Raw genomic sequence first — 57,671 nt, 5'->3', positions numbered from 1 at the left:
TTTGAGACGGTTACCATTGTCATCGTACGAAATCACTTCGCTACCATAGTTCGTTAATCGATTGTCTGTATCAAATGTTGCAGTCGTAGAACCATCTTTAATACGATTTCCTTTGGCATCGTATTCAAATGACTTTGTTCCAGATGGTGTTGTCTCAGATACCAGTTGATCTAATTTATCGTAGGTGTATGTTGATTTTCCGAACGAAGTATTCCGTTCTGTGAGATTACCATACTTGTCATAGCTATATTTTTCAAACGCAACTTGACGTGTACCAGCACGTGAGACCCAACTAGAGATAGCACCTGTGTCTGAATAATCAATGAGTGATTCTCCAGCCGTAACTCCTGGTAGACGATTTTGAATCAAACGTCCCAATTCATCGTGACGGAACGTCCATTTTAATCCATCGACAGTAACACCATCATTACGTTTCGCAGCATCATAGTGATACGCAGAAGTCAAAGCTCCTGCTGTCATTTCAGATACAAGTTCTGTCTGAACTCCGTTAGGCGCTACTTCATATTTAAAGCTTTGCTTTTGTCCAAAGTAATCCTCGATATCTGTTAAACGACCAGTTCCCGTCTTAGTCGCTGCACCTTCAATGGTTGCACTAGTTCCAACATCATACGTATAAGACTTCTTAGAACCATTTCGTGAATTGATTACCGATGTTACGTCTCCGTCTGCATTATATGCATATTCATATTCACTAACAGATGAGGATGCACCTTTTGCTTGCGTTTTAATCGCAGCTACCTGACCTTCTGCGTTGTATACAGTGTACAATGCAGAGTTGCTTGGTAAGGTGATTTGAGTCACTTCACCAGTTAGATTATTGTAGGTGTACTTTGTGATTTTTCCACCGGGAGAAGTACTAGAAACGATTCGATTTTTAGAATCGTATCCATAGATTGTTGGGCTATTTGTACCGACTTTTTTCGAAATGACATTTCCTTTTTTATCGTACTCATAGAAAATTTCTGTGCCGTTAGCTGCAATACTTTTGACCATTCGACCTTGGAAATCGTACTCGTTCGTCTTAACTTTATCACCTTGGATTTCTTTGAGTACGTCACCATACGCATTCACTTCGTTCTTAACTTCAGTCTTCGTTAACCCTTGACTAGCGACAACATTATTTCCTTGAGCATCGTAGCTACTAGTCTCAACAGCGCGACCTTCCGAAACACGGACTGCATCGATATACGCTGCTCCGGATACATTCTTAAGGCGAACTTTCACACTCGAAACGGCCTTGTCTGACGTAAACTGAGCAGTTTGGCGTTGCCAGATCGCTGTATTTTGATCGACATCTTGGAAAGTTACTTCTTGCGTAGAAGTGGTCCCATCCGTAAAGGTAGCGGTTGCTTCAAGCGTCGTTCCAGTAGATGCATTTTTAGCAAGGGCAGAAATGTAGAACGGCACGGCCGCTTTTTGCGCGACGACTACCGTCTGTTCCGCTACTCCGTTTGCGTTTAGTTGAACACCGGAAGTACTTTCATACCCCGAATCACTTTTAACTGCATTTGTAAGCGTCCATCCTGTCAGTAAATCAAATCCACCATTTTCAACAAAGTTAAAGTTAGAAGCAGATACTGCTTTATACGCTTTTGCTGTGTTTAATTGAACAGAGTCAAAGTAAACTGTATCTGTTCCAATACCTTCTAATTCAATTTTCGCTTTTGTTGCTGTACTCGGAGAAGTCATTTCTTCTGTTCCACGAACCCAATCTGAAACGTCGCCCATCTCTTGGATTGTTTGCGTCTTCAATAACTTTCCAGTTGCATCGTAGAATAGAACACGTGCTGTTGCTTTAGCAGTACCCGTTGTCTTAAAATATGCGTTTAAGTTATAAGGATCGCCACCAATAACGGAGACTTCTTGAGAAGCAATTGTCCCTTTAAGTGTCAAGGCACGTCCATTTTTACCTATAGAAACGTAGGTTCCACCTGTCCAGTTTGCCGTTTTCTCAAATCCACCATTTTGGATTAGGTTAACCGCTGGACCAATTGATGCACCTGTTCGTGTGACATTTCCGATAGAGTTGTACTCAGTGAACCCAATTTGCTGTTCCGGAGCATAGTGATCTACGATTTCTTCCCGATCGTCATTTAATCCACTTTCTGATAATAAATTAAACTCATCAGTTTCTTTAATTACATCATCATCGTTCGATGCATACTCGTAAGTCGCAGAACTTGTTGCGTCTATTTCTTTTTGTACTTGATCATCCAGCTCATCTTTTGTTGTACCTGCTAATTTTCGTTTCCCGTACTCCGTGAGTTCTTTCTCACCATCTGGATAGACCGTCTCGGTAAGACGTTGATCAACCCACTTGTACGCCGTTTTTGAAGCTTTTCCGTCAGATGTTGTATTCTCTTCCATCAAGTTACCTTCAGCATTATAAAGGGTTGTACTATCGGCACTGTTTGGAACCTTATTTCCAGAACTATCGACTAGATCTTCAACGACTTTATAACCTGTAATTTTGCTGCCATCTGTCTGTTTCCCGAGTTTTACTTGCGTGCTGACCCCTGTTTCATCAGTCTCCGTATAGGCTTCTTCGAACTCCGTAGAATCTTCAAGAATAGTAGAATTAAAGGTCAGTTTGTTGGATACTGTTGCATCATGTCCAGGAAGAATCACTTCGTTTAAGCGCTGTGTTCCCGCAGCCGTGTCTGACTCTACTGGTGTAGCATAACCGTATTTCGTTTCTTCTGATTTTCCTCCATCTGATAAATCAGATTCAATGATCGATACGAGCTCTTGTTTATCGTTATACGCATACGTATACTTCCGCTTCTTCACATTATCATCGGAACTCGCGATTAAATTGATTTCTTCAATGAGATTGGAATCCGCTTTGTAAGAGATAACTAAGCGATTTTGACGATTTTCTGCTGCACTTTCCCCAGCATCACTCGCACCAAGGAGCATCGTCGGACGTTTTTCGCCATCGCTATTCGTACCATATATCACCTTGACTTTGTTCTTCTTGCCTTCTTCTTTAGCATCATATTCGATCCGGACAAGGTATCCATCCACATCATAGACTTCCGTTACACCCTCGGTGGATTGCACGTGATACTCTGTAGCATCACCAGCGCCAACTGTCGCAATTTCATAATCGACGCCTGTCGGTGGTAGGAAGGTACCTGAACCGTTATTGATGAAGTTATGACTTGTCCCATCCGCTTCCCGAAGATTAATCATCTCCGTTTTTCCAGAGATTTTTACTAATGATAAGCGACGTTCGAGCGAACTGCTCCACCCAAGACCAAATAATCCTACTGTTTGATCAATTGAGTTGAAAGTCCGGTCAATGGAAACATCCGGTCCACGTCCTGGCAAGGAGGCATCACTTGCTTCAAATAGTTGGTTTCCATTTGATAAGTTGATGGAAGTGTTGCCGACTTCATAAATCGGGAAGAATTCTTCACTTCCTAAGTTAGCGCCATTTCCTTTTTGAATGGTTGCGCTAGACACATCTGAATCTTTCAGTTCACTTAATCCTATATATCTTTGAGGATTGTAAACATCTGTCACCCCACTGTTAATTGCTCGATAGGGGCGTACACGAACATAATACGACTGTTTGTCAGGTACGTCCCCACCCGACAGGTCATACGTGGCACTCGGATCGAGGGGCAATTCTCGGCCACTTCCATCTGTTTTCAGCGTATACCCTTGACCCGCCAGCGGCCAGATTTTTTGATCGCGGCTTGTCCACGAAAGTTCATTAGCCGACTTTTGAGCAACAATTTGTTCTTCTTTACCGTTTGACACAGTGACGACATAGCCTGCTGCTTCTGGAGTACTGTTCCAACGAGAGAATAAGAATCCGCTATCTTGATTTCGATTATCCTCATAACCAGTGGTCTCTGATTTTACATTTTTTACCGGGAAATAAACGCGTGTATATGCAGAAGCAGCACTTTCACCCTTACTTGATTTTGCGACTACCTTCGCATAGTAATTCACTGAGTTTACATAACTAGTACCCGTCTTACGATATAGACTACGTGGATCCGTTAAGAAGTCACGCCCGTCTCCTGATTTTCGGAATGCATCCGTTTGACCTAACGCGATACTTGCAGCCTGTGCTTCAGTCGGGAAGATACGTTTTCCTTTGCTCGACCAACTTGTCACATCGCCAGCAGGGAAACGTTCATAGCTATTTCCGTTAAAGAGTAAAATATCGTATGATGTTGCTCCTTCAACACTTTCCCATTCTAAGTTGAAATATCCTTTACTATCTGCTTCATTTGCGAAGGCAGAGTAAGTCGGGGGTGCTGGCTTATCAGGGATGATGCCTTCGAGTGTTGGTTTCACGACCGTAGAAGGTGTACTTGTTCCTAATGGATAATCTGCTACGATTCGGAACTGATATGCTTTTGAAGTAGATGTACTTCCAATACTTGCTGTATACATAGGCGACGGATCCATAGGTAATTCCATCCCGTCTCCATCACGAAAGGCTACACCACCTGTCAGCGAATCCTTATCTTTGTACTGAGCAGGCGTCGGCCAGAAGCGTTTTCCTTTCGTGCTATAACTTAAATCTGTTCCTTTATAGATTGTCCGCCATCCCTTACCGTTGTGCAATTGTAAACGATAGTTGGAAGCGTTCTTAGCTGCAGGCCAAGAGATTTCAAAATAACCTGTTGTCGCTCCGGCTCCACTTGGGAATGCGTTCGTTTTTAACGATCCCATTTGCGGATAGCTGTAAGTGACGTTCAGATTCGTTTTATTCTTTGTATTCTCACTGGCAGTCAATTGCTTCCAATAGGTTTGACCGTTACCATTCGTGTGGAATTTAAATCCGTAATCTGTTCTTGAACCATCTGCGATGGTTTTGATCGCAGATAACACATTGAACGTCGCCCATTGATCGCGGGCAACGGTAGTAGACGTAATATTTGTTGATGACGGTTTTGTATCCCACGTCACACCTGTCTCCGACCAGTTCGCATTGACACGGTCCACCCATAGACCAGTCTTTGTTCCCGCATAGTAATTCCATTTGACGTATGTCTTAAGGGACGCAGCTGAAATTTCAGCTCCTTTTAAATCAGAGAGAGCAGGCATTTTAACAAATGCATAGTTAGTCCCTGTTGCCGAATCATACTTCCCGACCCGTAAAACATACTCGCCTAATGCCGAGTTCCAGTACTTATTGTAATTACTTGTCGGACTCGCACTGGATACGAATGTATCGAGCGATGCATCTTTCGCCACCGATGGATCAATGTAGATTGGGTAGACACGATCTTCACTCGAAAGCCATTTGGTGTCAGGGGTTAACTTCAGTTGATAGCCCGTTTTTGTTGATTCCAGCTCATAGTCAATATCGTAACTTTCACTAGATAGTCCTGATTTTGAGTCCTGTTTCCCATCACTCATCATTGGGACAGGCATAGAATATAGGATATCCCCTTTTTTATCCTTAAAATCGATGTGCCCTTTTTTATCAAGTGTTGCTTCTAACGGGGTCTTAATTTCGTAAACAAAAGATTTCAATCCAGGAACAGCTTGCTTAAGAATGATGTCTTCTTTGACTTCTTTATTCAGCACGATATGCCGTAAATCTACATTCGGTAAGATGTTCGGATGAAGGATTTCATTTCCGTTTACTGTTGCTAGTGCAGGTTGGATCGGTTGAATACCTTCTGCTGTTTCGACTCCTTTAAAAACATAAGAGACTTTATCATTTTTAGTTTCTCCCACTTCAAGCAACGGAGAGTTGCTATCGATGGTTGAGTCGAACTCTACTTTTAAATCAGTAGCAGTCGCCGTTAAATCATTGTCTGCATTACGTTTTAAAGAAGGATCGACCTTTTCCCATTTCTTTTGTCCGTTCTTCACTTGAATCTCATTATCGAACATCGTGAGATTATATGTACCTGGTTTTGTCCCGGGTTGAACCACCGTATCTTCCGTACTTAATTCGGATGCTGGTAATAAAGCGTCTGATAATGTATTCGGTGCTGTAGTTTCAACTGTTTTTTTTACGGATGCCTTACTATTTTCTGCCTTAACATTGATTTCGTTCATCGGAACACTCGAAATCACAAGTGCAGAAACTAGCGTCGCATTTAAACTTTTCTTCAGTTTCTTGTGCAAGTTCATCTCCCTTTCATATACTTAATTTAAAAAAAAACATTACTTTACATTTATATTACAAAAAAGAAAATAAATAAAGTACTTTCCCATATTTTTTTACTCATTTCACAAAAAAAAACATCTCCCTCATTTTATGGTAAAGAGGTAGATGTTTTACATTAATTATGGCAGTTATGATCATTGAAAGTCCCAATCATATCTTGTTGTATGTAATTACTCCGAATAATGTTGAAAAATTTTGATTAGGCTTAATCGGATAGGGAGGTAATATGTATGTTGCGATCGTGAAGAAGCTTCAGATTTTGCTTTATTTCCTCGTTCGAATCTCCAAAAACTTCTACCGTTGCAACGATAAGTTCTTCTTCTGGAACTAGCATTTGAATCATTTCTTTCAAGGATGCTTTATTGTTCTCTTTTCCTTCGCAACGAAGAATCATAAGTTGATAATGCTTATTAATGAGTGTGACTTGTTTTTGACAGTCGGTATCGTGACTTAAAGGGCGTACCAAACCAATCATATACCCACCTCTTTCTCACAAATTCATATACTAACGATTATATATAGTAATGTCGAATGATACGCTCCACTGCATGTCCCGACTTCTCCTCATACCATATATTTTGAAAGACATGCATTGCTTCTTTGCTTTCCGTCAAACGTTCGTCAGAATTTATCCAGTCTAATACATCTTCAAACGATGAAGAATACGTAACCGGCAAAAGACCCGGATAATTTGGAATGACACCTTGAGTTTCATCATATCGTTCATAGTCCGGCGTATACAAAAAAGTAGGAATCGCGAGCAAGCAACTCTCATATGGAATGGACGAGTAATCTGTAATCAAAACATCCGTGATCAATAGGTACTCGTTAATTGTATAGGTATCATCTACAATCGTTATACCTGAAACTTCATCTAAGGATAAATTTTGCTGAACAGTAGGATGTAATTTAATCAGTACCTTCCAGCCTAAACCATCGAGCTGCTGCATTTGCTTTAGTGTATCAGTGACATTCCACTCATACTCTCGATATGTCGGCGCATATAGCACGACACGCTCTTCCTTAACATCGAGCGTTCGTTTCACTTGCTCTTTTAACCCCTCATTGTTTTGGAACCAGTAATCCGTTCGTGGCATACCTAACGGGATAAATCTTTCTGTTGGTAATGACATGGCGCGCCCAAACGATTCCGCACCACCTTCTCCTGGAACAATAAAATCACCATAGTTTAAATAGGTTTTTTTAAAACTCTTTATCGTTGATCGAGTTGATGCATACGTTTGAGGAGTCATTAGTGCAAACTCTTTTAAGGTACCTGCAGCATGCCACAATTGTACTCGCTTTGCTCCTCTTCTAACTTTAGAAACACCCAGTTCAGATACATAATTGTCTAGGAAGACATATTTTGATGTGGCTAAGTAATACGCAAGTATGATGCATTGAGTAACGCTATACTGTACGGATCGTTCCACCTGCCAAGCTTCGACATCCTTTACGTATTTCTGATCATAAATCAGGACATGCTTGTGTTCACGACGCGTTCTCTTCAATTGATCACTTATAGGCTTTACATTATCCCCATACGTGACCCAGAAGACGGTTGTGTCTTGTAGCGGTAATGTAGAAAACAAAACATAGAAACATCGAAATACAAAAAGATAACTAGTAATTAACAGCTCACGCATGTAGTAAATCGGATAGGATTAATCCTGTATACTTCATTCCTGACCACTCCGTTCAGTTCTCACTTAATTCATTCTTTATCTGACTAGTCGAGATTCCTTCTGTTCTGCTTAAGTATACGACCTCACAATAATCTTTTAGGAAATCAAACTCTCCTTCCCAGTCATCGCCCATAACGAATAGATCAATACCATGGTTTTGAACGTCTTGAATTTTTTGTTCCCACTCATTTTCTGGAATGACTTCATCTACATATCGGATTGCTTCCAAAATCATCTTTCGGTTTTCATAGTTATGATATGCTTCTTTATGTTTTAATCGATTGAATTCATCCGTAGAAATCGCAACTACCAAATAATCGCCCATTTCTTTTGCTCTTCTTAAAATATTAATGTGTCCCCAGTGCAATAAATCAAACGTACCATAAGTAATGACTTTTTTCATATTCATTCTCTCCTTTGGTTGACTCGTCTTCTTTTATCTGTGAGTCTCTCTATGTCTTACTATAAATCAATAATATTGTATGAAATATACAATCTGTTTACGAATCTCATATTTCATTTACAATTACTATTAATTTCTATACCCAGCTCTCACTCATTTTAAGTATTCCTTTGAAAGAAAAAGAGCTCTAGCGCCTCCCGAAGGATTTACTACAGCTCCTAATCATTTATCCACTTCTTACTTCTTACCTAATTTTTCACTTAAGACTTCATTAATCTTTTCTTTAAATAGAGGTCCGAAACTTTTCGCATACGTGTTTGTCATATGACTATTATCGCGATAAATGACTACATTCCCGATAACTGGACGATATTCACCCTCCACGTGGAAATAGCGTGTCAAATCCATTTTATAGAGTGATTTATTCGTTTTTTCGAAGTTTTTCCAAAACGCTTCATCCGTTTGATTATCTTGATCATTCATTTTTTTCGTTGTGTCCTCAATGCTGGAAGTTTCGAGAGCTTCGAGAACGTTAAAGTCATATCGTGGATTATCACGTAATGCTAAGCCGTCGATTCCGTACTCATCTTTCACAAATTGCATTTGATCAATCATTTGTTGATGAATCCGATCTTTTGAAGCATCCGCTGCCGTGACGTGAGAAATAATCAAATCAACATCAGCATCTTTTAAATAATCGAGGACATTCTGATTCCAAGTCCCTTTTAGTGAGTCTGGTTCGTACCCCGTCGAAAAGCGTGTTCCCGATCGTGTTAAGTTGATGAGTCGGATATCTGTTCCCTTGACGGCTTCATGCAAGGCACCAAACCATTGCTCCGAATGTGAGCTACCGACAAGCGCGATGGTTGCTTTATAGTCTTTCTTTTTCCCGTATTCACCAACTTTGACATCGGTCTCTTTCAGACCTTGGTTACTTCCATCTGTATGAACAAGCGGTAAATCGTTGAAGACATTCGCGTATGAAGGAAACGGGTCTTCTTTCGGAACATTTAATACGTTCTCGATCGCCATAGCCCCTGGATAGCGATCACTACTCACTTGCTTCTTCAATTCTTGCTCCTGCATGTATGACATGCCCAGTAATGAACCAATCAAGAGAATATTTATTCCCATCATCGCCCCTAGTTTTCTAAAGGCAATTCGATTTATCGTAGCTGTTCGAATCGGTTTTTCAATCCACTCCGTCATTAAATAGGATAAGCCAATAGAAGATAGGATAATAAGCGTACCCATCAAAAGACCTGGTGTTTGTTGTACATTATAGCGATAAAATTCAAGCAGCACCCAATGCCATAAATAAATACCGAAAGCGATGCCTCCTAGCTTAACCATCGGTTTAGAGCCAAGAAAACGCTTCAGACTGAAACGCGTATCCTGCGTTCCTGAAAGAACGATAAATAAAGCACACGTCATTGGCCACAGTGCGATGTATCCTGGAAACATTTGTGACACGTTGAAGAGAATACCCGTTGCAATTAAACCAACAAGTCCTAGCCAACCAATGATCACTGCAATCCATTTCGGAACACGGATTGCTGAGAGATTGATACACAGTAAACTACCTAACGCAAATTCCCACACACGCGTCATCGTAATGAAATACGCCCATGGTTGATTTACCTCAGTCAGATAAATCGAATACGACAATGACGTAACAAATAAAACGCCCAAGATCATATTGATCACGGTTTTAATTGACTTGATCTGATATTTGTTCATCATCCATAAGATGAAGGAGAACAACACGAACCAAATCAAATAGAATTGTCCTTGAATCGATAAAGCCCAAAAATGCTCGACTGGAGACTTCATTTGAGTAGCATCCAAGTAATCGGTACTCGAGATTGCTAATTGCCAGTTTTGATAGAAGAACATCGACGCGACGACTTCTCGTATCGTTTTCCCAAGAATGGACTCTGGTAAAAGGAAGGTACTTAAGATTAATACGACCGCCAGTATAAATAATACGGAAGGTAACAAACGCTTAAGCAATTTCGTCACATACGGAAGAAACTTAAATTCACCCGTTCGATTGATTGTCGAAATGATTGATGTTGTAATTAAGAATCCGGAGATGACGAAGAAAACATCAACGCCTCCTGAGACGCGGTTAAACCAAATATGGTAAATCGCAACGAGAAGTGCTGCTACGACACGTAACCCTTCAATCTCTGGTCTAAATTTACTTTCAATGTCAATGCGCTTCTGCAGCCCCGGCTCTTTTAAGTTACGTTCGTTCATGTAGTGTTCCCCCTGAAATGAATGAAGAGTTCCCCTATGATCCTCCACTTACAAATTCATTTTTATAGATTTAATCCTTTAATGAACGCTTTGAGTTCTGTTTGCATTTCTGCATCTTTCAACGCATATTCAATCGTCGTTTTAACAAACCCTAGTTTTTCACCAACATCATAACGATTGCCTTCAAAATCGTAAGCATATACTTGATTGTCAGCATTCAATCGTTCAATCGCATCTGTCAGTTGAATTTCTCCTCCTGCACCTTCTTCTTGGTTTTGCAAATAAGCAAAAATATCTGGTGTGAGCACATATCTACCCATAATGGCAAGATTTGAAGGTGCCGTTCCTGGAGCAGGTTTCTCGACGAATTTGTTCACATCGTAAAGTCTACCTTCTTGTTTTTTCGGATCAATAATGCCGTAGCGCGATGTATCTTCTGCTTTTACCTCTTGAACACCAATAACCGATTTCTCCGTCTGCTCATAGACTTTCATCAGTTGCTGAATCGCCGGTACTTCCGAATCAACAATATCATCACCAAGTAGCACAGCAAATGGTTCGTCACCGATAAACTGTTTAGCTGTTAAGATAGCATGTCCTAGCCCTTTTTGCTCTTTTTGTCGCACATAAAAGATATTTGCTAAGTTTGTCGAAAAGCGAACCTTCTCCAGTAATTCAAGCTTATTCGTTTTTTCTAAAGTAGCCTCTAATTCACCTTGATTGTCAAAATGATCTTCAATTGCACGTTTGTGCTTTCCAGTGACAATGATGATATCTTCAATTCCCGCTCGCGCCGCTTCCTCGACAATGTATTGAATCGTTGGTTTGTCGATGATTGGTAACATTTCTTTTGGCATGGCTTTCGTAGCTGGAAGAAAGCGTGTACCGAGTCCTGCTGCTGGGATGATTGCTTTAGTAATCTTTTTCATGGTAATCTCCTCGAAATACTCTGTCTCTCACTCTAAACTAGTCTGAATGATGATCGATTATTTTTTTAATTCTTTGATTAACTGGTCATAATTTTGAACCGCTGTCGACTTGAACAACGTTTCTTGTGTCCGGACATCTTGAAGTGGATGTTCTACACAGTGAACCATCGCTTGAGCAAACGCCTCAATATCATTTGCTGGAACGAGATAGCCATTTTCACCATGGCGAATGATCTCACGTGGACCATACTTTACATCATATGAAATGACCGGACACCCGACGTTGATACTCTCCATAACAGTCAGACCAAATCCTTCAAACTCACTCGTTAATAGCGAAGCTTTGGATTCACGGAATACTTGACTTGGGTTTTCTGTATAGCTATGAATTTCGACACTCTCTCGGATGCCTAATTCATCAATTAACTTTACCATCATCGCCAACTGTCCTTGTTCGTCCATGCCATATAAAACTAACTTTGTTTCATGCCCTGACTCTTTGAATAGGGCATAGCTTTTGAGTAAGTGATCCATTTGTTTTTGTAATCCAAAACGTCCAATGAAGCAAAACTGATCTTTGATAGAAACAGATGCTGGATTTGATTCTGGCTGTATGAAATGAGGAACGACTGCCATCTTTTCTTCAGGGATATCGAATTGTGCTAAAATATCTTCTTTCTGATGTTGCGTAAGCACAAGGTATCGTGTAATTTTTTCAGATTCTAGCAATGCACTTTTATAAGAAGGTTTTAACTCTTCACCATCTAAGTGTGAATTGTGAAGAACAAATACTCGCTTGATATCTGCAGTAACATCTAAAATTGGACGATCCAACAATCGTGCATCGACGAACACAATGTCCTCATCTTTAAATAAATGATTGAAGTAATATGCAAAGAGCTCTTTCTCTTTTTTAAATGATTTCATCATACGACCATCTCGATACAAATTGATCAAGATAAGATTTGGTTTAACCTCATCGCTGTAGAATTTTCTACAGTAAATTGAACCAGCAGTATCATAAAATTCTTCAACGAGTTTTCCGTGATGAGTTGGCGAGTAAATAATTTTCCGATGTAATTCTCCATAAGCATTGTATTCCCAGCGTTCTGTTTTCTTACGAGAAACCTCACTCATGAAGTCTTCCATCTCTAAAATATTTGTATTTGGCTGGTATTTTCGATATAAAACATAGCTGTCTTGATCGTAATAGCGAACGATATCACCTTTTTCAACACTTTTTAATCCTGGCATTGAACGATCCGTTGTCACCTTAATCGCTTTATTTAGAAATCGACTAGTCGGAATCTTAAATAGTTGATATCCAGATAACCAATCATACAAATTTTCGAACTTCAATTGTGAACCAGCCTTACCGTCTTTACGAAACTGGTCGTAAACGGTTGGATAATTGGCATTGTAGTTGGTCGTGACAATAGTAGAGTATTCATTTAATTCATTTTCAATTAAGGCAATCCGACTTAAAAGAGCTTTCGTTCTTCCCCCATGTTTTGGAGGTAACGTTGATGTGATGGTGTATAGCATTCTCTTTTCTCCTTACTCTCTGTATCTACGTATCTATATTCGTTTCTGCACTCGACCTATCACTTTATACAAAAACGATAACTGTTAATTATGTGTGCATTTTTATAATCAAGTCAATTACTTTACCGACTTTTTGTCCTATTCTTTTATTCATTCGTTTTTTAATGTATAAGAGCAAGCCAAAAACACTCATTTATACTTTTGCTTGAATAGTGTAAGGATGAAATTATAATTGTTTTACATGTCTTAACTGAATTATATAAAAGACCTTATACGAGTTGCACAATCTCCACTCGAATAAGGTCTTAAAGAATAAAATAAACTTCAAATATGAACTAAAAATAGCTTTTTTTCTGACTTTCTTAACGCATTCAAATAGTAAGACATTTAAATGCTAGAATATCCAACTAAAAGATGCTGATTCAAAGTTAAATACAAAAGTCTTCTTAGCCTCACTGAGTAGAAGTTTCGATTTAATTTAATGGATTTGATTTTGTAGCACGTGTTTCTGGATTATCAACTATAACATGATCAATCTCAACTGAAACGGGAAGTTCTTTAGATTCATTTTCAGCGAAATTTTCAATTGCTTCGTATTGATCGTTTTTTGAGAGTGCTTCGACCGGACGATCGTCTAACCATTCTATTTGAATTTGCTTTAGAAAATTAATAAGAGTTGATACATTGTCTGCATACAAATTAAAGAAGGGCTCACACACTTTCAGAACAATATGAATAAAGAAGACTACAACTAAATAACCGATAAAATATAGAATGAAGTCTTTATTAGATATCTGAACTTTATTTAAAATGATAGTGCTTAAGGTCACGCCAGCAAGTATATAAGGCAAAGTAATTCCCAGTTGTTTACGACTATCCTCCCGCTCTTCTACTATATTTTTGATTACTATATCAAGCTGAGCACTGTTGACAATGTTGATACCGAATAAAAATTTTTTCAACTTTTCTTTGTACACACTATCATCATTTACAAAAAATTCTGTATCTCTTTCTAAATGAGTGAAATAGATGTACGTTCCTAAAAACGATACGATAGGTATAATCCAAAGATATTTTACAGAAATGCTATCAGCTAACAAGGGCAAGCTTAAGAAGCTCGCAACAAAAGCTAAAATCCAAAAAACACTAATACCAAATTCTTTTGTCAGCATTCTTTTTTTTGCTAGTTTCGGTTTATAGTTTTTTTTATGAAAAATAATCAATTTTCTCATCTAATGCATTCTCCTTTAACACATACTTTATTTTCATATTTAAGTAGATTGTCTGATGATTAATCGAAGACTCAACGTGTTTTGTTCAACTTTATGTCGATGATTAATTAAACTATCCATCATTTTAACTGCTTCTATTCCTAGTTGATGAATCGGCTGATCGATAGTGGTAATATGTAGGGCTTCAGCAATCGATTGATTGTCAAATCCAGTTACAGCAAGATCTTCAGGAACTCTTATCTTTAACAGTCTTGCTTGATGAATAATTCCTGCTGCCACATAGTCATTCCCAACTACGATAGCTCTCGGAAGAGCAGATAGTTTATATAGTTCATTCATGACAGTCTTTCCGTCCTCAAAACTATATCTTTTTTCGAAGTACCATTCGTGCGAATGCGTACAATTACTATTATCGATAAATTTATCAAAGGCGCTTTTTCGACTTTTACCGACACCACTATCTGGATTTCCTAAACATAGCGCTATACTTTGATAACCTTTTTCCTTTAGGTGGTTCATTACTAGTTCGATCCCATTCGAGTGATCAATGTATACCTGAGCATGATCGCCTTCCGACCACTCACAAGATACTATCGGACCGTATTTATTAATTTCGGACAGTTCTGTTGCTGAACTTACGGTCGAAGCAATAACTAGTCCATCAATTTGTTTATATCGCAGTTGATCAAACGATATTTTTTCTCTTTCTGGATCACTGTTTGTTTGATTGACAAGTAATGAAAGGTTCAAATCCGCACAAATCTCGCCCATTCCGCTGATTAAATGATTAAAAAAAGGATGATTGATTTGCGGAACCATGATACCGATGATATTCGTTTTTCCTTTCGATAGATTGATTGCATTCCGATTCGGAACGTAATCTAGCAAACGAATGGCTTCTAAAACAGCTTCTTTTTTTTGCGAAGTTACATAGGGCTGATTATTTAAAACACGTGATACCGTTGATCGTGATACCTTTGCCAAGCGAGCAATTTCTGTTATGTTAGCCATTATATTCCCTTCTTGTGTCAATATTTAGGTATTTTAATCATATCAAAAATGCGAGATGCTACATCAATCAAAACACCTAAAAGACAAAGGACAACCAATGTTCCAACACCTACCGGTCCATTCAATAAAAAAGCAATACAAAAGGCTAAACCTTCTCCACATGTCTTTGTTATTGCCAAACTCCAGCCCGTTCGCTTACTGAGTTCAATCATAAATTCATCATTAGGAACAGCTGGTAAGGACGAACGAATATACAAAGCAATTCCACAACTCAGTATTAATAGACCGGCAACAAATAAAAACCAACCAGAAAATTGACTATCTATATCTATCCGACCTGTAAGAAGAGCATTTAATCCATCAATCAACAGACCAATAATGATAACAGGTATAAAACCTAGCAGATTGGGCATTCCTTGTTTAATGAGACCATTGATAACAATCAGTACACTACCCACAGCGAATACCCAAAAGCCGATGCTCATGCCAATATGTTTTTCCAATGCGACATTCAGTGCATCCCAAGGTGCTATTCCCATGCTCGCTTTGATCATAAGCACAACGCCAAATGAGAGTGTTAATAACCCGCCTAAATACATCATCCACTTTCGTCGTCGATTCATACACTAGCTCGCTTCAATTGGTTGAGTAAATTAGCTGGATAATCATTTAGAGCATGGGCGACACCACTATGCTCATTATCTAATGTTTCATAAGTTGCAATGCTTTTGATAGACTCTTCAGCGTTCTTCATCGCTACACTGCTTCCTGCTATCTGGAACATCGATAAGTCGTTTTGATTATCACCGATTGCAATTGTGTTACTTAATTCAATGTTACAGTCAGTTGCTACTTTAATAAGTGCCGATCCTTTATTAATTCCTACTGACATTACTTCTAAATTGTATACGCCCGAACTAGAAATCGAACACGTATTGATTAGAGAAAGCCTTCGCTCTATTTTTTTTAAGAGACCTTGATTTGGCGAAACAATCATAAACTTGATAACACACGATAAGTCATTGGGGGTAATAGAGTCGACATATTCTACGCCATATTGTGTTAGCTGTGCCTGAATAGAGTGGAGGAATAAATCTGCGCTGAAAGATTGATTTAGTACCCGCTCTTTTTCTATTTTAGCAAGCAAGATATCAGTGGCTTCTGATTCCAATAAGATTTTGTCTTCTAAGTAAATTTGAACATAGACCTCTTCTTCGCTTAAATATCGTAAGATTCTTTCGCTCGTCTGCCTATCCATTGAGGTGTTATTTCGAAGTACTCTGTCATCTATTTTGTACTGTAACTCTGCTCCATTCGAAGCAATAATCGGACACCCAAATATGTGATGTTTGCGTAAGATATTTTGTGCGTCAAAAGAAGCTCGTCCTGTCGCAATAAGTACTAAGTCTCCCTGCTCTTGTCTTTTCTTAATTGCTAAAACATTCTCCTTAGAAATTGTATGATCTGAATGTAAAAGTGTCCCATCTAAGTCAATCGCAAATAACTTCATATCCATCCTCCATTTCAATTGTTTTTCTATTCAAATTTATCTTAATCTCTGAAACGCGTTTCAGAGCAATAGATAAAAAAAAGGATTGACCTGAAATGCATTTCATAGACTAAGGTGTATTCATCACTGGTAAGAGTAACGAAAGCGGCGTTATTACCAGTGATCCTTTTAAGGAGGTGAAATGCTATGTTCAGTACTGAAGAACTGGCTGTACTTAAATGGTTGAATGAAAAAAATGCTCCTCTTATGATTCAAATGGAAGTGTTGCAAGCTTTTCAGTTAAATCAATTGTTAATCGAGCTTGATAAAAGAATAATGACCTTCGAAGAACATTTAAATTCCAAAAAATAATTATTTTTTGGAATTTTTGTTTTTTCTATTGACCTGGGACGCGTTTCATATCTTATTCTTCGATAGTACTCTCTAAAGAAATTTAGAAAGTATAAAAAAAGGAAACGATTTATTAGGAGGAGTCCTCATGTCAAAAACAACATTTAATAGTCCATCACTTCTTCAAGTGGATGCTACCATGCACTTAGCAAACATAGAGTTAGAGAATAATCACTGGAAACGCTATGAAATTCTTGAAAAAGGACAATACAATAAATCAGGTTCATATCTTGTTTCTTCATTACCTGTCGAATTTCATTGTCATGGAATTGGTGATTATGATTTTAGTAATCTTGACGAACTCGACTTAGACAAAGTAAATATGTTAGCTGAAGAAGAAGGAATTTATTGCGTCCCCTCTATTTTTCTGCCACATCACCAGCTTGACTTGTTCCATATGATGATGAATGACTTTGCATTAAAAAAGTCCTCTGGACAACTTTCAAATATCCTAGGTATTTCACTGGAAGGTCCTCTTTTAGCTAGTTTTGCTGGAACTCCCGCCAAAGGAAACTGGGCACCAACAAAACAGGAGTGGACTAAAATTGCCTCTTGCGGAGAATTAGGGTTGATCTATACCGTTCTTTCGCCTGATGCTATGACTGATAACTCTTACTTGAAGGAACAAATCACGAAAGATCATCCGACTATTGAGTGGATTGTTGAGACACTCGTCAAGAACGGGATCAAACCAGCATTAGGACACTTCCAAAAAAATGATCCTTTTTATACTTCTGAATTAATAAAAAAAGTCATTAAAATTGCACAAGAGGCAACTCCATTTATAGATTCTACTCCAGTGATTACAGATCATTTGTTTAATGATATGCCGTTAAACTTTAAGCATACATGGAGAACAACGGAAGAAAAGAAAGTCAGATTGCAAGAGTTATATAATTCAGAAATTCAAAGTTGGTCGCTTGATAATATTTGTGAAAAAGTAGGTCAGGTTCCAGGGACTTTGATCAAAGCTGCTGCTACTGGAGACATTACTATTTGTATGAACTTTGATAGTGAACACGTAGATTTAGAAGTTGTACGCAAAGTAGTGGAATTAATAGGTACTAGTAATATTATTGCGATGACGGATCGAATTGATACAGATGTCATGTGTGGACAGGAACTGAAGAAAAACGGGGAAAACAATCTATGGTATCAAGGAAAAGGCTATGTGGCTGCAGGATCATATACAATTGATCGGCTCATGCATAATATTCGATCGATTGGTTTCAACGAATCAGACATTTGGAAGTTAACGTCGTTTACGCCTCTTCGTGAAGCACACCACTCAAACCAACTAAAGTCTCGAGAAATCGTACCGTTCAGTTTTGTCGATGAGACTAAAACCAGAACTCACCTTACGACTACTAATCCAGAATCAATATTAGTTTAAAGTGACTCAAGAATTATCAAAGGAGGTGAACTATGTTATGGCACAGATTCCTTATAAGTATACAAACAATGTATTAAGGGTAGATGTAGAACTAACTAATGCATCAAATGTATTTTTAGTTGATTCAATAAATTATCAAAACTATATCAATCGACGAAGATTTAATTACCATGGAGGATATTATAATAGATCTCCCTTATCAATTACTGTACAGGGTGCCGGAAATTGGTATCTGATAGTAGAAGATTCAAACTATAGATATAAATTTCACACAAGTTAAGTACGTGCAAGACTCTATTAGGTATATTCAAAAGAGATCATATACATTTCGACGTCGAAATGTATATGATCTCTTTTATTAATATGAACTTATATTTTTCTAATCGACAATGTAAAGAATATAAGCTATTCAGCGAATGAGACTCTATACTTACACTTGAATTATTCAAAGGTTCTTCTTATATTTTAAGACGATTTATTAAAAGTACCTCCAAATCGCCCATGCTATAATGACAACATACAATTTAAGTTAAAAGGGGTAGTAGATATGTCATCCAATGAAATGAAAAATAAATCATTTCGTCTATCTGAAGAAGTCACCGAAAAAATTGGGGAGCTTTTAAAGGGACGTCAAATTACAACAAATCAATTATTCGAAGAATTTATTGTATTAGCAGAGCAAAGAGTAATCGATCCAAAGCTGAGTGAAGAAGATGCTGTGTTAGAATCTTCGCTCAAGCAAATTACTCTTCTTTTTCAAGAACGAGCTGCACGTCTTGAAAAGTTTCAACATGAAAACCAGCGGATCCAATCGCGTCATTTAGAAGCGGTAACACATTTAGAAGCAGACGTCGCAAAGACAAAAGAAGCTTTGGAAACAGAGTACATGGAAAAAACGTCTTTCCATCAGCAAGAAATCGATGAATTTCAAAATAAACTGGAACAAGTTGAAATTGCTTTGGCACAATCAAAGGAGCAAAGAGAACGCCTTGAAGTGACGAACAAAGAAGAGATAACATCTCTAAAGCGGAATGTCTTTCACATGGAAAGTACGATTACAAAGTTAGAAGAAGAACGAGATCAATTATATCGACAAAATAAAACGTTGGCCGATTTGGTGGATGAGTTAAAAACACGAAGTCACAGAGCGGAGCAACTAGAAGAAGAAAATCGTAAATTATTGTTAGAGCTAGCAATTGTTCAGCGTGATCAGGAAACATTTGAACGACGGTTGCAAGAACAAGTAGAGTTAGCTGTTTTAAGAGAGCGAACTCAACAACATTTTAAAAACGAGAATGACTAATGTTTATACTACTATCTAATTCCTCAACCGGCCTGTTTACCTTGCTTCTCGGTTTTACAACACATAAAAAGGGATCTTACATTCTCAATAGAATAAATAAGATCCCTTTTTGTATGATTTTACTTCGTTTAATCATTTCTTAAGGTTTAACAGAAGATGAATTAGGACTTAACACGTAAACCAAATACTTTAAACCGATTACGTTTTTCTTCTAGTTTTACTTTCATATCCACTGAGAATGCGCTCTCCGTTGTATTATAAGCACGCTGTGCTGCCAAACTCATCATTTTAGTCACGTCTTCTACTTGATCTTCATGCAACTGAGCAGTTTTAACATAGTAGTGGGCAGTTTCACGATCATGTAAAGATTCAGGTGCTATAACATGCCGACTTAAATCTAGCTTATGAGCGGTCTGTTGACGATAATTCGAATTTCCTACTTGCAGACGATTCAATTCGTTTAACAGATCTTCTAAATATCGCGAATTTTTTACGTCTAGCATGAGATATTATCCTCTCACTTAGTAATATAATCAAATGTTAATTTAAAAACTAATCTTGTAAAAAATTATTCAGAATATCGTCTACTTCATAAATATTTCTAAATATGTTTTTGTACATTTGTTCAAGTAAATTCTCATCTACAACACTACTTTTAGACTTGTATTTCCAATATTCACGGTCATTTACAGTAAATAAACATTTAGTATCATAGTTGTCGGAAAGTAAAAATGAAATAAAATATTTAGTTTCCATAGTATATCTATCCTCATCAAAATAAAATCTTGAAGAGTAAGATCCAACCACTACATATAATTTATCTTTTATCTCAGAATAAAATAGTTCCCCTAAATTTTCAGCTCCCTCGGGAACAATTAAAACTTCAAATAAGAAATTAGGTGGTGATACATCAGTTTTTAATACATTCCATTCATATAGACTTAAATTATTATTCACTTTTTCAATAGACTCAATTTCGTTTTTTCGAATACTCATATCAAGTACTACTCCTTTTTAGATTATTTATTTTTACTTTCGATATCTTGAATAATTGATGCAAGCTTACGTTCTAAATTTAAAACTTTATCACCTTTTCCCATTGCGTTTAAGAAACGAACTTGGTCTAATTTTTTAGTTTCTATTTTCAGCTCATTAATCAAGCTTACGATATCTTTAATTTCATATCTTAATGATTTTAAATAAGTGTCATTTTCTAGTTCTACAACTTTATTATAAATATTTTTAATAACTATACATGATTCTCTTATTTTATTATCCGATTCTGTACCAATAACATTGCTATTTATTAAAGATTCATATAAACATTTTACTGCACTTAAAAAATCTATTTCACCATCACTTTCTAAATACTTCAATCGATAACTATCTTTCAAGTGATCTGAATAAGAGTATTTGCGATAAAAAACGAAGACTAAGATTAAACTACTTAAAGAGTAAAAATAACTTGAAAAATCTATAAATGACATGAAAAAAGTACTCCAATAATTTTTGTCAGTAAAAAATAATTTTGTTATAGAAAGAGATGCAGAAATTAGAGTTGGAAAGATTAGAAATCCAAAAATCAATGTTTTAGGTTCATTTAAAATTTTTTTTATTTGATTTCTCATTATTATTTTCTCCACATTTTTTTGTTTACAAACTCTTATTGAAATACAATTCCAATGCAATTCGAATGATTTGCTCTGGTTTTACACCTTGATCACGGGATTGCTTTTTAAGACTCGTGTAGAGTGGATCATCATTGTCTAAAAAATCAACATGAACACGTGCTGGTTTTGGCTGTACAGGAGTTGCATTAATCACGTTTTGTTCTTTTCGTTCATTTAATATTTTTTTCACTTCACGCAATTGCTCACGTGTCATTTCGTAGACTGTGAACTCCCCATCATTTATTTTATACTTCCGCTCTTCCAGTAGCGCGACTTTTGGATCCTCTGGCCAAGTTAATAATTCAGCTAACTTAGAAGCACTGAAGTCCTGTTGAATCGCTTTGTCTAAGATTGTTGGTCCAAATATGTTCCAGAATGAAATGAACCGATTGACTTGAGGATGAGACATTCCGATTTGATTTAAAAATTCTTTCCAACTTCCTTGTTCCTGCTGAAACGCTTCTTTAGTGTCAGCATTACGAAATACTTCATTCGCATGTGCTAAAATACGACACTTCTCAACAAAACTTGTCGCTTGGATTGTATCAATGTGATTGTAGTACTGAATAATACCTTCCATGTCTTCCGGAAGACGTTTTGATAGCACACGTGATAAGCCGACAGCTGGAAGCGACTGATACGGATTTGACATCGTAGGCGCAGCAAACTTCTTCACCGCTTCGACTTGCTCTTCCCGTAATGCTTCTGTTCCCTCTTCTTGAATAGGTTTTTCAGCTACTGTGCTCTGAAAGCTTTTGAATGTTGCTTGTCCTTTTTTACGTCGACTGCTCATAGTGAGAGTACCTCCTCTGCTAACTGTAAGTAGGCATCTGTTGCTGGACTCTTATGGTCAAGGACAGGACGTGCTTCTCGTTGTAAGGATTGAATTTTTACGATATATGGGATCGTTGTCAGTACGGGAATACCAACTTCCTCCCCTAACTCCTTTAACTCGTCAACGGTCGTCATATCTCCTTTAGAACGTGCATTGACCATCGTTGGAATGAATGCTGATATATGAATGTCTTCTTTATATCCATTTCTCATTTCTTCCAACTCTTCTGGTGCCGTATAGACAGCATCCATTGAGAATTTCTGCATCTGTACCGGCATAACGATCCGGTCTTGAGCTACAAGGGCACAACGCGCATATGGGTTTAAAGCCGACGTCGATCCTGGGCAATCAATTAAACAAATATCAAACAAGTCCTCGAGTCGCGTTAGTTCTTCAATCAAACGGTATTCGTATCCCATCTGACTCGTTAGTCCGGTAGGAGAAGCAGAACGGCGCGTGGGTACTAAGTGAATGATACCTAGTTCATATTCACAAGTGACAATGACTTGTTCAATCGGTGCATATGAGGGATCGTGCTCTTCAATCAAACAATCGAGCAACACTTTTCCATCGTAATCATCCGTTAACCCTAGTCCATTGGTCGTCGAAGCTTGGTCATCCGCATCAATGACGAGAACGCGTAATCCTTGTCGAGCATACGCATGGGCGAGATTAATCGTGGTCGTTGATTTACCGACGCCACCTTTTCGGTTATATAAGGCAATTTTCTTCACTGTTTCTTCTCTCCTTCCACGATTTCACTCTGATCCTCTATAATATCCCGCTGAATGGTCTCTTCAATCATCTTTGAAATGTATTCACTAATGCTGAGTCCTTTAGCACGCGCTAGCACATGAATCTGTTCCGATGTTTCTGTTGGGACTCGTGTAGAAAGAACCGTCGATGTCGCTGCGAGTGGCTGGAACGACTTTACTTTTACTTTCGCTATCGTTGATCGAGCAGCACGAATTTCTCGTACTGTCGCACTCTCTAATGACTTCCGTCCTTCCTCTACAGGTAAACCATTTAAAACGACATCTTCTAGGTCATCGACATACATCAGTTCGAATACTTTGGATGCCGGTAACGTCTGGAGTTGTTCTTCAAATGGTTCTAGGGTGTCAAACGCCTTAACATAGCGAGAGGCGAGTGAAGTTGACATGTTGACGACTTCTAAAAACGTGCGCCATTCTTGTTGATCATGCATTTCTGATTTAGCAATCGACAAACGCTTACCAATCTCGAAAACAGAGATCGTTTGAATCTTAGCTAACTCCTTGATTTCGACTGCGAGATTCTCTAAATCGCGGGAAACCGGTAACTTCTGAACAACAGAACTCAGATCAGTCAATCCACTCCGATAAGGATGTTGCTCTTGCGGTCTTACTTTATGAATCTGTTTATTCCGTGCTTTCATGTTTCGAACCTCCTGTCATCAAGAGTGCTAGCTCACGAAACGGCTGTGCCAGTTCCAAGCCTTCTTTCGACTTGTACTGTAAAACACTCTTTCCGCTATCTGCTGCCTTCTCAATAAAAGCAGCGCGTCGTACAGAGGGGAGCACATGTAATTGCTCTGTTGTTGCCAATTGTTCCATCGCTTCTGCGTATTCGCGATCCCCTTTTAAACCAAGATCGATTGCGACTGGCATAATCCCTGTTAGCTTTAGAGAAGCATTATAATACTTCTTCACTTGTCGAATCGTTCGAACCGTACTTCCTAACTGATCAAAGACAAGCTTTTTCGGCATGAATGGAATGACCACCTCGTCTGCGCACGATAAGACTACTTTTGATAATTCATTGATTGAAGGAACTGAATCAAGAATGATCCAATCAAACTCATGGGCAAGAGGAAATAGTAAGTCCTTTAATAGAAAAATTTTATCTTGTTCAGATATTAAGTTAATTAAACGTGCATTTCGTTCATTGGAGGGAAGAAGACTAATGTTATGTTTTTCATCATCAAATAAGATCTCTTCAATCGCTAATCCTTTCGCTTGGACGTCGTAAAGCGTCATGTATTGAATCGTATCCGACTCTTTCAGCATTAACTTACTTAATGATCCCTGCGGATCTAAGTCAACAAGAAGCGTACGATACCCGAGTTCTCCAAGAGCATGACCCATATTAAGTGAACAGGTTGTCTTACCAGATCCTCCTTTTGATATGTAAAACGTCATAATATTCATCATCTCTCCCCTTTCTTCATTCATCATGGCACATACATATAACAATTTCAATAATTATTAGCATCCAAAAGATGATATAGATAATAATTTACGTATACATTACTAAATAACCTGTAAACATTTCGATATCGAAATGTTTACAGGTTATTTAAGCTTTTCTACTCAATTGTTTTGTCTACGCTTTTAAAATGCTTCTCCATATTTTAATTTTATTCTTCATCATAATAAGCCGTGATCTACCAGATTATTATGATTTAACACATTGGAAGAGATTAAAAAGATTAATAAAGAATTAATAAGAATTAGAAAAAGGCTTCACCTCCTCAAGCCTGTAATACCAACAAAAACAAGACATATTACGATTCGGGAAACGAACATCACAATTTGTAGAAATTCAAGAAGCGCTGTTTTTATGATTCCATGCAATGATTTCGTTCAGAATCTGTTGAGTAAATAACTTAACAATCTTTTTTTTTAACAATAAAATTTGTTTTTTTTCCTAAATCGTATGGCATATTGAAATTGTATTTAAATAAATCAATGAAATGAGTAACATGAGGATGAATTCGACCAAAAAGACTTAAAATGACGCGGATTTGTTGTCTTTTCACGACTATTTTCAAAAAAAAGCATGACAAATAGACCATCATGCAATGGCCAATTTTTCCGATACGACTCGGAGTCGTTCATTTAGATAGAGGATTGGTGATTCAAAGAAGAGGCGATAGAGTTCTGCATCTTCAAGACGTCCGCCGTATTGATAGAAATCATTTCGAATCGAACGAATAACTTCATCACAAGCAGCAAATCCGTACGTATCACTTAGCGATTGCAGCGAGGTTTGCGGAACTTCCAATGCATCGAAGTCTACGAAGTCACGAGCGACTTCTCGCAGGTTGAACCAACTGATCAACGTACTCGCCCGTTCCGCTTCCCGGATGCGCTTGCTGTTAATTTGGTCTTCAAGTTTCACGTGAAACATTAAAGGACGTGTTACGGTATGTATGCGCTTCTTAAGCGAGACGTTCTCTTTGACAGCAGATAAGAAGTCTTTCGTGTTCTCAACCAAATGCACATTAAAGAACTGCGATAGTTGATCGATCATGCCTTTTACAGCCAAACGGTGTCCACAGTAACGTGGAAGGAATCCGCGTACTTCATCATAGGTTAAAGTTGCCTTCTCCTGAGACTGGACATTCACGTCCCGTTCTACTTGTACAAGAGCACGTAAAGCGACGCGAAGGATATTTACATGTTCAATATCCATCAGTTGGCGCACCATCCCACACCAAAGAGACGTATAACCGGTCTTCGATGTATACGTACCCCCTTCTTCGAAAAGGTCACGGTAGTTTTCGAGATAATCTACGAGTTCAATGGTGACGACTCCAGAGAAATGAATCGAATAACGAATAAGTCCAGCCGATTCAAAAAGGCGTAGGTTATTGTGTAACGATCGAACTGACGTACGCGCATAGTGAGCCAATGCTTCACTTTCCATCAATGAGAGAACGCCTTGATCATCGCAATGCGATAAAAGCGTCAACAAATGACGAATGCGAGATTTTGTCCACTTTAATGCCAGGAAAGGTCCTGGAATGTTATAGTGATGCTGTTCATATAAGAAACTGTCTTGACGCTTTGTCCAACGTGTTAAGCCACTCATCGCGATCAGTAATTTATTAGCGACCAATACGTGACGATTTTCATGTTGAAATGACATACCTACACCTCCCCTACTCTGAACTATTATTACTAGTATCCTGTTCAGAAAAGGAACTGTCAAAACGCGTTTTCGGTACGGTCAAAAACGACCAATGTACTATAAACGTTGATCTGAAGCCGTTTTCAGATACAAAAAAGATGTCATTTCAGTACGGTCAAAAACGACCAGAATCTCGGAAATCCTTATATGATGCGCTTTCTAGATGTTTTTCTTGAGTAAATTCATACATGTAGCGATGCAATATGTCATTCTGGTACGGTATTTAACGACCAAATGATTAAAAGTGTCATTTCAGTACGGGATTGAGCGACTAATATGTCTAAAAGTGTTGTTTGAGTACGGTATATGACGACCAAATGGATAAGATAGCCGTTTTAAAATAATTTTTAAAAAGTGTTCTAAAGTGCAGAAGTGTCATTCTGGTACGGGAATCAACGACCAAAAACATAAAACTGTTGTTTTGGTACGGTGATCGACGACCTAAATCGATGAAGTGTTGTTTCGGTACGGTCATATCCGACAAAAATGCTAAAAATATAAGAAAAAGTGCTGTTTCAGTCCGGTAAATAACGTCTGAATTTGAAAAATGGTCGTTTTCCGACACGATTCGACATATACGATCAATGGATGATCTGGATAATAAGACATCCAATTATGCGTGAGTTCTTACAACGAGAAGAAAATAGAAAATTAAAATAAGAACATATGTTCTGTATTTATGCTTATTTCTGCATATATGACTATTCATGTTGGTACTACTTTATAAATCTTTATTATGACCATTTATTTAAATATATAAATGTGATTAGCGATAAGTAAATAAAAATGGATGAGTACTGAATTCTTGCTTATTTTAATTATTGTGTTGCTTGTGAAGCGATTATAGAGCGACCATATTTATCGTTGGTGGCATTACATGATATTTAATCTCGATTTAACAGGACAAAGACAATGTAGGTTAGGCATAAGAAGATAAACGATCATTTATGATTATAAAGTTTCTTTCATGGATAATCTTAAGTAATATTCAAAAGAGCGCACGAGATTCATGATCTCGTGCGCTCTTTTATTTGAATCTATTGATGATGTAAGAAGACTACTTTCTATTGATCTACTCGATATTCCTTATAGGAGAAGGGCATTACGGCGATCATCATGCTCCCAGCGTTCTAAGGGGTGGAAGTATAAGAAATAGTAGTCTCCTGACCGATGCCAATCTTGAATGATAAAATCAAGTTCTTTAATACGATCCAAGTTAGTTTCAAGCTCTTTCAGATTCTCTGCTTTTCTACTCTTATTAAATCGAATTGAATGCGTAAACTGACGCCAATGCCGTTTCGCAGGCATTGCTTCGTTTAACTGATAAGAGTTGAGTCGTTCCTTTTGAAGCACAAAGGATAAATGATACGCGAACGTTCCTTTTAATCGCTCAATTTGTTCTCCATAGATGCTGATAATCTGTTGTTTTAATAAATCATCATAGACTTCCTCTGAGACGGTGACAGTAATTTGCGTGTCCCGTTTAACAGAAGAAGCATTACTAATTTTAACAGAGGAGAAGAGACCAAAAATTGAGAGGTCTCCTTCCTCATTTCTAACGGCTACGCGATAATAACCGAGTTTTACAAGACGTTGTGTTGTAAGGGTATAGCTTTTACCACTATCGTTTCCGTAAATCTTTTTAACAAGTTTTGAAATCGGAAATACGATTTTTCGACTCGTTTGAAACGTCACATCGCGATACGACAAAATTTCATTAAAAGCCTCAAAATCACGGGCATCAAGATCCGGGACTTTTCCGTCGAGTTCTGCAAGAAACTCATTACTGACGAGAACCGACAAATTCGTTGGAATCCCTTGTTTGTATTTAGGGACGACAGCGGAGTAGTCATGAAGGTCGAGAGATAAATCAGTCAACATGCCTTCTCCATGATTGAACTTTTCCGTCGTATTTTTCATGCGATCAGCGATTCCAAAGAACGGTACTGTAATCGATGTAGAAGTGGCAATGTGTGCCTTTGGTTGTGCGCGTTTTAATTCTTTCGCAACCTCTCCAATAACCATTAGAATATCGGTCCGCATCGTTGTCGTTTGTTGATTTTTCGTTTTTTGTCCCCAGTGCGGATACGTATGGATCAGTAAGTTATTATTTTCCGCCCATTCCTCAAGTTCCTGTATGTGTTCTTGCATTAATTTCTCAACACTATCAGCTGAGAACTTTCGCTGAAATCCTTCTTTTCCCGCAATGTCCCAATACTCGAGGTACATTTTATGAAGTCCTCGTAGTTCTTTCATCGGACCTTTATTCTCTACATAGTTTTTTACGGCTGCCCGTACCCAGCGCCGTTTTAATTTCTTAAAAGAATAATAACGGAGTTTGGTATAAACATCTTCTTCATTTTGAAATTCATAATATTCTTCATAGAGTTGATTGACATAGGCTTCGACATCAATGATATCGATGGAGATTAGTTGTTCGGTAACATCGTTCTCGAGCAATGTCTTTGCTGCTTGAGATACAACAAGTTGTCTATGTTGGACGGATGAGGTAGAGTCCATAATGCATCGCCCCCTTAATTCGATATAGCTAGCATAGCATGTCTTAAGAGGAGTGGGGAAATTAGATAAAAAGTGTGCGCCGGCGCACACTTTTTGAAAAAAGACATCGATTTAGATCTATCTTATAATATTTAAACTTTAGAGCGTTTGGCCGTTATCAATTACGAAGACTTGTCCCGTTATGGACGATTGTGTCAACTGGAATAGAATAGCACCCGCGATATCCTCCGGCGTGGAGATTCTCTCTAAGAAAAGGTTACCTGCTAAACCATGCATCCGTTCCTCATTCCCAGCCCACCAACGTGTGGCGACAGCTCCTGGAGAGATACAATTAACGCGAATGTCAGGTGCGAGTGAGATAGCAAGTGAGCGTGTCATCGTATGAATAGCTAACTTAGTGGCTGCATAAGGAATGGAAAATCCGATACAGTTCACTCCCGCTACGCTCCCAAGGTTGACGATTGCACCTGCGGATTGTCTTTTCATATGTGGTACGACTGCCTTTACACAGTGGAACATGCCCTTTACGTTAACAGCAAAGAGAGAATCCCATACGTCTCCCGTCACTTCATCCAGTTCATTCATAGGAATCTGTGACGTGATGCTTGCATTGTTCACCAAAAAATCAATCTTTCCAAACACCATCAAGGTATGGGTGACCATATACTGAACCTCGTGTTCTATTGAGACATCTCCTCGGTAAGGAATTGCCACACCATCATCGTTCATAATTTTTTTTACGACCTCTAATGCCGCTTCTTCAGACTGACTGTAATTGGCAATAACATTTACTCCTTCGGCAGCTAAACGGAGTGCTGTCGCATACCGATGCCTGATCCAGCTACTATCACTATGGCTACTTTATCCTTCAAATTTAATGAATATCTTTCTCTCATTCTATGTGATTGATATCATTATGCTTCTATTCGAGAAGAGAGTATCATTGTTGATAATGAACGAGATATCACTACAAGTGATATCAGAAATCAATGATGATAGTGGAGACCCAGGATTTATTGATTTTCAAGCCTGTAGCAGATCTACATTCGATTTCGAGAGCAGCTGAGAAATTAGATTATGTTCAATCGAACGTCAGTCAGCGGATGAAGATTCTTGAAGACGAGCTAGTTGCTCATTTACTGATTCGGAGTAATCGTGGAGTGAAATTGACGAAAGAAGGAACTAAGCTGTACAAATATGCTGAGGACATCCTGAAGTTGATGCAGGATGCGAAATCTTCAATCAATAAAGATAAATGGATAGAATACTTGGTCATCGGTGCAACACAGACTGTATCGGCGACGATGCTTCCCAAAATCTTTTTGCTCTTCATGAAAGATAATAATAAGATTGGTGTGTCGATGAAGACACAAGACAGGTAACGATTGCAGGAAATGCTCTTCTATGGTGAAATTGATGCGTGTTTGTCAATGGATTATTCAACGAAGAACGCTAAGAGTGCGTACCTAGTTTATCTTAAGATATAGTAATCTTGTCACATTAGGACTTCAAGTTTGAAGAAGATGGATGCCCGACACTCATCATCATAGTGACACTACGTTTACGTACCGAGAATATACATAAATTCATTCGCTTCGTAAAGTTAATACTTACTAGACACATGAGTCAATGACATCGTTAATGTATCCGGAACGATTATCCAGATTTGGATTTAGAAACTAACTTTTAAGAAAATGAGTGTATTTTGTGAGTAGAAAGGCGAAGAAGATGTTTTCACAGTTGCTCATCAAATAAGGAAAAAAGTATGCGCCAGCACATACTTTTTTCCTTATTTCACGTACCATAACAAAAAATATCAATCAATTTATCACAGAAGCTTACACTAGCTTGTATCGAAGACAGGAATATGTCATCAATTCTCTAACGAAACGAGTGAGACTAAGAAAAGGCGCTCATCTCCAGCACCATGTCAAATCAATTGATTGGAAGGTGATAGAGGAATGATAAGTGTTGATTAAAAAAAGATGAGTGACCATATCGAAAGATGTTTCACGTGAAACGTCTCTCGAATATGGTTCATTTCTTCTAGAATTCTCGGCTCTTTTAGAGTCGGAATGATGTGAGAGTGGGCTGTAAAAACGGATTGATACATGGAATTAGGGTGGTCAATAAAATGTCGTTCAAGAAGTACTCGAACGACTACACTTCCCATTAGACATTTCATATTTGTTGAAAAGTATACGCCTAGGTATACTTTTTTTCATGTAACTCGCATATACGTATCGGAAGAAAGAGTCTTTGCTGGAGAGGAGTCATGCCAATTCTTCCGATAGATATATCGATATTCTTGATGATTTGAAGCACTTGCTCGGCTGAGGGTAAGAAATAATATCGTCTCACTAAACGAGGGAGTCATAAATCGCCTCGCCATCCTCGACATGTAAAGACAGGAAGTCTTTCGACAGAATGGTGAGTTCGTATCCGGTTCCGATAGTAGATGGTGCCTCCAGGAATGTAAAGTGTACGCAGCATGGAGATCCTGCTCAACTAGCCCATGAAGAAGGTGGAATCAAAGCCAAACCGATAAAACACATGACATCACCGCAAGCATGCTGCCATCGAGAAGCTAAGGAACTCCTCACGAGGTAAGGTTTCTAGAAGCGATGAGACTAATCCTCAAGATCGGAGGGACAATCCAAAATCGAGCAATTTAGATGCGCGGAGATAGGCTTCGGTATCCACCTCGACGTACGAGACAGCATCGAATAGAGTGAACGGAAGTAATTTTCTAAATGATCCTATTGATGACAGCTGATGGAAGCCGCTTCCTCGACCAAATCACGAACTGATATGAATTCGAAATGAAATTCATCGGAAGGATGTTTCTGTCGGAATATGTGACTCATTTCTATAAGTGATTTAGATATAGATCGTACATATCTCAGGGGACAATAGATTACAAATGATATGGAGGCATGAATATACGGCGTAATCCATTTACCTTGTCTGATAGTAAACCGGTGAATATGTACAAAACATAAGGCACCCTCAGAAGACGGATGTATCCTTTGGCACGAAGAAGGTAAGAAGAGGTATGAACGGAGTCCTTTACCCGGTACATCGTGATTCTAAAGATGTCCATGTGACTGTGTGAGTTGACGTTGCCCGACGTCCGCTTCGCAACCCGAAAGACAACTGCTTCATCGATGGATGGGTAAAGGTCCTCCTTCAAAGAGATCAGACCATCGATGAAAGGATATAATAGGGACGAAGACGAAACAGAACAAAAACGACCTGCTATTACACGAACTCATAGAGAGACCTAGAAGATGTATAGATATTGAGAGAATACGGAATAAACTTAGGTCTCAAAAGGAGTAAGGAATGGCTGATGAACTTAGCGAGACGCATGGTGGAATTATTGAAGGATGAAATAGAACTTTTCCAAATGGAAACCGGAAAACCAGTGCTCTCTATCCTTGCGATTAACCTGACACAGAACGGACGTCGAATGAGCTGATATCCCTGGACACTATCGACTTCCTAGAATGGATTGAGAAGCTTTAATAGGTATGTCAAATATATCGTCGATTTATAAAGAAATGATTTTTATCCTATTATCGTTCCGAACGGATAAGCAAGGTCGTAGATATTCATCGAGGATAAGTTGTAGTTTATATCGGAGAAGGAGCTTAAAGATTTCGTTAAGTAATTCTAGGAGCAGCTGAAGGGAAAAACCGAGGAAGGAACTGTCATCATGCCGATTCATTAGTAGAGTATGGCGGTTATGAAGTGTAACAGTTTGAAGCTGTATGAGAACCAAATTCTTCACATGAAAACAAAGGCATTTTAACGCCGCCGACCTGTTATGCTCGTATCAGACGGGCGCGCATTGACGAGGCAGGGGTATTAGTTTAACTACAGATAGATCTCAGACTTAATGAGGGGTATCCATGGATGGAAAACGACAGTTCGGATGAAGAAGGAAGGGAATCGGACGAACCAAGAAGCGTGACAGGTGATAGTAATACAGTCCGACCTGACTGATGACAGCTATGCATCAAAGGCTTCGTGAATATCATCAGTCAGGCGATCACATCGTATGACAAGTAACGACTGACTGCAGCTCTGATACCGGGGCGACAATAAGTTTGCGTTTCGAGAACACTATTCGAGCTTGACAGCGTAACACGATCAACTCATCTTTTCGAACGACTTAATCCTTATCAAACAGCATCTGATCCTCTGGATGAATATGACCGGACGACTATTAAAGAACCAGGAGCATCATGCGAAACGGGTAATCCTCGACAAAGTATTCTAAATCATAATCACTGATCATTGCCTTTCTCGGGGCTACTGTAATAAAGAAGAATACCTCGTTAGATTACATTGAGTCTGTCGAATCATATGTAGCAGAAGTTGACTTCTTTCCGCTCGTCTTAGTACTTAAGAACGAATTCACTCATCCACTCGAAGAGATCGTTTTTGAGAATCAGTTCTATGAGAGCATCCTTTTAAGTATTAGTGTATTCAAGAGTCTACTTATCTGGAAATCGAACATGTTCGTCAAGACACTTAATAAGCCGCATCTGGAATAGTTCTTGGAATGGTAATAATTGAAGATGGTATCTGATCGCTAGAAGAAATCCAGTCGAAAAATTCAACGTTGCTAGTTATTAAAATGGTAGAGAAGGATTTAATAAACATCGTAAATGGCAGTGATCATCATTATTCAAGGGAGTTCGAGAAACGTTTACAATAGTCATAATTCGTATTTGGAAAGCATCTATGAATAAAGGAAAAGGTGTAATGAAACAAATAATGATGTATGTTATTTTAATGTGATTGGGGTTACTTCAATCGTGGAAAAATAGAAGGAATTAAAAAGAATAAAGGAATTAAAAAGAATAGTTTTATAATTTGACTAATCATATGGATTAATCACTAGCTTCAAGTTTTAAATAAAACTTGAGTTCGATGTTATTAATAGATCAAATGAAAGGTCATTTTAATAAAAGGTTTTGATATGCGTACTTTTGAAATTAATTTTACCTAAAGAAATAAATGCCAATGATTTTTGTCACGAAAATTAATTTAAAATAATTTATATCAAAATTTATGGCGAATAACACTACAAAAAATAGTTAATAATTGAAATAGAAAAGTCCTTTTAATTGGTAGCAGAGGTATGTGAACTGCCACTAACAAAAAGGACTTACGAATTTTATAAAGAATTAATTAAGTATATTTATTATAAGACTAATCAACTAGTCTTTAAAACATAGTCACTATTTTCAGAAATAGTCTTTAATATAATAACCTCCTGTAATAAGTCAATAATATCTTCTAATTCTTCTTCGATAGGCATATAATTTTTAACATAATGGTTTTTATAAAAATTATGAATTGCTATACCTAAACTAGCAACAAAAGGTATCATAATTAGCAAAATTAAGCTCTTAGTATCATCACCATTATTACCACCCAACGAGTTTGAGAAAGCTATAAAAAATGAAACTACAATTGACATTAAAGAGTAATTGAAACTCAGATCTTTTTTGTGTTTTGAGAGCCTTCTCTCAAAACCTTTTTTTAACTCGTCAAATTCTTTCGGATTATCAAATTTAATATATACGATTTGTTCATTATGTTGGTCTAATTTATCTATAATGAAATCCTTAGATAGTAATCTTACCATTTCAAGTTGTATAATTTTCTTTTTTTCTTTTTTGTCTATACCAAACTTTTTAGTTAATTTTCTTATTCTAATAATTAGATACAAAGAAACCACAATGTGGATGACTGAAAGAATTATAAAAGTCATAAAAAAATAAGTAGTATCTTTTAAATATTCTGTCGCAAAATTGTAGGCGATAGCAGAAAGTGAAATAAAAGGTAGTGAAATGTAGATTAAATATTTAAATACTCGTTGTGTAAATTTGTCCTCATGTGCTAAAGGAAAAGTAATATCATTTTCCTCTACAAATTTGGTAACTTTATTTCTATAATGCTCAATAAATAAATCCAACAAAAAAAGCACCTCCAAATTCTATATAAAAGTATACTACCATTATTTTTAGTTATTCACTTATTTTCAAAAAAAGGATTAATTAGCATTAAATTGGTTTTAATGATTGTTATCATTTATTATTAAAAATAAAAATAAATCTTGCTATTTAATAAATATTCGTTATTTGAAATTTTAAAAATAAAGTAATCAAAGGTTGGTTGATTAGAAATTGAATAATAAATGCCAAATATTCACACCTGCAAATACCGTAGTAAAAATGCTTGATCTTGCGAAATACACTGAGAATCTTGTTGGAAAGAAAATAATCGATAATTCTTGTGGTGATGGGAACATACTTGTTGAGATAGTGAAAAGGTATTTAAATGACGCTATTTCTCGAAAATTACCTTTAAAAAAAATACAAGTTGGATTAGAAAATGATATTTATGGAGTAGAAATAGATGAAATTCATCAAAAAAAATGTATCGAGAATTTGAATTCTATAACTAAAAAATATGGATTAGAAAATGTTAAATGGAAAATCATAAACGGAGATTTTTTGAAAATGAATTTAAATATTCATTTTGATTATATAATTGGTAATCCTCCATACATTGCATATAATAATCTAGATAAAAAAACTAGAAAGTTTGTTCGAGAAAAGTATGATAGCTGTAAAAAGGGAAAGATTGATTATTCATATGCTTTTATTGAAGAAAGTTTAAAAAACTTAAACGAACAAGGTAAATTAGTATATTTGATTCCAAATAACACATTTAAGACGGTTTCAGGAGAAAAAATCAGAGAAATTATTAGCCCTTATATTAGTGAATTACATGATTACACAACAAAAAAAATATTTAAAAACGTTATGACGGCCTCTTCAATAATTGTCTTAAATAAATCAGAAATGCAAGAACTATTTATTTATCACGATATAGTATCAGATCGCAAAGAAGAAATATACAAAAAAGATTTAGGTAAAAAATGGATTTTCGGTAATGATGGTATAGAGAGTAGTGTTGAATATATACATTTTGGAGAATATTTTCACGCTGCAACTAGTATAGCAACATTATTAAATTCTGCGTTTTTGATTAAAGAATATAGTATAGATGATAAATATGTTTATACAAAAGGTTTTAAAATTGAAAAGAGTATAGTTAAAAATGCATATAGTCCTAGTAATTTAAATTCAGGAAAAAATGAATTGATAATATTTCCATATTATTATGACAGAAATAATAGATTAAATAAGTATGCGCCATCTATATTCAATGAAAAATTTCCATATTTTTTAAAATATTTCTCACAATTTAAAAATGATTTATTAAATAGAGATTCTGATGTGTCAGCTCAATGGTACGAATTTGGACGATCGCAAGCATTAGCTCATTTGAACCAAAATAAGCTTCTTACATCCACAGTGATTACTAACAGAATAAAAATTTACGAGTTAAAAAGTGATGATATTCCATTCTCAGGAATTTATATAATTCCTAAAAAAAATATTAGTTTAAAGGTTGCTAAATTTTTGCTGAATTCTAATGAGTTCCATGAATATATCAGTCGAGTTGGCATTAATTTGAACGGAACATCAATTCGAATTACAAGTAAAGATATTAACAATTTTATTTTTAAAAATAGAGACTTAAGTTCATCAACTAAAGAATTTTTAAAAAAATATTTATAATTAAAACTGAGCTAAAATAATTTTAAATTAATAGATGAGGTGGAATTCATTATGGAAGAATTACAATTCACCATTGAGGATAGTGAACTTGCTGAGTTATTAGGAAGACAAAATTTTTCTACAAAAGAATCTGCTGTTTTTGAATTAGTTAAGAATGCTTATGATTCAGGATCAATAACTTGCGACATATTATTCGAAGATAACTCTATTTTTATAACTGATAATGGAGTTGGAATGAGTGCCGAAGACATAAAAAAATCGTGGATGCATGTTGGGAGAAGTAATAAAGGTTATATGGATGAAAAGTCTCAAAGAGTATTAACTGGCTCAAAAGGCGTTGGGAGATTTGCATTAGCAAGATTAGGTAACGAAGCGAAAGTATTATCAAAAAAAGAAAAACATAAATCTATAGTATGGGAAACAGATTGGAGTAAATCCAATCTTAATGAAACTGAAATTCCTATCGATAAATCCGGGACTAAAATTCATATAAAAAATTTAAGAGATAATTGGAAAGAAAAAGATATCCAAAAACTGGTTGATTTTTTAAGAAAAGCATATAAAAGTAATCAAATGCAGATAAAAATTCAATTTAAAAATCAAAGTTATGAGATAAATTCTATTTTCTCAGATTTAAAAGTTGGTAGAGATTACATATCAAAAATATCAATTAAATATGATAATAATATTCAAAAACTTGAAATAATAATAGATTCAGATGAATTTAACATGAGCGTTGAGAATATACTGAAAAATAAAGATTTTCTTTACTATAAAAATGTATATGATTTGAAAAATGAAAATTTTATAAATGAAGACATTTCAAATCATATGAAAATTAATCTTTTAAGAGAAGTAGGAGAATTCAACGCAGAATTATTTTTCATTTTAGAGAAAACTACAAAAGATAATGCAGAAAAATTTGAATACAAGTACAATAATTTAATTGGTCCAAATATTGGAATAGCATTGTACAGAAACCACTTTAGTATTGCTTCCCATGAAGGTACTAAAGATTGGCTTAATATTACCGAACGTGCTACAAAATCTCCAGCAGCTGCAACTCATCCTACTGGAAGCTGGCGTGTAAGAAAAAATCAAATTTATGGAATCATTAATATTGATAAAGTAAAAAATGAGAAGTTAGTTGATTTAGCTAATAGACAAGGCTTAGATGAAAATATTCATTATGAATTGTTTAAAGAAATTATTAACTTTGGTATTTCTAGGTTTGAAAATTATAGACAAACAATCATAAGGAAAATAAATTCTAATAATATAGTTGAAAATAAGCAGGAAAAAAATAATAAAAATTTGAATGCTTTTTTGAAAAAACCCGATCGTATAGTAGAAATGAGCAAAGAGGAAATTGCAAGTATAGCAGGTCAAATTAAAGTAATCAGAAAAGAAGTCATAGAGAGTAAAAAGGTATTTAAAGAGAGTGAAGAAAAACATAAATACGATGTTAGAATTTTAAATGTGTTGTCAACTCAGGGGCTAAGGGCTAGCGCGATAGCTCATGACTTACATAACAAAAATAATGCATTGAGTTCTGGATTTGAGGATATTGAGGATGCTTTAATCGAGTATGGATTTTGGGATAAATTAAATTCAGAAGAATTCACTCTTCATTCTTACAAAAACGTCCCCAAAATTTTAAGTGATTTAAAAGATATAAACTTAAGACTAATGACATTTTTAGCAATTATCCTAAATAAAGTTGAAAAGAAAAAATTCGCAACTAAAATCGAATCTGTTTCAGATGTTCTGGATAATATTAAAAGCTCATGGGAAAACCAGTATCGATGGGTAAATATCATTACTGACATAAGTGAAAATGCTGAAAATCAATATAATATATCAGAGGATGTTTTAGAAGTTATCTTTGATAATTTAATTCTAAATAGCATTCAACATAATGATTTAAAAGGATCATTAGATATTAGAATAAAAATGATTTGTGGAGAAAATGCCATAAATGTAGAATACACAGATAATGGAAATGGATTAAATGATAAATATGTAAATGACCCATTTAGAATACTTGATGTACATGAAACTTCGAGAATGGATGGGCATGGATTAGGTATGTGGATAATCAATAATACTTTGTACGCCTACAAAGGAAAATTTATTGATATATCTGGGGGAAATGGGTTTAGAACACAATTTACGTTGCAAGGGAGAATGAAATAATGATAAATATAAATATTTGCTATGTAGATGATAACATTGATAGCAGATTGAATAGATACTTAGTAGAATACTGTGAACACAAAAATAGAGTTTCTCAAGATTTTTTTCTAAATGCTCATGAAAGTCAATTTTTAGCAAGCGATGATTATAGAACTTTATTGCAAAACCCTAAAATTAATTCTGCAAATATTTTATTAATAGATTCTAGACTCTTTGAGAATGAAACTTCTGGACTAAGTAAATTTACGGGGGAGCAATTTAAAATAATATTAAGAAAAGTTCATCCTTTTATAAAGACAATTGTTATTAGCCAAAACGAAGGTTATGCGATCTCCAAAACGATTTCCAAATATAAATCTAGAATTGGAGTAAATAATAGAAATGAAGCTAAGATTTTTTATGATGATGTTCTTGCGCCAATTTTAGAAGATTATATTTTTTCAACAATAGAAGAGTATCAAGTCTTAGAAGAAATTAAAAGTGAGAGAGAAATAGATCCAGTCTTAGTTTCGAATATTCAATCTACTATAGATGGAATAACTAGTACAGATTTACTTGAAAAAAAAGATTTAGATGAGCTGATAATCTTGTTTAATGAGGTAAAAAAGAATTATGAGTGATCATGACTATAGGAACACTTCATTTATCAACTATGATTTTGAGATGGGTAACAAGAAAGTTGAATTTCTAAAGCAATTTTCTGTTAAACATCCTAGAGCTGAAAATCATTATTCGCATATTAGTGAAAAATCCAGCTCGCTTAACTTTCTATTTAGAGAAATCTATTTTCATAAGTGTGCTTATTGTGGTGTCAATATAGAGGTAATAGATTCTTCAAATTTTGAAGTTGATCATTTTATTCCAAAAAACATTTTAAAACAAGCAATCCCGCACTACAATTCTAATTACATAAACGGAATTTTGAATTTAGTAAGTAGTTGCAAAACTTGCAATAGATCGAAAAGTAATTTTGTTTGTCATGAAGGTGAGATCGATTTAATTCATCCGGATAGAAATCAGCTGAAAATTATATTTAATAGAAAAGAAGATTTTTCTATTGAAATTCATCCAGATTATAAGTATAGCGATAATATTGAAAAATTTTTTAAGACATTGAAACTCGACAGTCAACAAAGAAGAATGGAATATCTTATTATGGAAATGAAAGATTTTTGTAGTAAATTTGAGGGTAAAGAAAATAAAACAATTTTACAAATTAAAAGTATGATAATGCAAATAGAAAATAAAAGAAGAAGATTATATTGAACTAAACTATTAAATTCTTATAAATACATTACCCCCGCGTTGAAATAAAAGATGAGGGGTGATGTATTTATAATATTTTGAAACCTCTTGTTAGAGATGAAACTATTTTAATTAGACGTTATAAACCTTCAATACTATAAATAGGACAAAAAAAGAGATTTCTTTTTAACATAATATTTACTTAAAGGGTAGTGAAGTCATACTGTTTCTTTTTGTATCTTGTAAATATTTATTAGTAGTGCTAATTGATTGATGTCCAGCAATTCTCATAACTTCGTATAAAGATATGCCATTTGATAATATATAAGTTATAAAAGATCTTCGAAACCAGTGTGGAGATGTAGAGATACTTGTTATCGTTTCTGATGCTAGATTTGATATGATCCTAAGATTTTCATATGAAATTGCTTTATCATTATTTTTTAAATTAAAACAAACAAATGGGCTAGTGCAGTTTTCAATTTCCATCATTCTTTGAAGATTACTCAATAAGGTTGCTGTTTTTTGTGAAAGAGGAATTCTTCTCCACTTGTCCCTTTTTCCTTGTATTTCAATGTAATGTACATTTGATTTGTATATTTGACTAAATTTTAAAGATAATAATTCGGAAGCACGCATCCCGGTAGTAAGGAGAAGATACCCTATCGTTTCGTTACGCAGCTGCAGAAGCTCACGTTGCTTTTTTTGCTTTACTGTATGACGAAAGGCGAGAGCAATTGCTTCCATTTCGTCGAAGTCAATCTCACGGCGGAGCGGCTCGGGCTTCGTCTGGTCCTTCACCTGGAGAGACAGGTCACGCGCATGGTAGTCGTTGACGTGTAGGAATCGCAGGAATCGCCTCAGCATGGCATTGCGCCGCTTGACGGTCCGTGGCGCGTACTGATCATGAACATCTTTTAAGTACTCGTGTAAGTTGAGAATCGTCAGTTGTTTAACGCCCTGCGTTTTGCTCACAAAAAACCGTAAAATATAATCTAAATCTTGTTTATAAGCCCGCTTCGTATGCGGGCTTTTTTGACTATAAATCGGAAACAACTCTGTTGCCCAGAATAGTTCAAAGATCTCGAGGTCGCTCAACGCTTCCATGTTCAAATGATCATTCTGCAGTACCGCGAGCAACTTTTCCCGGCTATCGGCAAATGCCAGCGCTGCTTCTTCTCTAATCACGATTTCGTTCATTTCTTCTTCGTTCATCATCCATCCTCCGATCTCTCTACTTAACGATTCCTTTTTTTGACGCCTTTTTTGTTCATTTGCTAAGTAAACCACCGTTTATTTAAGTATTACATCAAATTATTACTGATATACATATGTATGTAATGTGTAAATTCTTAATATATAATTGTATTACATAATATATCTATATTCAGTATAACAAATAAATACTTGTGATAATAGGTAATTATCACAAGTAAATTAAAGATGAATGAAAAGGTGACATAACACAATTATTGAAAGAATTAAAGAATAGTCACATTTCCAAACAGTATTAAGGGCTTCAATTACTTCAGCTAATTATTTCATCTCAATAAAAAGAGAATACTATTTATTTTGAGACAAGCGAAATCGAAAACTTAAAATCCGGTTTGATTGCTTAAGACATGGGGATGAGAGAAGAAACATTAGGATCGGTAGGAGAACATTTATGCGTTAACTGAAGTTAGTGGGAAGCTACATATATAAAACAACATTACTGACAATGGATACTAATAGACCAAATAAGCTTCCCTATATAGTTGTTTCATACAACTATATAGGGAAGCTTGGAATTTCCGCTAATGAGTTGAAACGATTTATTAATCGACCAACGTTTTATAAAATTGGAACGTGTTCTTCTCAAATGCTTTTGGTGCATATAAGGCAGCGTCTACTTGTTATAAAAGTGTTTCAATAGGTTGTTCATTCCCTTCGCTATACTTTAGATTACGATACTCATCGATACACGATAGACGGATTCCCAGGTAGAGATACTCATCAGGATGCGTTTAGCTAACTCTTTCTACTTTTCTCGTTCGTGTGCATGAGCGTTAGCATATTCCCCCGTAAACTGTTGGATGCGACTGGCTACTTCTTGTAGCAAACGATCGACTAATACATATTTGTAATCCCTCTTAATTTTTTCAATCACTTCTTTGAGTAATGAAAATCGTTTTTGAGTAGGAAATTGTCTTACATCTGTTCGCCATCAAGACACCTCCTGTTTTTCTGTTTGCTCAAGCAAACAATGATCTCGTAGCGAGGTTTTTTTATATAAAACCTTAAATTACCTTAATAAATAGACGTTGATTAATATACGAGAAAATATAAGGCTTTTCTGCTCATTTTACTAAATTTATCGGCGTGTTGGTTTTTTATATTAAACGACCGTTTATAAGTATAGCTCGTTGGTAGTAGATACTCTTACTTTCTAAAGAACCATTAAATATGTCTTTACTCAATACTAACTGCGATAGTGTGGGAAAGCCATTGCAGATGTAATATATACACTTAAATACCTAAATATCAAAAGCCAGTGCCTAAAAGGCGCTGGCTCCGTTGAAAGAAAATGAACTTAATATAGTTTATGAGTTAGAAATATATAATCTGAAAGAGGACACAATCACACCTATTCACTTATTTAAAAGTCACTTTGTCCGATATAAGAAATTTTTAATTCATTTAATTTCAAAATCAAAAATTCTCTGCTATATTTCTCCTCAACTTCTCGAGTAATCAAAAAACTTAATTCTTCCTTAGCCCGTGTTAAAGCTACATATAAGTAATTTTTCATTTTATTATCAGGTGTATTTTTTCCAAGTAAATATGGAGCAAGATCTGTTGTTAAAATAAATAAGCATCTGTTCCCTTCCAATCCTTTTATACTATCGATAGAATTGACTTTAATACCTGTGACCTGAGTTTTATCGCGATTTAACTTTAATGCTTCACCGAGTTTTGCCATATCTCTTCTTGATAGCTTTAATTTAAATGCCGCCTCTATTTTACTAATGATATAGCTGTTGCTCTTTGAAGATAATGACCTCAAGCACCATTCTTTAGCCTTAAATACTGCTAAGTCAATTTTGTCTTGTTTAATGCTTGATTTTTTAATAATACATTTCAATTCATACAAAAGATTACTCTCTTCTGCTTGTAAGTCCTTACTATTCGTAATATATCTTGTGTTTTTTTTTAAAATATATACGTAATCAAAATTCTGATTTTGAATATAAGCGTCAATGATTAAATCTTTCTCAAATACAAACCCTAACTCCCCTACTATATCTTTTTGTGCCATTTGACATTGTTCACTAGAAATAAAGCTATTGGCTAGCTCTACATGGGCGTGAGGGCATCTATGATTCTCTTCTTTATACTGTACTTTATCCGGATGTTCAGCTATCAACACATTGAAAACACTTCTACCACGTAAATCCTGTTTCGGATCACCTACAAGAAATAGATTCAACTCATTCATATAAAAGGTATTTATTATTGTTTTTAGATGGATATCCATATCTTGTGCTTCATCAATAAAGATAGAGTCCAAATAATTCAAAACCATTGATAATATTCTTGTTCTCTTAACTTTAACTTGCTTTCTATCAGTTGTTTTCCCATTGATTATCCATTTCGCCACTTCTGTTACTTTATCTACGTGAATTTCTTGATTCTCTTTTAATTCTTTTATTTTTAAGTTTCTATAACGAGGTACATCTGAAAGTTTAATTAATGAAGCTTTAAGATATTGAGTTTCATACAACAGATGATGAAATGGAAAAATAAACTCTTGTATTAAGAAAGAATGGTAAGTTTCGATGTAAAGCTGCTTAGGTATCGATCCGTTTTTTTCAATCACTTTTTCTCTAATTCTGTCTCTAGCAGCATTCGTATATGTTACAACATATACAATTTTTTCTTTATTAATTTCTTTTAACCGTTGTAACACTACTTCTGCCATTGATGTTGTTTTTCCTGCACCAGCTCCTGCTACAACAATGTTCATGTTCTTTCTCCAGTAGCTAGAAAGTTTAATACACCGGCGATATGTTGTGGCAACTGTACTTCTTTTAATTCTTCTGAACCTATATCTTGGCAAAATCGTAGCATGACATTTGTTTTTGCTGTTCTCCACTTATTTGACAACAATTCTGATGTCTCTATCCCATCCCAATTAAGATTTTTTTCAAAATAGCTTTTCAAAATTTCAAAATTTCCTTCTTCTTCAACAAACTCCGTTTCCAAAGTATAGCTCTTAGTAGTTTTAATCCATATATTAGTATGTTCATTATATTTTTCATGATTCCTTTGTGCATTAGGTTGATCATCAAAGTCTCTTATAATTCCAAGTCTATTCGAAGAACCTTCATTTACTTTTAACCATAAATCAATCATTTTCGTGAATCCTTTATGTAGCGAAATTACATAAATATCATTTAATAAATCCTTTTGGTTGGTAAGATAGGACTTGATTAACAACTCTTCAGTGGGTCCTTCAACTAGCACACATTTTCTAGAAAATAAAAACTTCAAAAAATCTAGGTTCGGCTTTTTCGCCAAATAGTCTAAGTCAGCGTGTTCCATACATGACATCAAAGAAAATGCATTTCCTTCTGTCACTACTACTACATTTTTTAATTCCAGCTTGTTTAAAAATTCAGGACTATGAGTGGAGATAAACAGTTGAGTGTTTTTGACTTTATTAATTGTAGAGTTAATAAAACTTGAGAGCAGCTTTTCGTTACTGACACATAAATGTGCTTCTGGTTCTTCAATGGTTAAGAGATTTAAAATGTCATCATCATTGTTCTCTAAAGAATTCATCATAACCAAAAGGTAAACGAGGTTCCTATATCCTAAGCCTTGTGTATGAAGATATTCTTCACCATATCCTAGTCGAACATTATTTAATAACGAATGCATACTAGGCATATTTGGTAATAAAGTGATCTCTTCAAAAAAGGTTTTGGCATTTTCTATATCACTACTATCCTGCCAATTAAATATCCCATCTAGATTACTTATTCCTTTAAGATCTTCAAAAAACCGTTCGTATGACACTTCTACGTTTACTTTCTGCTGTTCGGTTAATTTATTGTTTAACAAATTTACCAATGCTTTTGATCCAAGTTGATTTTGCTTATTTGAGAAGTCATCTCTTTCCGCAGCTAATGCATTGTACTTAAATTGATTTAACTCATTAAAACCCACTGACGTCTTTGTAGTAGGGACTATAATCGAGTATGTATATAACTCCATTGGTAAAAGATTCATTTTTATCTTTTCAATTGTATCTTCATATTTTAATACTGTTTTAACATGTTCCAAGAGTTCTTTAGTTTTTTCAATTTGAAAAATGTATTGAATAGCATATTCTATATCTTCGCCTTCATTAATTGACAAAATCCACTTGTTTACATAGAATTCTTCACCAGCTTCAGGTTTCAAATGAATTTGCACTGAAACACTAGGTATGACCTCTGTAAATTTTTCAAGCTCAATTGTATTGTCCTTAATAAATTCTAAATTATCTTCTATAAATTCGAAGTAATTTTGTTTTGCCACATGATTAATATCATGCCAACCTAGTTTTTTAGATATACTTCCAACTTCACTGTTTAAAAAAGGCAAAGTAATGGCTTTGAGTAAATTACTTTTTCCGCTGTTGTTGTCTCCAATAAATATGACTAATCTATTTAAATCGACATCTATATCTTTAATGTTTCTATAATTTTTAACTTTAACTTTTGATATTTTCACGAGGTCACCTCTCCCTTTTATACCTTCATTTTACAGTATATTCATGCGGAATATTCCCAATGATTAATTTTCTCTATACTAATTAATGTATGCAAATTGAGAAGTTTCTTACGAACACATTGAACATATTTCCTAAAGTTATCTATCGGTCCTTACCTTTTAAATAGTGTTCAGCAATTTGGATTTTTATGACTAAATTTTATAGAGTGTTTCAGTTATTTTATAGAGGTAAAGATACTACGCTTTATAACCGTTCGTAAAAGTACACTATTACAAATTAAAAGGGAGAGAAGAGCTGTTTTTCCAGCGTCCCCTCTCCCTCTTTTTTATCCAAGCTTCTTCTGATAAATTATCATATGTAAACAAACAAAGCAGTCTCTTTTTTGAATCCCTCAATCAGAAATTTTAAATTTCGTTCACTCTTTTTCTCAATAGATTTCAGTAGATTTGGGATTAGTATGAAACATAATTAAGCTTAAGATTATGTGCGAAAAAGGTTGCATTTCTTAAACTCAACCTTTATATTTATATATGAACATATTATCATATATAAATATAGTTTAAACCAATTTGGAGGTGTCATGCAATAATGAAACATGATTTAGAAAAGGAAGAGGATTTCGCTGAGGGTGAACATCCGCTAGATGAGGAAACACTCTTTGTTGTGTCCCAAACATTCAAGGCATTGAGCGATCCGACCCGTATTCGCATCTTAAATCTACTCTGTTCAGCTGAACATTCTGTCAATGACTTGGCAGAGCAATTGGACTTGGGCCAATCCACTGTGTCGCATCAATTGCGCTTCTTGAAGCAACTGCGCCTGGTGAAATACAGAAGAGCCGGCACGACTTTGTATTATTCGAAAGACGACGATCATATCATGAACCTGTTGAAACAGGCGATTGAGCATGCAACGCATCATTAAAAAACGCTTTTCCACGCTAAAGCATGCACTGATTTATAAAGAGAAATTGAAGGAGGAATCGGAATGGCACATGATCACAGCCATGACCATACACACGGAGCAAATAAAAAAGTGCTGCTCATTTCATTTATTATCATCACCAGTTACATGATTGTCGAGGCCGCCGGGGGCTTCTTAACGAACAGCCTGGCACTTCTGGCTGATGCCGGACATATGCTGAGTGACTCCATTTCGCTCGCGATTGCCCTGATCGCGTTCAAGCTGGCTGAAAAAGCTGCAAATCACAGCAAAACCTTTGGATACAAACGTTTTGAAATCCTCGCCGCAACCATCAATGGCGCGACGCTGATTGGTGTAGCACTCTACATTTTTTACGAAGCCATCGGCCGATTCGCTAACCCGCCGGAAGTCGCCACGACCGGTATGCTCATCATCAGTGTATTCGGCTTATTGGTCAATATTCTGGTCGCTTGGATCATGGTGCGCGGCGGAGATACACATGATAACTTGAATATGCGGGGGGCGTACCTGCATGTATTAAGTGACATGCTGGGTTCTGTCGGCGCCATTGCGGCCGCCCTGCTCATAATGTTCTTCGGCTGGGGCTGGGCTGACCCCGCGGCCAGCGTCATCGTCGCAGCCCTTGTCCTGCGAAGCGGATATTTCGTCACTAAATCTTCTCTGCATGTGCTGATGGAAGGCACGCCACAGAATGTAAAGATTGAAGATATCATTCAAACCATCAAAGAGACCAAAGGTGTTCACGGCGTCCACGATTTACACATCTGGTCCATTACCAGCGGGCTGAATGCCTTGTCCTGCCACGTAGTAGTCGGCAACCATCTCACGCTTGCCGATAGTGAAAGCATGTTGCACAGCATCGAACATGACCTTGAGCATCAAGGCATCAACCACGTGACGATTCAGATGGAAACAGATGCTCACAAGCACAATGATTCCATTCTCTGCACAGTGAAAAGCGAACCGTCCCATGATCATCATCACCATTAATTTCTAAGAGTGAAAAAATGCCGATAATTTTGAAGCAAATCATCTTGGAAAAGAAAGCTCCTAAAAATAATTGGAAGAGGAACTGTCCGATTTAATCTGACAGTTCCTCTTCTTTTGGCTCAATCAAGTTTTTAACTTCTTAGTAAGGAGTAATCTACTCCATACTATATCGATGAAAAACATCATCGTTCTGCATGTCCCAATATCCCCTTACAATGTTTCCTCTTCATCCTTTAGTATAAAACTCTGTTTTCTTCTTCTTTATAGACTGCTTTTGCTTTATTATGTCTTACTAACCTAGATCGATTAATCTCTGCCTCTTCTTCATTGTATTCTGAATGCATGCTAATGTTAGCCATAAACAATTCACTTCATCTTTAAGATGGGCAATCTGAAAGGGAATATTCGACTTAACTCAGCAATAAGTCGGTTAAACAAGTTGGATCTCCATCAAATGTTGAAAAATTAATTTCTCCAGTCTTTCCTTCAGCTTCAATTTCAACCACGTAAGGTCGATTTCGAGGCAGCCACAGGTCGATGAACCCATTCGCTGGAGTCTTCATCATCTTATCTACATAAACTTTCCCTTCGTTGTCGGTAATGATTACCTTCATTTCCTTTTCTGCTAATTCACCTTGGCATCCTGTTAAGCTATGAATTTCACAAGGGTGCGTATATGTTTCATATGGGGCAATTGAGACAAAGAACTCTTCTGCCGGCAACGGATAGACCGATTTATCTCCCTTGTCTTCAACTGTTACTTGTTGGTCATCAATTGAAGCTGCACTAACTTCGTCACTTCCACTCAAGTCAGCCACCAACTCCTTTACTTCTACTTGGGCCGATGAAGGTTCGTCATTGCAGCCCCCTAGTAAGCCAAGTAAAGCTAACATGAGTACAAAAAATGGGATTTTCATATTATCTCTCCTCTTCTCCCTACTATAGCAAAGTCGATTCTTCTATCAAGTGCTGAATTCTTACGACTTTAGGGACTCCTGCACTCTTGCTAAATAAATCCATGTATTTTATATAGAAGATCACTAAGTCGGCAGGAATTGAAGCCGCACAATCGTTTCCTAAACTCTTCGATTGGCAAAGAAGCGTTTATATAATATTTAATTACATGGTCAATAGACTTTAATTTGTCCCATCATTCCATTGTCTTCGTGTTCAAGAATATGACAATGAAACATATAAACTCCTTCATATTCAAACTTGATTGCAATTTCCACCTTTTCACCAGGCGCGATTGAAAGCGTATCTTTCCAGCCTTGTTCGTTTTCGGACGGACTTTCCCCGTCTCTTGAAATGATTTTAAATTGGGTTCCGTGAACATGGAATGGATGAATCATACCTCCCATTTCATCTGGTTTGTTGTAAATCTCCCAAACCTCTGTCACTCCCTTTTCTTGCTTTAAATCGATTCGCTCGGCATCAAATTTCTTTCCATTGATTGTGACATTCTCCATCATACCGAACAACTCGATTTTTTTAGTCACGGGTAGTGCCATTTCTTCATCAGTGATTTCAAAGTCATTCATTTTTTCAGGAATTTCTCTCGAAGATGTTGTTGGTTCTGACACTTGGAAATCGAGAATATTGATACCTTCTTCATTAATCAGCGCGATTTCATTTTCTTCTATCTTCGAAAAATCAACAATAATCTCCGCCCTTTCTGAAGGGGTCAAAGTCAGCTCATTCGTTTTCACAGGCGCATTTAATAAACCGCCATCCGTTCCAATCTGAACGAAAGAATCTCCGTTGCTCAGTTTGAATGTAAAATTGCGGGCGTTTGATCCGTTCAACAGTCGCAGCCTTACTTTCTCTTTTGCTACTGTCAGTTTCGGATCTACAGTGCCGTTTATAAGTACTGTATCGCCCACTGTACCGTCTGAGTTTTTTGCAGCTTGGTAATCTAGGCGCTTCTCTTCGAACATTCTGTCTTGAATAACTAGAGGAATATCATTAATGCCATATTGATCAGGTAACTGCAGTTCACTCAATTGATCATCTTCGATATAAATCAAGCCTGCTAGACCACTATAGACTTGTTCTGCCGTCTTCCCTTCAGGATGTGGATGAAACCATAAAGTAGCTGCATCCTGCTTAACTTCAAAGGAAATAATGCGTTCTTCCCCGGGTTTTAATTTATTATGGGGACCTCCATCTACATCCCCGGGTATCTCAAGACCATGCCAATGAAAAGTCGTGTCTTCACCGAGTTCATTGATCAATCGAATTGTTACCTTTTCACCGGATTTGAACTTGAGCATAGGACCCAATAATGAGCCATTGTATCCTAAGGTATCAGAGCTGATGCCTTTATAAAATTCCGTTTTACCCTTTTGGGCACGAATTGTATAAGCCGTCTCTTTATCACTTTCACTCTTTAAGGCGACTGGAATGGAAATTTCATTCTCTCCCTTTGAATCTTTCAATTTTTTTAATTCACCATGTTTCATTTCATTATCCATCTCATCCATATTGCTATGGTCTTCCATATTCATATCTATTTCATTGTCCATCTCGTCCATATTGCTATGGTCTTCCATGTTCATATCTGAATGATTCATGGTATTTGAGTCGGAGCAAGCGATAAGTGTTCCAATTACCATGAGAAGTAATAATAATACAACTAAATATTTCTTCATATTCTGTTGACCTCCTGTTTTAATAGTCATTTACGCATCTGGATTTTTCATGTTTGGTCTGTGGGTGACAGGGACTTTGGGGTTCTGATTTTACAACAATCCAACGGTCTTTACTAAACTGGAAACAGAGAACGATTGCCTTAAAAACAATATCGAGTCCGATTGCAATCCATACACCTGCTATGCCCATCTCAAGCTGGATAGCCAGCAAGTAGACGGCTCCTGTTCGGATAACCCACATTCCCACCGTTGTCAGATACATTGGGAATTTTGTATTGTTCGCTCCTTGAAATCCTCCTGTAAGGACAAGGACGACAGCTAAAAACGGTTGGAAGATGGCCGCAATTTTTAGTGCAATATCAATATCGTTGATCACCTGTTGATCATCAGTAAAGAGCGACCCTGCCCATCCTCCGAAGAAGAAAAGCAAAATACCGAAGAGTGACATGAAACCCATTGCCAAGTAAGTACTTAATTTTGCATATTCTTTTGCACTTTCATAATCACCAGCGCCCATGTTTCGCCCAACGAGAATCGTGGCAGCAGTTGCAAACCCATAAGCAAGCATGTATGAGAATATTTCAAGATTTCCTGCTATTTGGTGTGCGGCAAATGTATTAGTTCCAAGGACGACAATGAACCCAAAATAAACGATCTGTCCAGCTCTCATTACCAGTCTTTCAACAGCCGCTGGGCTACCTAAGTTCATCAATTCTATTTGATGTTCCATATCAGGTTTCCAGAAATCTTTTCTAAACGCGATGACATCCGTTTTGCGGATGTAATTCACCAATAAAATAGTCCCAACAACGCGCGCAATAACGGTAGCAAGTGCGGCTCCGACGATTCCAAGCCCCGGAATCATCCAGAAACCAAAAATCATTAGATAATCAAGCACAATGTTGACAATATTGACAACAATACTGACTTTCATTGGAGACTTGGTATCGCCAGTACCGCGTAAGATACTGCTCAGTGTAAACATGAGGGCCATAACTACCGAAGGGATACCTACTATTTTGAAATAGAGACTGGCTGGCTGCAGTACTTCATTATCAATGCCCATCAATAGGAGAAGAGGCTTAGCAAAAAACAAAGTTACTATACCAAAGAGCACGCCTATCAGTACAGACAAGATAATTGCTTGTTGTGCAATATGTCTTGCTCTTTCGATTTTTCCAGCCCCTAAATTATTTGCCACGTATACGTTTACCGCCACACCGATTGCCATAAATACTGCAAAGTAAATAGCTAAAATCGCGTTAGTGACCCCTACAGCTGAAACTTCAGCAAGGCCGATTCTTGAGACAAATAGCGTATCAACAAAACCAAGCAGTGTTTGAAAGAAGTTCTCGGCAACTGCTGGTAAAGCCAGGATGAAAATTAGTTTTATTTTAGTTCGTTTATCATCCGTATTTAATAACACCTCCCCCTTGTTCATTTGGGGTCCCTCCTTTCAGTGAATCCAATTATTTAAAAACGGCCCATATATGATATATGGGCCGCTGTTTTTACTCTGTTACATTTATCACAAACGGATAGACATATACATTTCCTTCAAACTTAAATTCACTCCATACTTTGTAGTGACCAGGCTGGTGAAAAATGGTTTCAAACACAGTATTGTCATCGAATGACGGGTGAACGTGTATAAACTGCTCTCCTTTTTCATCTAAAATTACAACATGTCCCAGGGCCCCTAAATAAGGTTCAGGTGTACTATCCTTCGTATCGTACGTGAATACTGTAGGATGGTGAGCTTTCAGTGAGTCGACAGATAGCTCTACTGTATGACCATCAATGGTTTTTCTGAATTCTGTGTCTACTTCAAGGGCTGGCAGCTCAGATGTGACTTGATGATGACCTACATGAAGATGAACAGGAGTGGCTTGATATGCCAATCCTTTTGGTTGGATGTCCACAAAAAGCTTATACATGCCTGATGCTAATTGAATATCATATTCAAATTTACCTTTGTCTGTTTGAACAGGATGGAGGTGTTTGTATTCACTCAAGTCCTCACTTACCACAATCAGATGCAAGTCTTTTTCATGACTGACTTCTAATTCGGGTGCTTTTTGATTTTTATCTTGTAACTCTATAAAGAGTTTTCCATTCTCATATGCAGCATTTACAAACACTTCGTTTTCGGTCGATTTTGAATGGTTGTGATGGTGTTCATGATTTTTCAATTTCAACATTCCTTTTTTTAGATTTTTGTTAATTAGACTTATCATTCAATGTGTTTTCATCTTATTCTCGATTAAATTTTGTCTCGATCTAAAAACGCTAAACCTGCTTATTTGCAGCAGGAACAACCTATTTCGTTCTTTGTATCAGCAACTTTATATCCAGTTTCTTGAATAGCCGCTTTAATTTCGTCCAAAGTAACTTGTTCTTCTTGAAAAGATACATCCACTTGGCCGTCAGAAAGTTTAACTTTTACAGTATCTACACCAGTGAGTTTTCCTACTTGACCTTCAATCTTATTTATACATGAACTACATGACATACCGACTACATTTAATGTTGTTTCTTTCATCGCTTATTCCTCCTAATCTTCATTACTATACCCTAGTATTGTATATTTCGTGCAAAAATTAAAATCTTCACCTCCTTAACTAATCAATCTGCAATCAGAGGTAATTGTTAACGGACAAAATTCTTTAACTAGGCAGTACTAGGCTTTATCAATCGAATTCAAGAGTTTAAGAATAACTTTTTTATTGGCCTCAAATCCAATGAAAGATTCGACTAGTTTCTTTTTGCCTAATATCCCTTTTTTATAAAATGCGAACAAAGGGACAATTCTATTCCCGGAGATTTCAATCATCTCCTGTTCAAGACTCAAATCCTTTGCAACATCTTTTCCGTGATAGGAAATTGCGTGGGACGCTAAATAGGTTTTAGCATCTTGGCAATCTGAACACGTGGGACGTGTATATAATACAAGTTCCAAATTGTTTGTCATGTCAAGCTCTCCTTTACTATGCTAACGAAGGTTTAAAACGTTTCAATCGCAGCGCATTTACTAAGACAGAAACAGAGCTTAGACTCATTGCAGCCCCCGCAAGCATTGGATTTAATAACGGTCCTCCCACCAAGTAGATAACACCCATTGCGAATGGAATCCCCACTACGTTATAAGCGAAAGCCCAGAAAAGATTTTGTTTAATGTTTCGAATTGTCGATTTACTCAATTCTACTGCGGTCGGTACATCCATCAAATCACTTCTCATCAGTACAATGTCTGCTGACTCGATAGCGACGTCTGTTCCCGATCCGATTGCAATTCCAATATCCGCTTGTGCTAAGGCAGGGGCATCGTTGATTCCGTCTCCAACCATCGCCACTTTCTTGCCTTCTGCTTGTAGTTTTTTCACTTCATTCGCTTTATCTTCCGGCAACACTTCACTGAGGACACGGTCAATTCCAACCTGTTTTGCAATTGCCATGGCTGTTCCTTTGTTGTCCCCCGTTATCATAGCTACCTCAATGCCCATTTTCTGAAGCTTTTCAATTGCTTTCCTGCTGTTTTCTTTCACTGTATCTGCCACAGCGATAATCCCAGCAATCTGATTATCGATTGCTACATACATAGGTGTCTTACCTTGTTGCGCCAGTTTATCAGATACTTCTTCCAGCGCAGTCAGAGAGATGTTCTGTTTCACCATCAGTTTCCGGTTCCCCGCAAGCAATGTCTTTCCATCAATCATGACTTCAATCCCGTGTCCAGGAATGGCTTCGAAATTACCGAGACTCATCATCTTCATTTTCTTCTCTTCCGCAGCCCTTACAATCGCTTCGCCTAGTGGATGCTCAGAACCTTTTTCAGCAGATGCTGTTAACTGGAGAAGGGTTTCTTCGCTGTTTCCATTGACAGTGATAATATCTGTGACTTTTGGCTTTCCTTCGGTAATCGTGCCTGTCTTGTCAAAAACGATGGTTTGAATTTTATGAGTGGTTTCCAGTGCTCCTCCACTCTTGATCAGTACACCGTTCTCAGCACCTTTTCCTGTTCCTACCATGATTGCAGTAGGAGTAGCAAGTCCCAATGCACATGGGCACGCAATCACAAGGACTGAGATGGTAATTGTCAATGCGAATAGTCCTGTTTGTCCACCGAAGTACCAAGCCAATCCCGAAAGTATGGCAATGACGATGACGATGGGTACGAAATAGCCGGAAATAATATCCGCTAATTTGGCAATTGGAGCCCTTGAACCTTGTGCATCTTCGACTAATTTAATGATTTGCGATAATGCAGTGTCCTTCCCTACTTTTGTCGCACGGTATTGAATAGTTCCATTCTTATTGAAACTTGCTCCGATGATATTTGACCCTACATTTTTTTCAACCGGAATACTTTCCCCGGTCAACATCGATTCATCAACAGAAGTGAGACCTTGAACGACAACTCCATCTACAGGAATCTTTTCTCCTGGTTTTACAATAATCGTATCACCAACGACTACTTCATCTATAGAGATTTCAACTTCTTGTCCGCTTCGAATGACTCTTGCCGTTTTTGGGGCTAAGCCCATAAGCTTTTCAATAGCTTCTGAAGTTTTCCCCATTGAGCTAACTTCCAGATACTTACCTAATGTGATTAGCGTCAATATGACCGCAGCTGACTCATAATAAAGATTATTCACATATCCGCTAGAGCCCATCGAGATAGCGACTGTAGCACCTAAACTATAAAGGAACGCAGCACTAGTTCCCAAAGCCACTAAGGAATCCATGTTCGGATGTCCTCTAAATAATGTTTTAAATCCGACAGAGTAGAACTTCCATCCGAATAGTATGACTGGAATGGTTAGAATCAATTGCAACAGAGAAAACGTCAGCGGATTCATCATCGGGTCTATAAACATTGGCAAGGGCAGGTTTATCATATGCCCCATTGAAATGTACAACAACGGTACTGTGAAGATTGCCGATCCAATGAAACGGTTCCACATCGATCGGACTTTTTTCAACTTCTTCTCTTTTTCGGATTCTTGGCTGTCGGCCGGTCCACTGTCTTCTTTTGCTTCATACCCAGCGTTGGCTACTGCCTGTGTAATATCAGAGACAGTTACAAGAACGGGGTCATATTTGACCACCAGCTTTTCTGTCGCTAAATTCACATTCGACTCCAGTACACCTGCTAGCTTCCTTGTAGCTTTCTCTATTGTCTGTACACACGATGCACAAGTCATACCAGTGACTGCAAATGTTTTCTGTTCCGTGTCTGTAGAAGCTTTGTAACCTACTTTTTCAACTGTGTTCTGAATATCTTGGGGCGAAACCATGTTTTCATCGTAGCTGATTGTCAACCTGTTGGTTGCAAGATTAACTGTTGACTCGACAATTCCTGGCAACTTCTTAGTCGCCTTTTCGATCGTCTGTACACACGATGCACAAGTCATGCCTTCCACTGCAAATGTCTTACTTTCCATTTCCACAAACCTCCATCCTATTTGGCTGATTCAAGCTCATAGCCAGCATCCTCCACAGCTTTTGAAAAATCATCATAATTTCGTATCGCTTCATCATATTTCACTTTAGCAGTACCTTTTTGCAAATTGACCTTTGCACTCTTGACCCCTTCAAGATTTTGAAGTGCCCCCTCAATCTTATTAACACAGTGAGCGCAGGTCATCCCTTTAATAGTTAAAATGGTTTTTTTCATTACTTACACCTCCCGTTTCCAGTTTATTTATGAACAATGTTGCGTTGAACAATAATGATCTTGACACTTACATTGTCCAGGTACACAGTTGCATGGAATATCTTCCACTGCTTCAGATTCTTTCTGGAGTAAGATTTCCTTAAGATTTTCAATGTCGCGGACACTCAATGTGGCCTGCGCAATCATATTTCCAATTGTATTTCCAACATCTCTATTGCAGATATGATCAAGTAAATTGTAAAAAGTTTCTCTAATCATGTCCCCTTCTTCGACGGCAGCGGAATAGATAAATTTTTTACCTTCGGCTTCAGTAGTTAGCATTCCTTTCTTTACTAGTCTTCCGATGAAGGTCTTGGTCGTAGCGGGCTTCCAACTTTTTTTCTTTTCAAGGACGTCAATAATATATTTACTAGTCGCATTGTCCTGTGCCCAGACTACTCGCATTACTTCCCACTCGGCATCTGTGATATTTGTTTCTATTTGTTCGTTCATTCCAATACACCTCCTTAAGTTGTAATTTGCAAAACCATAAAGTTGTGATGAAAGGCGGTAACCGGATTTGAACCGATGATCGAGGTGTTGCAGACCTCTGCCTTACCCCTTGGCTATACCGCCATATATATTATGTTCACAAATGTAATCTTAAATATAGTTTACATTTGTAAACATGTTTTGTCAACCATTATGTTTTCGCTGTCGTTACTTACAGATTTTTATGGATGAATTCCAAAATTGCCTTCTCAGAAGGTTCGGGCGCTGTCACTCTATCCACTTCTTTTCCTTTTTTTAATAAAATCAAAGTGGGTATACTCATAACTCCATAAGTTTGTTGAGCAAAATCTAAGTTACCATCTACATCAACATCGTAAAAAATAACCTCTCGATTTTCGTCAGCCCAATGCTCGATGACTGGAGCAAGCTGTTTGCACCCTGGACACCAGTCAGCAGTGAACTTCAATATCACTGGTTTCTCTTCATTTTTAATTTCTTCTAATTGAGCTATTTGAAAATTATTTATCATACTTTGTCACCTCCTGAAATTATCGTCTACAACTGTAGATAATAATAGGTTACAAACGTAAACGTTATTTGTCAACCTTTTTATATTTCCTTTCGAAAAAAATACATTAGAAAATTGGAGACCCATCTGTTTACATACAAGTAAACTAAATTATTTATTTTTCGTGGAGTCTCGGAAGTTAAGTTTAATTACAAAACAAATGGGAAGAAGAAGAAGAAGAAGAACTGAACCAATACATTAAAATGGAGGTTTTATACATGGCACATAAACAGTACCCAGAGTTAATTCAGGCTTTACATGATTGCGCAGCAGAATGTAATCATTGTTTTGACGCTTGTCTTCAAGAAGAAGACGTAAAAATGATGGTCGATTGCATCCGACTAAACCGTGAATGCGCGGAGATTTGCGCATCATTAGAACATGCGCTCACACGGAATTCTCCTTTTATTGCGGAGTTGGCTGCGGTTTGTGCAAAAATTTGTGAAGCATGTGGAGATGAATGCACGAAGCATGCTGAACACCATGAACACTGCAAACGCTGTGCGGAAGCTTGTCGCAAATGCGCAGAAGCTTGCCGAAGCATCGCATAATTTCACGAAAAAACCCACCGGAAACCTATGAACTGCCCCATAAAAGTTGGACATAAAAATCCAACTTTTATGGGGTGTTTTTTATGGTCAAATATACAAAGGCGTTTAAAGTCCAAG

At 36.8% G+C, this 57,671-nt stretch carries 46 protein-coding genes, 1 tRNA gene and 1 pseudogene (1 of these 48 running past the window's edge); 12 read left to right on the top strand and 36 right to left on the bottom strand.

Translation table 11 applies throughout. The features are described 5' to 3' along the window. The 11 genes from KNQ15_RS11835 to KNQ15_RS11785 form a co-directional block, all read right to left on the bottom strand. Positions 1-6,126, bottom strand: partial view of a DNRLRE domain-containing protein gene (locus KNQ15_RS11835; RefSeq protein ID WP_214729632.1) — the 5' portion only. It extends 1,032 nt beyond the left edge of the window; only the first 6,126 of its 7,158 coding nucleotides appear in the window; its start codon is at positions 6,124-6,126; its stop codon lies off the left edge, out of view. 248 nt (positions 6,127-6,374) lie between these two features. Further along, positions 6,375-6,644 (bottom strand): hypothetical protein, encoded by a 270-nt coding sequence (locus KNQ15_RS11830; protein WP_047392345.1) that lies wholly within the window; start codon positions 6,642-6,644, stop codon positions 6,375-6,377. 37 nt (positions 6,645-6,681) lie between these two features. Further along, entirely contained in the window at positions 6,682-7,815 is a 1,134-nt protein-coding gene (locus KNQ15_RS11825) for a CDP-glycerol glycerophosphotransferase family protein (RefSeq protein WP_047392343.1), read from the bottom strand. A gap of 52 nt (positions 7,816-7,867) precedes the next feature. Beyond that, positions 7,868-8,257, bottom strand: coding sequence for a glycerol-3-phosphate cytidylyltransferase (gene tagD, locus KNQ15_RS11820; RefSeq protein ID WP_214729631.1), 390 nt, complete (start codon positions 8,255-8,257; stop codon positions 7,868-7,870). 237 nt (positions 8,258-8,494) lie between these two features. Further along, positions 8,495-10,519, bottom strand: a complete 2,025-nt coding sequence (locus KNQ15_RS11815; RefSeq protein WP_214729630.1) for an acyltransferase family protein — start codon at positions 10,517-10,519, stop codon at positions 8,495-8,497. 62 nt (positions 10,520-10,581) lie between these two features. Further along, positions 10,582-11,448: a UTP--glucose-1-phosphate uridylyltransferase GalU gene (gene galU, locus KNQ15_RS11810; protein WP_214729629.1), complete on the bottom strand. Its 867-nt coding sequence runs from the start codon at positions 11,446-11,448 to the stop codon at positions 10,582-10,584. Between the two features lie 57 nt (positions 11,449-11,505). Then, positions 11,506-12,993 carry a glycosyltransferase gene (locus KNQ15_RS11805; protein ID WP_214729628.1) on the bottom strand — a complete coding sequence of 496 codons (1,488 nt, stop codon included), beginning with the start codon at positions 12,991-12,993 and terminating at the stop codon, positions 11,506-11,508. 473 nt (positions 12,994-13,466) lie between these two features. After that, on the bottom strand, positions 13,467-14,225 hold the full coding sequence (locus KNQ15_RS11800; RefSeq protein WP_047392328.1) for a hypothetical protein: 759 nt from the start codon (positions 14,223-14,225) through the stop codon (positions 13,467-13,469). A 39-nt stretch (positions 14,226-14,264) separates the two neighbouring features. After that, on the bottom strand, positions 14,265-15,236 hold the full coding sequence (locus tag KNQ15_RS11795; RefSeq protein WP_047392325.1) for a LacI family DNA-binding transcriptional regulator: 972 nt from the start codon (positions 15,234-15,236) through the stop codon (positions 14,265-14,267). Positions 15,237-15,253: 17 nt separating this feature from the next. Continuing rightward, complete coding sequence (locus tag KNQ15_RS11790) at positions 15,254-15,859, bottom strand: YczE/YyaS/YitT family protein (protein WP_214729626.1); 606 nt, start codon at positions 15,857-15,859, stop codon at positions 15,254-15,256. Continuing rightward, positions 15,856-16,746, bottom strand: coding sequence for a Cof-type HAD-IIB family hydrolase (locus KNQ15_RS11785; protein ID WP_047392321.1), 891 nt, complete (start codon positions 16,744-16,746; stop codon positions 15,856-15,858). The genes KNQ15_RS11790 and KNQ15_RS11785 overlap by 4 nt, the downstream gene beginning before the upstream one ends. Positions 16,747-16,932: 186 nt before the next feature. On the opposite strand from KNQ15_RS11785, the gene KNQ15_RS11780 reads away from it, so the two are divergent. The 4 genes from KNQ15_RS11780 to KNQ15_RS11765 all read left to right on the top strand — a co-directional run bounded on the left by KNQ15_RS11780 (position 16,933) and on the right by KNQ15_RS11765 (position 19,832). Further along, on the top strand, positions 16,933-17,097 hold the full coding sequence (locus KNQ15_RS11780) for a hypothetical protein (RefSeq protein ID WP_047392317.1): 165 nt from the start codon (positions 16,933-16,935) through the stop codon (positions 17,095-17,097). A 127-nt stretch (positions 17,098-17,224) separates the two neighbouring features. After that, positions 17,225-18,529, top strand: a complete 1,305-nt coding sequence (locus tag KNQ15_RS11775) for an N-acetylglucosamine-6-phosphate deacetylase (RefSeq protein ID WP_214729624.1) — start codon at positions 17,225-17,227, stop codon at positions 18,527-18,529. A gap of 37 nt (positions 18,530-18,566) precedes the next feature. Then, complete coding sequence (locus KNQ15_RS11770) at positions 18,567-18,809, top strand: DUF1883 domain-containing protein (RefSeq protein WP_214729622.1); 243 nt, start codon at positions 18,567-18,569, stop codon at positions 18,807-18,809. A gap of 267 nt (positions 18,810-19,076) precedes the next feature. Next, positions 19,077-19,832, top strand: a complete 756-nt coding sequence (locus tag KNQ15_RS11765; protein WP_214729620.1) for a hypothetical protein — start codon at positions 19,077-19,079, stop codon at positions 19,830-19,832. A 161-nt stretch (positions 19,833-19,993) separates the two neighbouring features. Here KNQ15_RS11765 and KNQ15_RS11760 read toward each other — a convergent pair whose 3' ends face one another. The 10 genes and pseudogenes from KNQ15_RS11760 to KNQ15_RS11715 all read right to left on the bottom strand — a co-directional run bounded on the left by KNQ15_RS11760 (position 19,994) and on the right by KNQ15_RS11715 (position 29,707). Next, a complete protein-coding gene (locus KNQ15_RS11760; RefSeq protein WP_214729619.1) occupies positions 19,994-20,335 on the bottom strand; it encodes a hypothetical protein in 342 nt (113 codons plus the stop codon). Positions 20,336-20,384: 49 nt separating this feature from the next. Continuing rightward, entirely contained in the window at positions 20,385-20,828 is a 444-nt protein-coding gene (locus tag KNQ15_RS11755) for a hypothetical protein (protein ID WP_214729617.1), read from the bottom strand. Positions 20,829-20,851: 23 nt separating this feature from the next. Continuing rightward, the gene (locus tag KNQ15_RS11750; protein ID WP_214729615.1) at positions 20,852-21,460 is read right to left on the bottom strand and encodes a hypothetical protein; all 609 of its coding nucleotides are present in this window, start codon (positions 21,458-21,460) and stop codon (positions 20,852-20,854) included. 25 nt (positions 21,461-21,485) lie between these two features. Beyond that, complete coding sequence (locus tag KNQ15_RS11745) at positions 21,486-22,295, bottom strand: hypothetical protein (RefSeq protein ID WP_214729613.1); 810 nt, start codon at positions 22,293-22,295, stop codon at positions 21,486-21,488. Beyond that, on the bottom strand, positions 22,292-23,071 hold the full coding sequence (locus KNQ15_RS11740) for a ParA family protein (protein WP_214729611.1): 780 nt from the start codon (positions 23,069-23,071) through the stop codon (positions 22,292-22,294). Before KNQ15_RS11740 ends, KNQ15_RS11745 begins: the two co-directional genes overlap by 4 nt. Continuing rightward, positions 23,068-23,754, bottom strand: coding sequence for a DUF3102 domain-containing protein (locus KNQ15_RS11735; protein ID WP_214729609.1), 687 nt, complete (start codon positions 23,752-23,754; stop codon positions 23,068-23,070). The genes KNQ15_RS11740 and KNQ15_RS11735 overlap by 4 nt, the downstream gene beginning before the upstream one ends. Next, positions 23,738-24,526 carry a ParA family protein gene (locus tag KNQ15_RS11730; protein WP_214729607.1) on the bottom strand — a complete coding sequence of 263 codons (789 nt, stop codon included), beginning with the start codon at positions 24,524-24,526 and terminating at the stop codon, positions 23,738-23,740. Before KNQ15_RS11730 ends, KNQ15_RS11735 begins: the two co-directional genes overlap by 17 nt. A 646-nt stretch (positions 24,527-25,172) precedes the next feature. Beyond that, positions 25,173-26,249, bottom strand: coding sequence for a hypothetical protein (locus tag KNQ15_RS11725; RefSeq protein WP_214729605.1), 1,077 nt, complete (start codon positions 26,247-26,249; stop codon positions 25,173-25,175). A gap of 1,128 nt (positions 26,250-27,377) precedes the next feature. Next, entirely contained in the window at positions 27,378-28,811 is a 1,434-nt protein-coding gene (locus KNQ15_RS11720; RefSeq protein ID WP_214729603.1) for a hypothetical protein, read from the bottom strand. A 138-nt stretch (positions 28,812-28,949) separates the two neighbouring features. Then, positions 28,950-29,707 (bottom strand): annotated as a pseudogene (locus KNQ15_RS11715) (SDR family NAD(P)-dependent oxidoreductase). Positions 29,708-29,827: 120 nt separating this feature from the next. Here KNQ15_RS11715 and KNQ15_RS11710 point away from each other — a divergent pair. Then, complete coding sequence (locus KNQ15_RS11710) at positions 29,828-30,193, top strand: LysR family transcriptional regulator (protein ID WP_214729601.1); 366 nt, start codon at positions 29,828-29,830, stop codon at positions 30,191-30,193. A 3,845-nt stretch (positions 30,194-34,038) separates the two neighbouring features. Here the strand turns inward: KNQ15_RS11710 and KNQ15_RS11705 are convergent. Next, on the bottom strand, positions 34,039-34,806 hold the full coding sequence (locus KNQ15_RS11705; protein WP_214729599.1) for a hypothetical protein: 768 nt from the start codon (positions 34,804-34,806) through the stop codon (positions 34,039-34,041). Positions 34,807-35,014: 208 nt separating this feature from the next. On the opposite strand from KNQ15_RS11705, the gene KNQ15_RS11700 reads away from it, so the two are divergent. The 4 genes from KNQ15_RS11700 to KNQ15_RS11685 are packed head-to-tail and all read left to right on the top strand — an operon-like array spanning position 35,015 to position 39,940. After that, positions 35,015-36,478 carry an Eco57I restriction-modification methylase domain-containing protein gene (locus KNQ15_RS11700; RefSeq protein ID WP_214729597.1) on the top strand — a complete coding sequence of 488 codons (1,464 nt, stop codon included), beginning with the start codon at positions 35,015-35,017 and terminating at the stop codon, positions 36,476-36,478. 51 nt (positions 36,479-36,529) lie between these two features. After that, positions 36,530-38,674, top strand: coding sequence for an ATP-binding protein (locus tag KNQ15_RS11695; protein WP_214729595.1), 2,145 nt, complete (start codon positions 36,530-36,532; stop codon positions 38,672-38,674). Then, complete coding sequence (locus KNQ15_RS11690; RefSeq protein WP_214729593.1) at positions 38,674-39,294, top strand: hypothetical protein; 621 nt, start codon at positions 38,674-38,676, stop codon at positions 39,292-39,294. Before KNQ15_RS11695 ends, KNQ15_RS11690 begins: the two co-directional genes overlap by 1 nt. After that, positions 39,287-39,940 (top strand): HNH endonuclease, encoded by a 654-nt coding sequence (locus KNQ15_RS11685; protein ID WP_214729591.1) that lies wholly within the window; start codon positions 39,287-39,289, stop codon positions 39,938-39,940. Before KNQ15_RS11690 ends, KNQ15_RS11685 begins: the two co-directional genes overlap by 8 nt. Before the next feature lie 177 nt (positions 39,941-40,117). On the opposite strand, the gene KNQ15_RS11680 is transcribed toward KNQ15_RS11685, so the two are convergent. The 3 genes from KNQ15_RS11680 to KNQ15_RS11670 all read right to left on the bottom strand — a co-directional run bounded on the left by KNQ15_RS11680 (position 40,118) and on the right by KNQ15_RS11670 (position 45,679). After that, positions 40,118-41,134 (bottom strand): tyrosine-type recombinase/integrase, encoded by a 1,017-nt coding sequence (locus KNQ15_RS11680; RefSeq protein WP_214729589.1) that lies wholly within the window; start codon positions 41,132-41,134, stop codon positions 40,118-40,120. Positions 41,135-42,557: 1,423 nt separating this feature from the next. Beyond that, positions 42,558-43,925, bottom strand: coding sequence for a UvrD-helicase domain-containing protein (locus tag KNQ15_RS11675; RefSeq protein ID WP_214725487.1), 1,368 nt, complete (start codon positions 43,923-43,925; stop codon positions 42,558-42,560). After that, positions 43,922-45,679, bottom strand: coding sequence for an ATP-dependent nuclease (locus KNQ15_RS11670; RefSeq protein WP_214725485.1), 1,758 nt, complete (start codon positions 45,677-45,679; stop codon positions 43,922-43,924). Before KNQ15_RS11670 ends, KNQ15_RS11675 begins: the two co-directional genes overlap by 4 nt. Positions 45,680-46,268: 589 nt before the next feature. Here KNQ15_RS11670 and KNQ15_RS11665 point away from each other — a divergent pair. Continuing rightward, a complete protein-coding gene (locus tag KNQ15_RS11665) occupies positions 46,269-46,604 on the top strand; it encodes an ArsR/SmtB family transcription factor (RefSeq protein ID WP_094942600.1) in 336 nt (111 codons plus the stop codon). Positions 46,605-46,667: 63 nt separating this feature from the next. Then, complete coding sequence (locus tag KNQ15_RS11660; RefSeq protein WP_094942601.1) at positions 46,668-47,615, top strand: cation diffusion facilitator family transporter; 948 nt, start codon at positions 46,668-46,670, stop codon at positions 47,613-47,615. Between the two features lie 410 nt (positions 47,616-48,025). Here KNQ15_RS11660 and KNQ15_RS11655 read toward each other — a convergent pair whose 3' ends face one another. From KNQ15_RS11655 to KNQ15_RS11605, 11 genes are all read right to left on the bottom strand, one after another. Beyond that, complete coding sequence (locus KNQ15_RS11655) at positions 48,026-48,532, bottom strand: CueP family metal-binding protein (protein ID WP_214725483.1); 507 nt, start codon at positions 48,530-48,532, stop codon at positions 48,026-48,028. Between the two features lie 210 nt (positions 48,533-48,742). Further along, a complete protein-coding gene (locus tag KNQ15_RS11650; protein ID WP_214725481.1) occupies positions 48,743-50,266 on the bottom strand; it encodes a multicopper oxidase family protein in 1,524 nt (507 codons plus the stop codon). A gap of 19 nt (positions 50,267-50,285) precedes the next feature. Continuing rightward, positions 50,286-51,707 carry an MATE family efflux transporter gene (locus KNQ15_RS11645; RefSeq protein WP_214725479.1) on the bottom strand — a complete coding sequence of 474 codons (1,422 nt, stop codon included), beginning with the start codon at positions 51,705-51,707 and terminating at the stop codon, positions 50,286-50,288. Positions 51,708-51,777: 70 nt separating this feature from the next. Beyond that, positions 51,778-52,467 (bottom strand): hypothetical protein, encoded by a 690-nt coding sequence (locus KNQ15_RS11640; RefSeq protein WP_094942630.1) that lies wholly within the window; start codon positions 52,465-52,467, stop codon positions 51,778-51,780. A 98-nt stretch (positions 52,468-52,565) separates the two neighbouring features. After that, positions 52,566-52,808, bottom strand: coding sequence for a heavy-metal-associated domain-containing protein (locus KNQ15_RS11635; protein ID WP_211656279.1), 243 nt, complete (start codon positions 52,806-52,808; stop codon positions 52,566-52,568). Between the two features lie 138 nt (positions 52,809-52,946). Then, complete coding sequence (locus tag KNQ15_RS11630) at positions 52,947-53,237, bottom strand: glutaredoxin family protein (protein ID WP_094942608.1); 291 nt, start codon at positions 53,235-53,237, stop codon at positions 52,947-52,949. Between the two features lie 16 nt (positions 53,238-53,253). Then, positions 53,254-55,710 (bottom strand): heavy metal translocating P-type ATPase, encoded by a 2,457-nt coding sequence (locus KNQ15_RS11625; RefSeq protein WP_214725478.1) that lies wholly within the window; start codon positions 55,708-55,710, stop codon positions 53,254-53,256. 17 nt (positions 55,711-55,727) lie between these two features. Further along, positions 55,728-55,943, bottom strand: coding sequence for a heavy-metal-associated domain-containing protein (locus tag KNQ15_RS11620; protein WP_094942611.1), 216 nt, complete (start codon positions 55,941-55,943; stop codon positions 55,728-55,730). A 27-nt stretch (positions 55,944-55,970) separates the two neighbouring features. Beyond that, entirely contained in the window at positions 55,971-56,435 is a 465-nt protein-coding gene (locus KNQ15_RS11615; protein ID WP_214725476.1) for a CopY/TcrY family copper transport repressor, read from the bottom strand. 52 nt (positions 56,436-56,487) lie between these two features. Next, positions 56,488-56,558: transfer RNA gene (locus tag KNQ15_RS11610), tRNA-Cys, on the bottom strand. Between the two features lie 88 nt (positions 56,559-56,646). Next, a complete protein-coding gene (locus tag KNQ15_RS11605) occupies positions 56,647-56,964 on the bottom strand; it encodes a thioredoxin family protein (protein WP_214725475.1) in 318 nt (105 codons plus the stop codon). 257 nt (positions 56,965-57,221) lie between these two features. Here KNQ15_RS11605 and KNQ15_RS11600 point away from each other — a divergent pair, with 257 nt between their 5' ends. Further along, positions 57,222-57,554, top strand: coding sequence for a four-helix bundle copper-binding protein (locus KNQ15_RS11600; RefSeq protein ID WP_214725473.1), 333 nt, complete (start codon positions 57,222-57,224; stop codon positions 57,552-57,554). Positions 57,555-57,671: the final 117 nt, after the last annotated feature.

This window comes from Exiguobacterium sp. s168 (assembly GCF_018619035.1).
In the GTDB taxonomy this organism is placed as follows: Bacteria; Bacillota; Bacilli; order Exiguobacteriales; family Exiguobacteriaceae; genus Exiguobacterium_A; species Exiguobacterium_A acetylicum.
This window is presented reverse-complemented; position numbering and strand designations above follow the sequence as displayed.

Coding starts and splice junctions, on each gene's coding strand:
- KNQ15_RS11830 (WP_047392345.1), bottom strand. CDS start 6,644: ATGATTGGTTTGGTACGCCCTTTAAGTCACGATACCGACTGTCAAAAA.
- KNQ15_RS11825 (WP_047392343.1), bottom strand. CDS start 7,815: ATGCGTGAGCTGTTAATTACTAGTTATCTTTTTGTATTTCGATGTTTC.
- tagD (WP_214729631.1), bottom strand. CDS start 8,257: ATGAAAAAAGTCATTACTTATGGTACGTTTGATTTATTGCACTGGGGA.
- KNQ15_RS11815 (WP_214729630.1), bottom strand. CDS start 10,519: ATGAACGAACGTAACTTAAAAGAGCCGGGGCTGCAGAAGCGCATTGAC.
- galU (WP_214729629.1), bottom strand. CDS start 11,448: ATGAAAAAGATTACTAAAGCAATCATCCCAGCAGCAGGACTCGGTACA.
- KNQ15_RS11805 (WP_214729628.1), bottom strand. CDS start 12,993: ATGCTATACACCATCACATCAACGTTACCTCCAAAACATGGGGGAAGA.
- KNQ15_RS11800 (WP_047392328.1), bottom strand. CDS start 14,225: ATGAGAAAATTGATTATTTTTCATAAAAAAAACTATAAACCGAAACTA.
- KNQ15_RS11795 (WP_047392325.1), bottom strand. CDS start 15,236: ATGGCTAACATAACAGAAATTGCTCGCTTGGCAAAGGTATCACGATCA.
- KNQ15_RS11790 (WP_214729626.1), bottom strand. CDS start 15,859: ATGAATCGACGACGAAAGTGGATGATGTATTTAGGCGGGTTATTAACA.
- KNQ15_RS11785 (WP_047392321.1), bottom strand. CDS start 16,746: ATGAAGTTATTTGCGATTGACTTAGATGGGACACTTTTACATTCAGAT.
- KNQ15_RS11780 (WP_047392317.1), top strand. CDS start 16,933: ATGTTCAGTACTGAAGAACTGGCTGTACTTAAATGGTTGAATGAAAAA.
- KNQ15_RS11775 (WP_214729624.1), top strand. CDS start 17,225: ATGTCAAAAACAACATTTAATAGTCCATCACTTCTTCAAGTGGATGCT.
- KNQ15_RS11770 (WP_214729622.1), top strand. CDS start 18,567: ATGGCACAGATTCCTTATAAGTATACAAACAATGTATTAAGGGTAGAT.
- KNQ15_RS11765 (WP_214729620.1), top strand. CDS start 19,077: ATGTCATCCAATGAAATGAAAAATAAATCATTTCGTCTATCTGAAGAA.
- KNQ15_RS11760 (WP_214729619.1), bottom strand. CDS start 20,335: ATGCTAGACGTAAAAAATTCGCGATATTTAGAAGATCTGTTAAACGAA.
- KNQ15_RS11755 (WP_214729617.1), bottom strand. CDS start 20,828: ATGAGTATTCGAAAAAACGAAATTGAGTCTATTGAAAAAGTGAATAAT.
- KNQ15_RS11750 (WP_214729615.1), bottom strand. CDS start 21,460: ATGAGAAATCAAATAAAAAAAATTTTAAATGAACCTAAAACATTGATT.
- KNQ15_RS11745 (WP_214729613.1), bottom strand. CDS start 22,295: ATGAGCAGTCGACGTAAAAAAGGACAAGCAACATTCAAAAGCTTTCAG.
- KNQ15_RS11735 (WP_214729609.1), bottom strand. CDS start 23,754: ATGAAAGCACGGAATAAACAGATTCATAAAGTAAGACCGCAAGAGCAA.
- KNQ15_RS11730 (WP_214729607.1), bottom strand. CDS start 24,526: ATGAATATTATGACGTTTTACATATCAAAAGGAGGATCTGGTAAGACA.
- KNQ15_RS11725 (WP_214729605.1), bottom strand. CDS start 26,249: ATGTCATTTCAACATGAAAATCGTCACGTATTGGTCGCTAATAAATTA.
- KNQ15_RS11720 (WP_214729603.1), bottom strand. CDS start 28,811: ATGGACTCTACCTCATCCGTCCAACATAGACAACTTGTTGTATCTCAA.
- KNQ15_RS11695 (WP_214729595.1), top strand. CDS start 36,530: ATGGAAGAATTACAATTCACCATTGAGGATAGTGAACTTGCTGAGTTA.
- KNQ15_RS11690 (WP_214729593.1), top strand. CDS start 38,674: ATGATAAATATAAATATTTGCTATGTAGATGATAACATTGATAGCAGA.
- KNQ15_RS11685 (WP_214729591.1), top strand. CDS start 39,287: ATGAGTGATCATGACTATAGGAACACTTCATTTATCAACTATGATTTT.
- KNQ15_RS11680 (WP_214729589.1), bottom strand. CDS start 41,134: ATGAACGAAGAAGAAATGAACGAAATCGTGATTAGAGAAGAAGCAGCG.
- KNQ15_RS11675 (WP_214725487.1), bottom strand. CDS start 43,925: ATGAACATTGTTGTAGCAGGAGCTGGTGCAGGAAAAACAACATCAATG.
- KNQ15_RS11665 (WP_094942600.1), top strand. CDS start 46,269: ATGAAACATGATTTAGAAAAGGAAGAGGATTTCGCTGAGGGTGAACAT.
- KNQ15_RS11660 (WP_094942601.1), top strand. CDS start 46,668: ATGGCACATGATCACAGCCATGACCATACACACGGAGCAAATAAAAAA.
- KNQ15_RS11655 (WP_214725483.1), bottom strand. CDS start 48,532: ATGAAAATCCCATTTTTTGTACTCATGTTAGCTTTACTTGGCTTACTA.
- KNQ15_RS11650 (WP_214725481.1), bottom strand. CDS start 50,266: ATGAAGAAATATTTAGTTGTATTATTATTACTTCTCATGGTAATTGGA.
- KNQ15_RS11645 (WP_214725479.1), bottom strand. CDS start 51,707: ATGAACAAGGGGGAGGTGTTATTAAATACGGATGATAAACGAACTAAA.
- KNQ15_RS11640 (WP_094942630.1), bottom strand. CDS start 52,467: ATGTTGAAATTGAAAAATCATGAACACCATCACAACCATTCAAAATCG.
- KNQ15_RS11635 (WP_211656279.1), bottom strand. CDS start 52,808: ATGAAAGAAACAACATTAAATGTAGTCGGTATGTCATGTAGTTCATGT.
- KNQ15_RS11630 (WP_094942608.1), bottom strand. CDS start 53,237: ATGACAAACAATTTGGAACTTGTATTATATACACGTCCCACGTGTTCA.
- KNQ15_RS11625 (WP_214725478.1), bottom strand. CDS start 55,710: ATGGAAAGTAAGACATTTGCAGTGGAAGGCATGACTTGTGCATCGTGT.
- KNQ15_RS11620 (WP_094942611.1), bottom strand. CDS start 55,943: ATGAAAAAAACCATTTTAACTATTAAAGGGATGACCTGCGCTCACTGT.
- KNQ15_RS11615 (WP_214725476.1), bottom strand. CDS start 56,435: ATGAACGAACAAATAGAAACAAATATCACAGATGCCGAGTGGGAAGTA.
- KNQ15_RS11605 (WP_214725475.1), bottom strand. CDS start 56,964: ATGATAAATAATTTTCAAATAGCTCAATTAGAAGAAATTAAAAATGAA.
- KNQ15_RS11600 (WP_214725473.1), top strand. CDS start 57,222: ATGGCACATAAACAGTACCCAGAGTTAATTCAGGCTTTACATGATTGC.